The sequence below is a fragment of the Sorlinia euscelidii genome (assembly GCF_036452135.1).
GTDB lineage: Bacteria > Pseudomonadota > Alphaproteobacteria > Acetobacterales > Acetobacteraceae > Sorlinia > Sorlinia euscelidii.
Genome location: NZ_JAWJZZ010000002.1, coordinates 114,546 through 172,216, shown reverse-complemented (window position 1 = coordinate 172,216; position 57,671 = coordinate 114,546). Strand labels below are relative to the sequence as shown.

The window sequence follows — 57,671 nt, the reverse complement described above, 5'->3', positions numbered from 1 at the left end:
GCCCCTGACAGGAAACCGACAGATAAAATCGTCCCGATGATGGCGAGCGCCCCGACCTGCCACTTTTTGCGGGCAATCTGTTCCACATCAACATGGAGTGCCCCGGCGAAAAGCAGAAAGGATAATGCGCCGTTCAACAGATTACCGGGGAGATCCGCAAGGGCGATGATGCGACTGGGCAGGCTGTGCAGGTCAAGCTGCGGCATCATCGTGTCGAGCACACGGATGAAAATGGACAGGCACAAAGCGTAAAGCAGAATGCCGATCGTGTCCGGCAACTTCAAAGTACGCGCATTCACGATGCCGAGCAGTGTTGCAAGGCACAAAAGCGATGCAAAAAGACCGAGAGATGTCATTCGAAAATCAGCTCCTGTCCCAATATTCCAATGCCGTGCATCTCTTCCAACGTATCATGGTCGCGCCTGTTAAGCGTCTCAAAAGGTGGGCGCGTTGCGCGGATCATGTCAGGGCGGCTCAGTCCGGATCAGGGGCGACGACATTTTTGTCAACCCGCAGGAGATGGGCATCCCGCGCTTTAAGGGGGAAGCGGCAGGGCGCATAAGCCGGGCATGAGCCGCAGAGAGGATAGCGGGCCTTGCAGGTATAACGCCCGTGCAGGATCAGCCAATGATGGGCTGGGCGCAACATATCGGGCGGGATGACGCGCCGCAGCCCGTCTTCCACCTGACGGGGTGTTTTGCCAGGTGCGAGGCCCGTGCGATTGCCGATACGGAAAATATGGGTGTCGACCGCCATGGCATCCTCTCCGAATATCACATTGAGGACGACATTCGCCGTTTTTCGCCCCACCCCGGCGAGGGCTTCAAGCTCTTTACGTGTGGAGGGGACGTCACCATTATGAAGGGTGCAGAGCTGATGGCAAAGTTTATTTAAGTTTCGGGCCTTTGAACGCCAGAGTCCGATACTACGTATGTGTGTGGCGATGGATTCCTCCCCCAAATGCGCCATCGCAGCCGGGTCCGGCGCGGCGGAGAAGAGGGAGGGTGTGACTTTATTGACGGACTTGTCCGTTGCCTGGGCAGAGAGTACGACGGCGACGAGCAGCTCAAAAGGTGATGCGTAAACAAGTTCGCTCTCCGCGTCCGGGCGGGCGTGCGCGAGTGCTGTGATAAAGCGGACCGCTTGTTTTTTTGTCATGGCGTGCGGCGCGGAGGCAGTGGATAGGGTCATGGATCAGGCCTGAATTATGTCGATATGACGGACTCGGCACGACGCTTATGCCTTATGAAACCTGCCACCGTGGTGGTTTCATCAGCTGTTAGGCAGGTGCGTCAAAGGATGCAATTATTTTATGACAGAGTTTGAAACACCTCACCGGTCGCAGCGGATCGGATATGGCAGGACGCTGCACTTCGTCATGGCAAGATGGCTGCGGGAGCCGCGCGACCTGTCGCGAACCCTGATGGGCGTAGCTGTTGCGACGGCCTGCGATGTCATGATGCCGGTTGCGGCAGGGTGGCTGATCAGCGCCATCGCGCCCATCGGTCACTCCATGAGTGCGGACCGTGCTGCGTCCCTCCATGCGGCGATCTGGGCGGTCAGCGCGATGGCCATATTGGGCCTTCTTTCCGTCGTCGGGCGTCGCTCCATGTATGTTGGTATTACCAAATTATCCACGCGGGTGATGCGATCTGTCCTTACTGAAGGGTTTGACCGCGTCCAGCATTTCTCAACCGACTGGCATGCCAATACTTTCGCGGGTTCAACCGTCCGGCGTCTGACGCGCGGCATGTGGGCGTTAGATACGGTTGATGACGTCCTTCTTCTGGCACTGTTGCCGCAAATTCTCGTCCTTGGCGGAACAGCAGGGGTGCTGACATGTCGTGATCCGCTGATGGGCGCCATTCTCGTCATCTCGATCCTGCTATTTGTCGCGCTTTCCATTGCGCTGACCATTTTTTATGTGTCACCCACGTCTCGCGTTTCCAATCAATGGGATTCCCGGGTGGGTGCCGCGATTGCGGACGCCATCACCTGCAATGCGACCGTTAAATCTTTCGGCGCGGAAGTGCGGGAGAAACTGCGCCTGCATCACGTCATGGAGATGTGGCAGCAGCGTACCCGCAAGAGCTGGATCCGCGGGACGGATAGCGGCAATCTCCAGGCCTTGGCCTCGCTTCTGATGCGGCTTGGGCTGATTGCCATCGTCACCTGGCGATGGTGGGAGGGGCGCGCGGATGCCGGGCAGGTCGCTTACGTGCTGACGATGGTCTTCCTCATTCAGGGTTACTTGCGTGACCTCGGTAACCAGGTGTCGCAGCTTCAACGCGGTGTCAATGAGATGGAAGAGATGGTCGCGATTTTTGACCATGAAACAGATGTTGCGGACACAGCGCATGCGAGAGACATCGACATCCATCGCGGCGGGATCCGTTTCGACAAGGTCACATTTGTTTATCCGGGCACGACACGTTCGCTCTTCACTGATTTTTCCGTCTCGATCGAGGGGGGACGAGCGTGGCGCTGGTGGGGCGAAGCGGCTCCGGCAAGTCCAGTTTTGTCAAATTGCTGCAACGACTCTACGACCCTCAAGGGGGCAGCATCTCCATTGACGGTATGGACCTGCGTGATTTCAGCCTTTCCTCGCTGCGCGGTCAAATCGCCATCGTACCGCAGGACCCCGCATTATTTCATCGCTCATTGGCGGAAAATATTGCTTACGGGAATCCGACCGCCTCCATGGCCGATATTGAGCGCGCGGCGAAGCAGGCCAATGCCCATGATTTCATCACCCATCTTCCCGAGGGGTATAAGACGCTGGTCGGTGAACGTGGCGTCAAACTCTCTGGCGGGGAACGTCAGCGTGTCGCCATTGCCCGGGCCTTCCTCGCCGATGCGCCGATTGTGATTTTTGACGAAGCCACCTCAAGCCTTGACTCTCAATCCGAACTTCTTGTTAAGGAAGCCATGGACCGCCTCATGCTGGGGCGGACGGTGATTGTCATCGCCCATCGGCTGTCGACCGTGCGCTCTCTTGACCGCATCATTGTTTTTCAGCAGGGTCGTATCGTTGAAGACGGGTCACATGACGCCCTTCTTAACCTGCCGGACGGTGTCTATAATCACCTCTACCGCATTCAGGCGCATGAGGGGCACGCGGATCAGATTTAAAATAAGAGGCAGGGACAAAATTTGATCGACGCCCATATCTGGCTGCTTTTCTGCGGGACGGTTTTCGGCCTTTTCGGTATCCCCGGGCCGAATATGCTTCAGGCGCTGACGACCTCCGTGCATGAGGGTTTCCGGCAAAGCCTGGCATCGTCGCTCGGCTGTCTCGCGGCGTCCCTTCTGGTCAACACGATTTCCGCAGCGGGGCTTGGTGCTTTCATGCATGCGGAGCCGCGCTGGTTTGACGCCATCAAATATTGTGGCGGCGCCTATTTATTCTATCTCGGCGTGTCGGCGATCTATCATTGGCGGCGCACAAGCTTCACGCCCGAACCGTCATTGCAGGAAAAACGCCTGCGTTGCACGCGTTTCAACATGCGGCGAGGCTTCCTGATCGGGATCAGCAACCCCAAATTAATTCTTTTCTCCGTCGCGTTTTTCCCGCAATTTATCGACCGGCACCGCGATGCCGTGCCGCAATTCGTCATTCTGTTCACGACATTCATGATTGGGGAGGCGATGTGGCTGGTGGCTTACGCGGCTGGCGGCGCACGGCTTTCGGCCCTTTTGGCGCGGCCACGCGTGAGCTACGCCTTCAATATCGCATCAGGCCTGATTTTTATCGCGTTCAGTGTCGCCGTGATCGGCACCCGTCTTTGATCAGCTACGGATCGTCAGGGAAAGAAGTTCAACTTTTTCCGGGGCGTAATCTTCGTTGACATCATTATCCGATCCGATCCCCGTCTCAAAAAAGAGTTTCTGACCCGAATTAAATGATGAAAGCGGGATGATATTCGGCGTGCCATTAACCCGGACATTCAGGTCTCCTCCCGAGCGGGCATCCATAATAATATGTGCTTCCCGACCCTGCGCGAGCGTCCCTACGACAATAACTTTGCATTTTTTGCGCGTCAGGCAATGACGCAGACGGATCGTGTCCCCCTGCGTGAAAATTGCTAGCGGCGTATGTGTCGCATCCGCACGGAAGCGCGCAATATCGAGATTGACGTGGTCAGGCGCCGCCCCGACGCGGAGCCGCGCCTCCATGTGAAATGACTGCGCCGAGAGGAGAACGGGCTTATCCAGCCGCAGCATCGCTGCGGGTTTAATGCGCCGCCATGGCTCAGGATGGCGCGTCACACTGGCGAGATGATACCCGGACATTGTCCGTGCGAACCAGTTACTGTGATAGCCACGTGCGAGCGCATCCCCGGAGATGATGTCAGTTCGATAGGCCTGATCAATCACCAGGGAAAAGGGGCGCAGATCCGTCAGCGTGTAAGTCGCTTCACCTGCGGGGGCCAGCACCATGTCATGCTGAGATGGTGGGGTGGACGCCTCGGCACGTGCGCAGAGCATCACCGCCAGGCCCAGCACGGCGCCGATATGAAGTGATAATGCCGGTCGTGAGCGCATGGGGCGTTCCTTTCCCTGAGATTTACGCGTCAGGCGCGACATGAATATCCATCAATTGACGTAACGCCCGCCCGCGATGGCTGATGGCGTTTTTTTCAGCATCTGTCATTTCGGCGAAGCGCCGCGTTTCACCGTCAGGGATGAAAATGGGATCGTAACCATGGCCATTTTCCCCCTGGGGTGGCCAGGCGACCTGTCCATCACAGCGCCCTTCGACAAAATATGTCTGCCCATTCGGCCATGCAAGGCATAGAACCGTCACGAAGGCGGCACGCTTATCCGTTGCGGCGCCCATCTCATCATGGACGCGCCGCATCGCGATACTGAAATCCCGATGCGCGCCTCCCCAGCGCGCGGAATAAATGCCGGGTTGACCGTCCAGGGACGCGACACAGAAGCCGGAATCATCCGCCAGGGCCGGTAAACCTGTCGCCTGCGCGGCGGCAAGGGCCTTAATACGGGCATTGCCTTCAAAACTATCCGCATTCTCTTCAGGCTCGGGCAGGTCAAACGCGGCAGCCGATTTGATAACCACCCCGGAGGCCGCGAAAAGCGCCTGAAATTCAGCGAGTTTGCCCTGATTATGGCTGGCCAGAACAAGCTGATCGCCGCGTTTGATCTGCGATTTTGTCATTTGGCGCGAAAGGCGGCGAGGGCCGCGTCCTGCGCAGTAAAGAGCTGTTTCGTGCCGATTTTTGCCAGACGCAGCAGCTCAAAAAAAGCTTCCTCGCTGAAAGGTGAGTCCTCTGCCGTACCCTGTATTTCAACGATACCGCCCTGACTTGTCAGTACAAAATTTGTGTCAGCCTGTGCTGCACTGTCCTCAACGTAATCAAGGTCAAGCACCGCGCCGGACGGGGTCAGGCCGCATGATATGGCGGCAACCTGTGCGCGAAGGGGGCTTTTATGGAGATTGCCCTGTTTGTTCTGCTGTTCCATGGCGATGGCAAGCGCTACCCACGCGCCGGTGATCGACGCGCAACGCGTGCCGCCATCGGCGTTAAGCACGTCACAATCGACCGTGATGGTCATCTCACCCAAGGCTTTAAGATCGACGCACGCGCGCAGGGCCCGCCCGATAAGGCGCTGAATCTCCTGCGTGCGGCCGGATTGCTTGCCTTTCGCGGCTTCACGGTTGCTGCGACTATGGGTCGCGCGCGGCAACATACCGTATTCCGCCGTGATCCACCCCTGGCCCTGGCCCCGCAAAAATGGCGGCACACGGTTTTCCACACTCGCGGCACAAAGGACCTCCGTCCCACCCATTCTGATCAGAACGGACCCTTCAGCGTGACGCGCAAATCCGGGCTCAATCGAAACGGAACGCAACGCATCTGAAGCGCGACCGGAGGGGCGAGGGGTGCTCATGACTTTATCCTTGGACCTTGAAATCTACGCCCCGGGTTTTAACGGGTTATGTTCCGTGGGGGAAGCGATGAAATGGGTGGAGGATCTGAAGTTGGGAAGGTGACGACGTGAGCTATTCTCATCACAATGCTGAAAACACGGTCGTAAAACCTTCTCATCGCATGTTTACGCGTTAGCGCATCTAGGTGAAGGCGAGAAGCTGCGGTAACATAGGTGCACGGAGATGCAGAAAGAAATGATGGCAGGGACCGATTATCTGGCGCGTATGGATGGGCGTTCAGCGCAGGTGCTGAAGGAAATTGTCGAGCAATATCTGCAATCGGGTGATCCTGTCGGGTCACGCACCTTATCTCAGAAATTGACGCCGTCCCTTTCACCGGCGACGATCCGCAACGTCATGGCGGAATTGACGCGGGCCGGGCTGCTGTTCAGTCCCCATATCTCGGCGGGGCGCGTCCCGACGGAGAAAGGCGTCAAGCTCTTCGTCGATGGTCTGCTTGAGTTTGGACGCCTGACGGAAAATGAGCAGCGTATCATCGCCGCCCGCTTATCGCTTGAAGGGCGGTCCTATAATGATCTGATGGCGGATGCGTCTTCCCTCCTTGCGGGATTATCAAAGGCGGCGGCCGTGGTGTTGGCGCCCAAAAATGATGCGGCTATACGACATATTGAGTTTGTGGCTTACGGGCCGTCGCGTGTCCTTGTCATTCTTGTCGGCGCGGATGGGCAGGTTGAAAACCGCATTGTCGAAACGCCGCCGGACATCCCCGCATCAGCCCTTACGGAAGCCAGCAAATATCTCAATGCACGGCTAGGAGATGTCACGATCGGTGGTTTGCGGCAGCGCGTTAAAAATGAAATGCGGGAATGCCGGCAGGAGCTTGACCAGCTTGCCGCCCAGGTGATTGAGGCCGGGCTGGCTTACTGGGATGAGGGTCATGGCACACTTCATCTAAGGGGGCAGGCGACTCTTCTTGATGACATTAACGAGATGGCGCACTTGTCATCCATTCGGCGCCTGTTTGAAACGCTCGAGACGCAGGAAATGATGTTGAAGCTCCTGCATTCCGCTCAGGATTCTGACGGTGTGCGCATCTATGTCGGCGCGGAAAGCGAGCTTTTCGACCTTTCCGGTGTGTCCATGGTTGTTGCACCGGCGCGCAGCAAAGATAACCGTATTGTCGGGGCGATCGGCGTGATCGGGCCGACCCGACTTAATTACGGGCGCGTTGTGCCTGTCGTCGATTACACCGCCAAGATTCTCGGCCACATTCTTGGCTGATGCGCAGGTGCGCGCGCTTTGCCGAATAACGGGTTACGAAACTTTAACCCTGAACTTTCCTCCATGAGTTGCGATTTATTCTCATTGGCGTTATAATCGTCACATGAAAGAGGAAGAATCGGATGATTATCTGCTCCTGTAACGTGCTGACAGATTATGACGTTGCCGAAGCGGCGCGGGAGGGCGCGACACGTGCGCGTGACGTCTACGCGGCGCGCGGCTGCAAGGCGCAATGCGGCGCATGCGTCCCGGTTATGCAGGATGTTCTGCGTGAACTGGCGGAGGCGGGGACATGTCAGATTGCAGGTCAGCCCTTCCGGGCGCGCCAATCCGCTCGCCCGACGCGCGAGGATCGCGGGCATTGCCTGCGCCTGTCGGAAAATCAGTTGGCCTGACCAGTGACTGGTTCTCGTGCCCATAAAATAATGTCAGCGCGCCTGTCAGGCGTCGCCGACATTAGATGGTAAAGCCGCGACGGGCTTAAGGGCTGTCCTCGTTCGCGGCGCCGGAATTGAGCTGAATATAGCGCTCTATACCGATCTGATTGATCAGGTCGAATTGCCGATCCAGATAATCCTCGTGCTCTTCCTCATTTGCGAGAATTTTGAGAAGAAGATCACGTGAGACAAAATCACGGACGCTTTCACAGTAAGCAATGCCCTCCGCGAGATCGACGAGCGCCTTTTTCTCCAGCTTGAGGTCGCACTCCAGAATTTCTTTGACGTTCTGACCAATCAGAATGGTGTTGAGGCGTTGAACATTCGGTAAACCGCCGAGATAGAGAATGCGCTCAATAAGCCAATCAGCATGGCGCATCTCCTCAATCGACTCCTCATATTCCTTTTTGCCGAGCTTCGTCACACCCCAGTGATTAAGCGTGCGGGCATGAAGGAAATATTGGTTGATGGCGGTGAGCTCATTCGTCAACTGTGTGTTGAGGTGCTCAATGATTTTATCGTCTTTGATCATGTTGCGTCCAATTAAGTTAAAACGAGCCGGCATCGATGCCTGGGGCGTGGCTTCGATAAAATCTTAACGCGCAAATTAAACGCACTATCCAGTCGCGGGCAAGAAAATAATATGATCGCCGATAATAAACATGTTATTGAGAATGGTTATTATTTTTAGAGACACCTTCACACTGGTATTTCTCTCATCCCGCGCCACTACGCAATTGCAAGACTTTCTCAAATACTACGTTTTATTAAACTATAATTAATGAAAACGCCGAAAGGTGCGGAGCGCCGATCGCTATCCGCAGGTTGATATCGCCGCGCCCTTTATTGATGGGGGCGACGTGGTATTTCGGCGGGCGCACCGCACCGCCTTGCAGAAAAGCTTCTGAAAGACGGCCTGATACAATAATGGGTAAAGGTGAGGCGCGCCCGGCAGGACGCGTTAATAACGTCGGCGCGTGGATGTTTTGCCGCCGGGATTGGCCTTCGCCTGCCGCGGCTTGCCTGATGACTTCCCGTAAGGTTTCTTCCCCGCAAAAGCAGCGTCACCTTTCTTGCGGAACCCACCTGCGTCATCGCGTCGTTTGCCGTCCGGTCGGGCGGACGGCTTTTTGCCGCCGGCATGACGGCGGAAATTGCCGGATGAGGGCGAAGGGGCCTCACCCGGGGTAATGGCAACCTCGTCAGAGTCGAGCCCTTCGATACAGGCGCTGAAACGTCCGGCAGCATCTGCCGCAATCTCAAAAACCGTGTGATCGGGATTGATGCGGATGGCGCCGATATCTTTTTTCGTCACCCCGCCGACACGACAGATAAGCGGGATCAGCCATTTCGGGTCGGCCCGCTCCTCACGTCCGACAGCGAGGCGGAACCAGCTCCCACCTTCAAGATGGCGATCCCGGGGGTGCATTTCTCGCGGTGCTCTCTCCCGATTGCCGGGGGGCGGGACGCTGACAGGGCGGATATTCTCACATTTGGGCAGGCGCTCACGATAGAGGCGGCTGAGCGCGACGGCCAGGGCGTGAGCGTCATGGGTGTTCGCGAGTGTGGTCGCCAATGCATCCTCATCCGGGCGCGATGGCGCAAAAAGCGTTTCATGCTCCAGCAGGCGACGCGTATCTTCTGCTTTGATGGCATCCGCTGTAGGCACGGCCTCCCAGCTCGCATCGGTGATTTTGGCCATCGTCAGGAGACGCTCAGCCCGGCGGCGCTGATTATGCGGCACCAGAATGACGCTTGTGCCCTTTCGCCCCGCGCGCCCGGTACGACCGGATCGATGCAAAAGGGTCGCGGGCTCCGAGGGGATGCTCGCATTGATGACCAGGCTCAAAGCGGGGACATCAATACCGCGCGCGGCGACATCGGTCGCGACGCAGACGCGTGCCACGCCGGAGCGCAAGGCTTCCATCGCGCGGCTACGCTCATTCTGACCCATCTCGCCGGAAATGGCGACGGAGGCAAAACCTTTCTCCGTCAATGCGGCCTGGACCTGCGCCACCATTGCACGTGTATGGCAGAAGAGAAGCGCTGAAGGGCTCTCATAAAAGCGGAGGATATTAATAACGGAGCGCTCAATATCATTTGGCGCGGTCAGGATGCAGCGATAAGTAATGTCCGCATGTTGCTTGCGCGCGGAGACAGTATCGATACGCTCAGCATTATTCTGGTAACGCCGCGCAAGGGCGGCGATTTCCCGCGCGATGGTCGCGGAAAACAGCAGCGTACGCTTCTGGTCGGGGGTTGCGTCCAGAAGCTGCTCCAACTCTTCCCGAAAACCCAGGTCAAGCATTTCATCCGCTTCATCAAGCACGACCGCGCGCAACTGGGTGAGGTCAAGATTTCCGCGTGACAGATGGTCACACAAGCGTCCAGGCGTGCCGACGACGATATGGGCGCCCTGACGCAGTGACTGGGCTTCACGCCGCGCATCCGTGCCGCCGATGGTGCTGGTGATGCGTGCACCTGTCTCCGCATAAAGCCATTGCAGTTCATTCTGCACCTGCATGGCCAGTTCACGCGTCGGTGCGATAACCAGCGCGAGCGGGGCCTGCGCCGGCGGCAGGCGCTGCGCGTCACCCGGCAACAATGTCGGCGCGATGGCCAGCCCGAAAGCCACCGTCTTGCCGGAGCCTGTCTGGGCAGAAACAAGCAGATCCCGATCGGCGAGTTCCGACTTAAGCACAGCTTCCTGCACGGCCGTGGGGGTCGTATAGCCTCGGGCGGACAGGGCGCGGTTAAGGGGGGCAGCAGTATCGGGGAAAGACATTTAAATCTGGTTCACTTTATACGGAAGTGGCGGCCAAGCGCCTGATGTCATGCAGGGATGACGAAATATTTTTCAGGTCCATAAAGAGTTTGTCGTTCAAAAGCCAGCAATAAACGAGAAAAACGCGCGCGCGTTTCCACGATAATGCCCTCACGGCTGGTCATTTTGACGGCCTGGACAGGTTTTCAGGCATCGCGCTGCTTGCGTCCGATGACGGCGTGCACGGTATCCTGCCATGCATTGAGGTCTTCCGGCGGAGTCACGTCACCCGTGTCCAGATCTGTCAGTCCAGCGCGCGTCATGAAGATCGTGACAAGGCGGACGCGGTCCTCCGCCTCCAGCGCCTGCCACATGGCGAAGGCCTTGCGCGGGTAGAACCTGTCCGAGAAAGACACGACAAGGGCGCCACCCGGGCGCAGCACGCGCTCGGCCTGTGAGATGACATATTGAGGGTGCGTCAGATATGGCAGCCCATCGCAAAGGAGGACGGCATCAAAATGCGCGTCCGGGAAGGGAAGCGGGGCCTTGTTATTCAGGTCAAATACGATGCGAGACGCCAATCGCGCATTGCCTTGCATGAGGTTTTCGCTCACATCCAGCCCCGTCACATAGGGGAAGGCGATATCGTCAGGCAGGGCTGTCTGCGGCCCGGCCATGAGGTCAAGTATTTCCGCTTCAGGTGAGAGCGTTGCACGATATAATGCGGCGACGGCCAGGCGTCCGCCCTGATCCATCGAAAAATCCTTGTCGCACGTCTCAAAATAAGTCGCATCATCGCGCTCATCGACACGCTGGAAGGCTTTTTCGTGAAAACCGCTCGATTCTTCTGACATCGCAAACACCCTCATGACGCGATGCCCGTTTTATTCAGAATTCGGGTCGGGTCAATGCAGGTGGCTTGACGCGCTAAAGCGCGGCGTCATTCCAGGCGATGGTGTCTTCCTGCACGGGGGCCGTCGGATTGCGCTCCGCACGGCGGCGGCCTTCCTTTAATAAAGGCTCAAGATGCGCGCTGACAGCGTAGAAAGGTGCGCGATCAACCGGTGGCATCAGGATGACCGTGCGCACGCCGGCCGTGACATAATCAAAAATACGTTCGGCAATATCGATCGGCGTGCCGACAAGGGCGGTCGCGGCGATCTGAGATGACAGCCCCTCCGCCACCAGATAATCGACTTCCTGCCATGCGGCGGCGGGGTCCGGATTCATGATGATATCAAGCGCAACAGCGACAGGCATCCCATCCGCACGGATCTGGGACGGGAGGCAATGAGTCTGCAAGACCTGGCCGGGCTTGCGCGCGCCATGGCGTGAGATTTCCTCGATCTCATCACCATTCTGGACGTAAAGTGTCAGATGCCGGGCGAATCGGCGCATCCAGTTCAGTCGATTGGCATCGACAACGACGCGCGTGCCCGGCGGCGCAATGCGCACCAGTTTGATGAGGGCTTCCGTTTTATAGCCGAGACCCGACCATACCAGTGGGACACCACTGTCCGGCGTGGTCTCAGCGCGTTGACGTTTGGGCATTATCCTGTTCCTGATTGATCCCGAAGCAGATTATCGGGACTTCAGCGGCTCTCAAATCAGATGCAACCGCTTTTCAAAACCGGTATAAGGTCACAAATGGGCATTCGGTTTCACAAAATGCACGGGCTCGGTAACGATTTTATCATAATTGACACGCGTCACCAGCCTCTGCGTCTCTCAACAAAACTTGTCACGCAATTATGTGACCGCCACTTCGGAATTGGTTGCGACCAGCTTGTTCTGCTGCATGAAGCGACGCGCAAAGAAGCCGCGATTCGCGTCCGGTTCTTCAATCCAGATGGGTCTGAAGCCGGGGCATGCGGCAATGCTTCCCGCTGCGTTGCCGCGCTTATGGGGGGTGCGGTGGTGTTGGAGACGGCGGCGGGTCTTCTCTCCTGTGACGTCAGCGATGCGGGAAAGATCACGGTCGATATGGGGCCGCCCCGCCTTGATTGGGCGGAGATCCCGCTCGCCTATGATTGTGATACAACGTCATTGCCAATCAAAGGCGCGCCAGCCGCATGTTCCATGGGCAACCCGCACGCGACATTTTTTGACGGGGTGGCGGCAGCCGCGACAAATGGCCCCGTTCTTGAATGTGATCCCATTTTTCCGCAACGCGCCAATATTGGTTTCGCCGAAATCGTATCTCGCGACAAAATGCGCCTCCGTGTCTGGGAGCGGGGCGCGGGGCTGACTCTAGCCTGCGGTTCCGGCGCGTGTGCGGCGGTCGTGAATGGTGTCCGGCGTGGGCTGATTGACCGATCATGCCATGTCATGTTGGATGGCGGCACGCTCGACATCACCTATCGGGATGATGACCACGTTTTGATGACCGGCCCCGCCTCCCATGTTTTTGAAGGGGAATTTCCCCTTGTCTGACGCAATAGCGCCGACAGGCGGTACCGATCCTTCACAGATCATCACATTTGGCTGTCGACTTAATCTGCATGAGAGTGAGGAGATGGCTCGGCTCGGTGCCGGTCAGGGCAAAATGATCGTCGTCAATAGCTGTGCGGTGACGACAAGCGCGGAGAGGCAGGCGCGGCAGGCGATCCGCAAAATACATCGTGCCAACCCTGATGCCGACATTGTCGTCACTGGATGCGCATCGGAAATCGCGCCGGATGCTTATCGTGCACTCCCCGGTGTGACGCGCATCGTCCCGAACCGCGAAAAACTGCAGGCGGCCCAATGGGCTTCGGCCCCTTTCGAATCCGACGTCCCCGAGGCGCCCGGGCAGCATATTCGTGCTTTTCTTCAGGTCCAGCAAGGTTGTGACCATCAATGCACCTTCTGTATCATTCCGCATGGGCGCGGGGCGTCACGCTCCTTCCCCGTAGAAGAGGTAATTGCGAAAGCCCGATCCCTTATCGCCGCGGGTCATCAGGAACTTGTTGTGACGGGTGTCGATATCGCGTCCTGGGGTGTCGATCTTCTGGGACGCCCCGCTCTCGGCACGTTGTGTCGCGCCGTCCTGCGAAACGTGCCAGCGCTTCGGCGCCTGCGCCTGTCATCTGTCGATCCGGCTGCCTTTGATGATGATTTATGGACGCTGATCGCGGAGGAGCCGCGCCTTCTGCCGCATCTGCACCTGTCCCTGCAAGCCGCCAGCAACCTCGTCTTAAAGCGCATGAAGCGCCGTCACAGCCGGGAAGACGCCCTTCATCTCGTCAGACGCGCGCGGGACTTACGGCCCGACATGGCGTTCGGTGCGGACCTGATCGCAGGCTTCCCGACGGAAACGGCGGCCCAGGCGCAGGAAACTTACGATTTCGTCGCGGAATGTGAGATCGCCTATATCCACGCCTTCCCTTATAGTGAACGCCCCGGCACGCCCGCCGCACGTATGCCGCCTGTGCCGCACCCGCAACGCACTGAACGCGCCGCGCGACTGCGCGCGCTTGGTGAAGCAAACCGGCGCGCTTACTGGTCACGTCTGATCGGGCAGGAAACTGAAATCCTGATGGAAAAAGACGGGATGGGCCGCTCCCCGCATTTCGCGCCCGTCAAAATCGCCTCTCACCTGGCGCAGCGCGGGGAGATCATCACCGTGCGGCTTGTCGCCCTTGACAATGAAGCCATCGTGGCGGAGATCGGGGCACATGGCTAGTTTCTTCTCCCGCCTCAAACAGGGCCTCAATCGCTCCTCCCAGAAAATCAACGCGGCATTGACCCATCGGACGTTGGACGATGCCGCTTTAAACGCGTTGGAAGATGCGCTGATCGGCGCGGATCTCGGCCCCGCTGTCGCGGCGCGCGTCATTCAGGATTTTCGTCGGACACGCTTCGGTAAGGACGTCTCAACGGAGGAAATCCACCGCGTTCTGTCGCAGGAAATCGCGCGCGTCCTGGCGCCCGTTGCCACACCCTTCACGCCGAACGTGGCGCACAAGCCGCACGTCGTCCTCGTCGTTGGGGTGAATGGCGTGGGCAAGACGACCACAATCGGCAAAATGGCCCAATGGTTCGCTCGGAAAAACCTTACTTCCATGCTTGTGGCGGGCGACACCTTCCGTGCCGCGGCGACGGAACAATTGGAGATCTGGGGGCAGCGTGTCGGGGCGCGGGTAATCTCTGGGAAACAGGGCGGGGATGCGGCCGGCCTGGCTTTTGACGGGATTCAGAAGGCGCGGGAAGATGGGTGTGACCTGGTTTTTATTGACACAGCGGGGCGCCTTCATAATAAAGGCGCGCTGATGGATGAGCTGACAAAAATCATCCGCGTCATGCGCAAAATCGATGAGACGGCACCGCATTCCGTCCTGCTCGTGCTGGATGCGACGACCGGCCAGAATGCGCTGGAGCAGGTGAGGGTCTTCAAAGAGCTTGTCAATGTGTCCGGCCTTGTCGTCACAAAGCTGGATGGCTCCGCCCGCGGGGGTGTCGTGATTGCTCTTGCTGAGAATTTCGGCCTGCCCGTGCATTTCGTCGGTGTGGGTGAGCAGGCAGATGACCTCCAACCCTTCTCAGCGCTGCAATTTGCCGAGGGCCTGGTTGCAGGACAGATCAAAGATGAACCTGATCAGAACGTCGGGCTGAATGAACCCGGGTGACGATAAAAATCAGTTTTTATTGAGAAAATCCGGCAACAATTAAATAAAAAACTTGTTTGTTAAGAGCGAAGGCGCTAAGGGGCGGCTTCTTGGCACAAGCGGGGGCGATTTGCCCAACGCAGCCGTCTACTGGTTTGGGGGTACGTGATGAACGCACTTGCTCAAATGGGGATGGTATCGGACTTTCCGAGAGATAACCAAAAAGCGCTGACATCGACAGAATCTGGCATCGTCCAGAAAGATTATTTCATCGAAAGAGATGGTGAGCAATTCGCTGGACACCATCTTCTCGTGGATTTTTGGGGTGCCAAAAATCTCGATGATCCGGAAATTATCGAAAAATCACTGCGCGATGCGGCTGTAGCTGCAGGCGCAACGATTCTGCACGGCCATTTTCACCATTTCACGCCGAATGGCGGGGTGTCGGGCGTGCTTGTCCTGGCCGAGAGTCACATCTCGATCCATACTTGGCCGGAGCGAAGTTTTGCAGCGGTGGATGTGTTTATGTGCGGGGCCTGTGACCCGCTCAAGACGCTTCCCGTGATGCAATCCTGCTTCAAGGCGGATCGGATCAATGACTCGTTTTTAAGGCGGGGCCGCGTTCTAACAGGCGTCTGACCGCCTGAATTTTCCACGTCTTCACTTTGAAATAAGCGCCGGTTTGACTGCCGGTGCGCATATCCTTGCGTCGCAAGGGTTAAGGGTAAGCCATGACTGAAAACTGGATCCATGAGTCACTCTACGCCACATGGTGTCAGAGCTTTAAAGTCGAGAAAATGCTCGTTGAAAAGAAGAGCGCGTATCAGGACATTAAAATGTTCGAGACGGCTTATCATGGGCGCGTCCTGCTGCTTGATGGCGTCGTGCAGGTTACGGAAAAAGATGAGTTTCCTTATCATGAGATGATCACCCATGTGCCGCTTCTGACCCATGGCGCGGCGAAGCGCGTGCTGATTATCGGCGCGGGTGACGGGGGCGTGCTGCGTCACGTCCTCATGCATCGCACGGTTGAAAAAGCGGTGATGGTTGAGATTGATGCTGACGTGATCGAACTTTCCAAACGCTTCATGCCGCAAGTGGGGGGCGCGTCATGGGAAGATCCGCGTGCAGAGGTCATTGTCGGTGATGGCATTGCTTATGTCGCCAAAGCCCAGGATGCGTCTTTTGACGTGATTATTGTGGACTCGACCGATCCGATCGGTGTCGGGGAAGTATTGTTCACGGATGAATTTTACCAGGAATGCGCGCGCATTTTATCGCCCCGCGGTATCATCGTTAATCAGTGCGGCGTGCCTTTCATGCAGAGTGAAGAGCTGGAGGTGACGAGCCGTCGCCGTCGGCAGTTCTTCCCGCATGTCTCGGCTTATGTCGTTTCCATGCCGACTTATGTCGGGGGCTTTATGGCGTTGGGCTTTGCCAGCAAGGACGCCAATCTGACTTTGCCCGCCACGTCGGAAATCGCCGCGCGCGCGCACGCTGCCGGTTTGAAAAGTGACGCATTTTACTGGTCGCCTTCCGTGCAGAATGCCGCTTTCGCCCTGCCACCTTATATTGATCGCTGCCTTCCCCAGAGGTGAAATTTACCTTCATCGCCGCGTTGAGGATCATTCCCGAAGCGTCCAGCGAGACGCTGCGCGCGCGGTGAGGGTGCTTCATTGATCCGATACTGCTTTTTTATTTTGAGGAGGGCCGATTATGACCCCCAAATTGAAAATGTTTTTCTCAGAAGGTGCCTTGCCAACACCTTACCTCGCTGTGGATCTCGACCGTGTCGCCAAGCAATATCGGCGGATGGTTGAAGCGATGCCGTGGGCGAAAGTTTTTTACGCGGTCAAAGCCAACCCCGCCGCACCCATTTTAAAAACGCTGGTGCGCGCTAAAGCGGGTTTTGATGCGGCTTCCATTGAGGAAGTGCGTCAATGTCTGGCGGCTGGCTGTGCGCCGACGGATATTTCCTTCGGTAATCCGATCAAGAAATCAGCATCGATCGCAGAGGCCGCGTCTCTCGGTATCAAATTGTTCGTTTGCGACAGTGATGAGGAACTCCAGAAGATCGCGCAACATGCTCCGGGAGCGAAAATCTACACGCGCCTTGGGGTTGATAATGAGGGCGCGGATTGGCCTCTTTCTCAGAAATTCGGGGCGTCTGCGAAAAGCTGTGCTTCTTTGCTATGCAAAGCCCCGGATCTGGGACTTATTCCCGATGGCGTCTCATTTCATGTTGGAAGTCAGCAGGGCTCTCCCGCTGCCTATCTTGACGCGATCCATCAGGCGGCACGCATTTTTCAAGATGTTGCGAAGCGCGGTATCAAACTGACCATGCTCAATATTGGCGGCGGTTTCCCCGTTCAATATCGCGCCCCGGTGCCGGAAATCGAGCAATTTGCGGCTGAAATTGATGCGGCCCTGACGGCGGCGTTCGGGGCGGCGCGGCCCTTCATCATGTCAGAGCCTGGCCGTTACCTTGTTGCTGAAGCCGGGATCGTATGTAGTGAGGTGGTGCTGAATGCGCGGCGGGAGCTTCCGGGGCAGGAAGGGCATTGGCTCTATCTTGATATCGGGCGTTTCGGCGGCTTGGCGGAAACGGAGGATGAGGCCATCCGCTACGACATTGTGTCCCTCCGGCAGCAGGCGCCGCAACGTCCTTTTGTCCTTGCCGGGCCTACCTGTGATGGGGTGGATATAATCTACCAGAAAAATAAAGTGTCGCTGCCGTCAGATTTGAAAGAAGGCGACCGCGTGGCGCTTCTCGCCGCGGGCGCTTATGTTTCGACCTATTCATCTCAAGGTTTCAACGGCTTCGCACCCCTCTCCGAACATTACATTTGAAAGGGGCGCAGCGTATGCCGGCAGCAAATTGCTGAAAAGGCAATGCTGATCCGCGCCGAAAGGCCTTGGCGAAAATGGAATGAAGACCCCGTTTCGCCGACCTGACGCTTTAAAGCGGGATGACGTGCTGGGCGGCGTCCGTCAAAATCGTGATCCCGGGAAGGAGTTTGCCCTCGAGCCACTCCAGAAAAGCGCCGCCTGCCGTCGAGACATAGGTCATATCATGCACGACCCCGGCATGACGAAGCGCTGAGACGGTATCGCCCCCCCCGGCAATCGTTTTCAATTCGCCTGATTTCGTCAAGGCGGCGGCTTCCTGCGCGACAGCGACCGTTGCCTTGTCGAAAGGCGCGATTTCGAACGCGCCAAGCGGGCCATTCCAGACAAGCGTCTTCAGGTCTTTTAATTTGGCTGTAATGAGGGAGATGGTTTCAGGCCCTGCATCGAGAACCATTTTATCACCAGGGATGTCGCTCGTCTTACAAACGCTTGACGGCGCGTTTTTCTCGAATTTCTCCGCGATAACGACATCGACGGGGAGGACAACCTCGCAGTTATTTTCACGCGCCTTGGTCAGGATATCGCGCGCCGTCTCATGCATATCGGCTTCCTGAAGCGATTTCCCGATCGCGACACCCTGCGCGGCGAGGAACGTGTTGGCCATCGCCCCGCCAATGAACAGCACATCAACTTTTTCAAGCAGATTGCCGATCAGATCAAGCTTCGTAGAGATTTTTGCGCCGCCGATCAGGGCGCCAACAGGCCGGTCCGGATTTTCGAGCGCGGTGGAAAGTGCGCTGAGTTCCGCTTCCATCAGGCGACCCGCGAAAGAGGGCAGATGGCGGGCAACACCCTCTGTCGAGGCATGGGCGCGATGTGCGGCGGAGAAGGCGTCATTGACGAAAACATCGCCCAGCCTCGCCAGCATGGCGGAGAATTCCGGGTCGTTTGCCTCTTCCCCTTCATAGAAACGGGTATTTTCCAGTAGAAGGACTTCCGTATCCTTCAGCCGGGCAACCGCCTGTTCCACCTCCGGGCCAATGCAGTTGGGCACAAAATGCACGTCACGTTTCAGGCGCGCGGAAATAATTTCCGCAATCGGCCCGAGGGACATATGCGGCACGACCTTACCCTTGGGCCGATCAAAATGGCTCAGCACGATGACACGCGCCCCTTTGCGGGCCAATTCATCGATCGTGGGTAGAAGGCGGTCAATGCGCGTCGTGTCCGTGACCTGACCGTCGCGAACGGGCACGTTGAGGTCAGCGCGCAGCAGCACGCGCTTGCCCTCCGGTGAAAGATGATTCAGCGTACGTAACGTGCCCATTGCTCTACCTTCCCTTACAGGCTCGCGAAAAGTGCGGCTGTGTCCGACATACGGTTTGAGAAGCCCCACTCATTGTCATACCATGCGCAGACGCGCACCATTTTGCCGCCATCCACCAATGATGTCTGCGTTGCATCGAAGGTTGAAGAGGCTGGACTATGATTGAAGTCACCACTGACGAGTGGTGCCTCATTATAGGCCAGAATGCCTTTGAGAGGCCCCTCGGACGCCTTTCGCATCGCGTCATTGATCTCCTGCACCGAAGCTGGCGTGCGTGTCGGCACGATATCCAGCGATACAACTGAAACGTTCGGCGTAGGCACACGGATTGATGTGCCATCCAGCCGTCCCTTCAGATGGGGCAGGACGAGGCCGATCGCCTTCGCGGCGCCGGTTGAGGTCGGGATCATGTTGAGGGAGGCCGCGCGCGCGCGACGGGGGTCACGATGATGCGTATCGACCGTGCGCTGATCACCCGTAAAGGAGTGAATGGTCACCATATAACCACATGTGATGCCAATCGTCTCATCCAGGATTTTAGCAACCGGCGCGAGGCAGTTCGTCGTGCAGGAAGCGTTGGAAATCACGGTCATATCCGGCGTGAGCATGGCATTATTAACGCCATAAACGATCGTCGCATCAACGTCCGTCCCGGGGGCGGAAATAATGACCTTACGCGCACCGGCCTTCAGAAGGGCCGAAGCTTTTTCCTTGGAAGTGAAAAGCCCGGTGCATTCCATCGCCACATCCACGCCTTTAAATGGCACGGCTGTCGGGTCACGCTCAGCCGATACATGGATAGGGTCCCACTGCCGACCATTCGCGGAGATGATCAGCTTGTCGCCCTCCGCCCTCACATCAGCGGGGAGCCGTCCATGGACGCTGTCATAGGCGAGCAGATGGGCATTCTCCGCCACACTGCCGAGATCGTTGATCGCAACGGGGACGACATCGGTGCGGCCACTTTCAATAATACTACGAAGAACAAGCCGCCCAATACGTCCAAAACCATTTATAGCGATCTTTGTCGCCATGATATCCTCCAGCCTCACAAACTCTGTTTTGCCGCCCTAACCTAACATTTTCCCACGCTGTGTTAAGAGGTGGGGCTGTTGAAAAGCATCAAATTGTGAAAAAACCGTTCAGTCTGCAGGTTTCTGCTTGCCGATCTTCGGAAATCACCGCACATTTCTCATGATGGATAAAAATCTTGCCCCAAGGCGGAATTGGCTGGTCGATGTGTCATCCTGCGTCGCCTATATCATGCGCGCCGCACCGGTCACTTGCGGGATGCTCATCCTTCTGAGCAGTTGCGCACCTCCAGGGCAACGATGGTTTGACGCCCATGCGGGTCGCCGCCCTGAACCACCGCGCAAGCCTGTCATCATCCAGCCCGCGCCAGCACCCTTCATCAAATTCTCCGATGATACGCCTGAGGATGATTGGGCGCCGGTCGTCACAAAATCCGTCAAATTTGCCTTGGCGCGTAACGCGCAGCTTCTCTTCGTGGTGCAGGCCACCTGCCCGGCGCCCATTGATCTGAAGGGGCAGGCTGATCAGTTAGGCCATGCCAGTGACACGACATTACGATCCTTACTGACAGTCATGCGCGCGGCGGGGGCCGATGCCTCCCAAATCTTGATTTCGGCACGTGTGCAGCAAAATATCGCCCACTGCGTTTATCATATCGATCCAAAGTGAGGCGACGCGGCCGGATTGGCCGATCTGCCTCGACATGACCCCGGTCGCACCATTGAGCGCTTCGGGGTGGGCCATCGGCAAGTCATGAAGGGACCGGGTTAAACATGGCGATCAAAAAAGATATCTGGCGCACCGGACTTTGCTTTGCGCCGGTCGATGACATTGTGACGATGGGCGGTTTCTCCGGGTTCGATGTCACCTGGCTTCCCGACATGCCCCGTTCCTACCAGTTTCGGGCCGATCCATTCGGCTTGCGGCTGGGGGACAGCCTGCATCTTTTCAGTGAAGTGTTTGATTACCGGGACCGCCATGGGCGCATTGAGTGGGCGGCACTTGATGCGAAGGGGCGCGTCATCGAGTCGCGTATTGTCCTCGAAAAGCCCTGGCACTTATCCTACCCGCAGGTTTTCGCGTCAGATGGAGAGATCTGGATGCTGCCGGAGGCCTTCCAATCCGGTAAACTGACACTTTACCGCGCCCGGACCTTCCCGGATGAGTGGGAGGCAACATGCGATATCGCGCTCGGTGAGGACGTTGCCATTGACGCAACGATGCTGAATTTCCACGGCATGTGGTGGCTGTTTTACACGCCGCTTCACGCTGTGCAAAACGGGGTCAATGCATTGCATTGCGCCTATGCAAATCGCCTGACAGGGCACTGGACGCGCCATGCCGGCAACCCGATACGGGTCGATCACGCCAGTGCCCGACCGGGCGGAATGGCGGTCGAGATTGATGGCCAGGTGATGCTGCCGGTTCAGGATTGCGTAGGGGGTTACGGGCGTGGCATCCGGCCCTTATGGTTTGACAGTTTAAGCCCCGCTTCCGTCAAGCTCTCCTGCGGGCCGCGTCTCAATCCAGCTCCCGATTTCGCGCCTTATCTTGAAGGGCTCCACACACTCTCCGCCTGTGGCGACCTGACTTTTTTTGACGTCAAAAAACGCACGCTCTCGCCCAATCTGCTCATCATCGAAGCCCGTCGCGCCCTCCGAAACCGTGCGGCGCAACGCAGCCGAAACGCCTGAATCACGATGGCGTCGGCTGGGCGTGCGTCCGGCCTTTTATGGCCCGGCGCGTACATCGTCGCGCACTCCAGACCCAGTAAATCAGCACGGCGAAATTGCAGATGGCTGCCGTGTAACACGCGCCGGTGAGCGAGAACCTGCGCGTCAGCACCACCAATATCGGGAAATAGAGAAGAAGCAGGATAGAGCGCGCACGCACCAGACGCGACACGTGCCCCATGACAATCAGCATCGGCTCCAGCGGGACGATCAGCAGGCTGAACGCCGCGGCCACGAGCATGATCGATATATAATGGGTGCTTCCCTTGACGTGCAAATGCAGCATCAAAGCAAATATCTTCCCCCCCGCCAGAGCGGAAACAATCAGCAACGCGACGGAGACCGCGCAGAGAATGGCGAAAATCTTCCAGGTGACGCGGGCCAGGCCCTTCCAGTTTCTTTCCGCGCGCAGACGCGTCAGTTCCGGATAAAGAACGGGTGAGAGGAGTTGCGCCGGGGTTACGATCCCGTCGGCGATCTGGCGGCAGATGCGGAAGATCGCGGCCTCCGCCGGGCCAAGAAGATTCCCGACGATCAGAGTGCTGACATTGCCGGCGACGAGGCTGAGCGTTTGATTGAGGCTGGTCGAGCGCGTGAAGGCCCACATGCCCTCCAGCCGCCACTTCCAGTTCAGCAAGGTGCTTTGCCAGTCGAGGCGGATATGGGCATCTTTCCGCAAAGTGCGGATCGCGAAAAATATGAAGAGCGCATAATCCAGCAACACCGTTCCACCCCAGACAGCGACAAAAAACTGCAGAGTCATATGCGCGAAGAAACCAATCGCCGCGCCGAATGTGCGGAATAATGCCGTCGCCGAATCGGTTACGGGCACAAGAGCGAATCGTCCTGTCAGGCGCAGGACGCCCTGCGCCCAGCCCGTATATTTGAAAGGGCAGACAATCAGATAGGCAAAGGCGAGCAAACGCTCCTGCGATGACCAACCTGACGTGAAACTGTAGAAAATGACACTGATCAGCCCGAAAATAATAGCCGCCAGCGCAGAGAGGAGATCAAGCCGGACACAGAACCCGATAATCTGTTTCAACAGACCTTCATCGCCCGTCTTGAAAGGCGCATCGCCAAAATGGATCATCGTCTGCCACGATTGCAGCCGCGTGATGGTTGAAGCCGTCGTTGCAAGCGAATGAATCAGGATGAGTATGCCGAAATCGCGCAGTCCCAACGCACGGATCGCCAACGAAATATAGGCGAAACTGCATATTGCGTTGGCCACGCGCCCAATTGTCAGAAAACTGACATTGCTGAAAATGCGCCGATAAAGAATTGAATGCGCTGACATGATTGTCTTTTGCCGAATGACGTCCCAAAAATAAAGGTTCAGTTTGCTCCCGGGGGCGCTTAAAGCCTGTAATATGGCGGAATTACATGAGTCTTTATCGCAATTCAGAACGCAGAAGTAAACTATTGAAGTTGCAGGAAACTCATCATATTTCTCGGCAGAAAGGCGCTGTGCCGGGTTGAGTCATCCTATCAAACGGAGGAAATATGCTGGCGCCATCCTATCGGAAATGGCCTGAATCGCTGTGGAGAGACGTAACTCTGTCTCCCGTTTCGAAACCGACTCTCCTCTCCGTGAACGAAGCGCTGGCGGGGCGGCTCGGGTTTAATGCGACCTGGCTTGCTTCAACGGAAGGCGTGGCCATGCTTGCAGGATGCCATATGCCGGCGGGCGTTCTCCCAGGTGCACAGGCCTATGCCGGGCACCAGTTCGGGCAGTTTGTGCCCAGTCTGGGAGATGGGCGCGCGATGCTTCTCGGCACGGTGCAGGACTGTGAGGGAACATCCTTTGATGTGCAACTAAAGGGCGCGGGAAGGACGGTTTTTTCCCGCCAAGGCGATGGGCGCGCCGCGATCGGGCCGGTTTTGCGAGAATATCTTTTGAGCGAAGCCATGCATGCCATCGGTGTCAAAACGACGCGCGCCCTGGCGGCGGTCGCCACAGGGGAGGACGTGTTGCGGGAACGCGCCTTGCCAGGCGCTATCCTGACGCGGGTGAGTCGCTCTTATTTGCGGGTGGGGTCCTTTCAATATGCGGCGTGCCGCGGCGATGTGACCGCCCTCCGGGCAATGGTTCTTTTTGCCGCAACAAAGCTCTATGCCGATCGGGACACCGTTGCCGGTGATGAAAACCCTGATATTGATGCGTTGCGCGTCTCCTTATTCGACGCCGTCGCGGATGCGCAGGCGGATCTGATCGCGCATTGGATGAGCCTTGGCTTCATCCATGGTGTCATGAACACCGATAATATGTCGATCGCGGGGGAGACAATCGATTACGGGCCGTTCGCCTTCCTGGACAGTTATGTGCCCGACAAAGTGTTCAGCGGGATCGATGTGCGGGGGCGCTATGGCTTCAATCGCCAGGCGGATGTCGCGCGCTGGAATCTGGCGCGTTTCGCTGAGTCGCTACTTTTCTCAGAGGATGATGATGCCATCGCACCGATGCGCGACATCATTGACGATTTTACATCTCGTTTTCAACGTCGCTACCGTGGCCTCATGGCGCAGAAACTGGGATTGCCCGGGGGTAATACGGAAGACAACGCGGTCATTGATGGCTGTCTGAACATTTTGACAGCGGAATCGATGGATTATACGCGGTTTTTCCGCACGCTGCCGGATCGGGTCGCGGATGTCGGGGGTGAGATTGCCTTACGTAACCCGCGTGCTTACAAGGATTGGGCCGAAAAATGGGCAGCTCGGGTGACGCATCGACCGGGTGGGTTCAAAATGGCGGTGGACATCATGTCACAACATAATCCCGCCGTGATCCCGCGAAATCATCAGGTTGAAAAAGTTATTGTCGCGGCGGAGGGCGGTGACCTGAAGCCGTTTCATCAGCTTTTTGACGCTGTGACCCATCCTTATCTTCAGAACGCGATTTTTGAGGCGCCGCCAACACGGGAGGAAGAAGTCCACACCACATGGTGTGGCACCTGAAAAACAGACGATTCGCGCGAATTTACGGATGTCAGAGCTCCGCGCCTGCGGGGGAATAGGCAAATGAAGCTTCCAGAAATTGCTCATCCTCTCCGGCAAGGCAAAGTTCCAGAAGCACGGGAAGTGTGTTGAAACTGCCTGTCTGAAGGTGGAAATGGGTCAGGCGTTCGTCCTGACACTTCACCCAGCACCAGCTTTCCCCGCGCGCGCCTTCAATAAAGCTGGTGGCTTCATGCGCTTCATAAACGACCGGTCGGGCAATGTCGATTTCATGCGTATCGTGGTCATGGATCGCGGTCAGATAGGCCAGAGACTCCGTGATTTCGTGGTAGCGGTTCCACAGTCGCGCATAAGCATCGCCTTTGAGACTCAATGCATCCAGCTTGATGGTAAAACGAGGGTCACGTCGCATAAGGCGGAGGTCCCCCTTATAACCCGAGGCCCTCCCATTAACGCCGCGAAGAAGGTGAGCCTCTGCCCGATGACGCGGCACAGTGGCACGGCGCGTCAACACCGTCTCCGCGTGGGAAATGAGTTTGACGAGCAAGGGAAGACGCGCGGGAAGGGTTGAGATGATCGCCTTCGCCAAAGCCGTCGCGTCGATTGCCGGTGACATGCCGCCCAGCATGATGCAGCCCATCATGTGATGCCCACCTGCATGTTCCGCACAGGCCTGTTCGCATTTTCTCAAAATCAGTGCTGCATGTGTTTCCAGAAGCTCCTGCCCGGTGAGGCGCGCCACGGCGATGATCGACTCGAAGTGGACGCGGAGACGTTCGACCTCCGCGAGGATCAAGCGCCCATCGCGGTCGCGTGGCGAAATTCCAATCCCGTGACAGGCTTCCAGCGCCTGAGCCATCACTAATGGCGCGCTGACAGTTTCACCCGATGCCAATCTGCCCACCATCTGAAGCGCCTCCGTAATCGATTTTTCCAGGAGGCGTTTGTGCAGGCCCCGGTGAGACCTGCCCACTCTCAGGCCGGAGTGGCTTTTCCTGAGGAGGCCGGGCCGCGATGTGGCGGTAAAAAGGGGATCGCGCGTGAGGAGGGCGGAGGAGGCGGCTGAAGGCAAGGCGCGCCGGGAAAGCGGCCAGACGCTGAGCCACTTTTCATGGTCCAGAAGCGGTTCGTCACTCAGCGCGTCCAACGGCATCGCGCCCCAGAGTTCCAACGCCACGCGTTCTGCCAGGCTGGCGGCGCGCGTGGCGTGGGACAGGCCGAAATAACGCCGATCAATGAGCGGCGTGCTGTACAAAACGGGCGACTGTCGATCCCAGCAAAGGTGATAGGCATTATCATCGTCACACCAGAGACCGATAAAATTTCCGGAAGGCGCCGCTGCCTGTTCACGCCATTGCTGTTCCGTCAGATGTCGATGAAATGATGGCGCGGCCGCGCGCGTCCCCAAATTCGGCATGGTCATGGTCCGACCCCGTTCAGGAACGGGTTATGCGCGACGAAAACGGGGCTTATCAGCCCGAGGGCAAGCAGCAGCCAAAGATTGACGCGCGTCTGCCACGCGATGGTGGGCGGCCAGATCGGGCGTCGCAACATAAACTGGCCGAGAATGATGACCAGAAGCGCGGCGCCGAAAGCGCGTGAAATCGTGTTCATCGCCCAGAAGAGGGCAAGAACCGCCGGGAGTAAGGGTGAAGGCGGGAGGAGGGACTCCATCCAACGATCCATATGAGCGGAGGGGTTGATGCTTTCCGCAAGGCATAGTGCCAGGATAAACACGATCATCGGCGCGCCGAGATGCGGCATGACGGCGGATAATGCGACGAAGCACCCGCAAAGATTAATCGTGGCGCAACCTTGAAGAAATAAAAATGTCGCGGCGATGAGGCTGACGGCGATCACAACTTCCTGCACCGCGATAATTTCGTGGATTTTCAGCAGTCCCGATATGGCGGTCAGGACGATGCCGCACCGCAGCATTGTCACCAATGCGGATTCGGTGGACGTCTCGCGCGATTGTCTGAACCCCGCAAGCAGCACTGAAAATCCGGCGGCCATCAGGATTTCACCGATATGAGCGGGGTGAGGCGCTTCAGGCCACATCATGCCGGAGAGGGTGGCGCCTGTCAGCAGCACGATGCAGGCGCCGACAAAGACGTGGGTCCAGCCCAGGACGGGCCGCACATGTGTCGCGCTGCGAAGTATGACGATGATCAGCGCGAACGTCATGAAGATGACGCCGACGACATTTGAGAGCCTGTCCGCGGCCAGGCAGCTCAGGCTGGCGACGCTGCTTATCAGAAAAAGCGGTGCAATCCGGCGCATACCGGCGTCGCTGAGTAAAGTCAGGAGTGGGAGGAATGAGGCCGCGCAAAACAGGATACGCGGGACAGGCGGAACGGGGAGAAGAAAGATCGCGCTCATCGACGCGAGAGCAAAGCCGATCGCGGCAAATGCCAGGCCGAAGGAACGTTGCTTGCCACGCGGGACGAGCACCATGGTGATCGCGGCAAAGACCGGCCAGGCTTTCACGATAAAGAGGAATGGCGCGTCAATCACGGTAACCTCCTTCCAAAGGCGGCCAATTGATGTTCGGTAATGAGAGACGCGCGATGATGAAAAGGCCGCACCAGACACTGAGAGCGACGTAAACGAACGCAGCATGCGCCGTGAGCGCAGAGAGAAGAAGCAGGCCGTTCATTGCGCAGAAGAGCCCGACAAACGCGGCGAATGCTTCCGTCAGAATGACGCTGACGATGCCACTGATGATCATCATCAGTGCGACGCCCGACGGCGTGAAGATCGGGCACTGCATGGCGAGGGGAAAGGCGAGGCCCACGGCACCGGCGCGCGCCAGGAAACGTCGGACTCCATCACGGTTCCCGCTCCCTGTCGCGGCATAATGATATGCGGCAGCGCGCAGAAAAATGGCCGTGGCGATATTCAGCACGAGGATGAGAATGCCGGTCGTGACGCCGAGCTGATTTGTCCGGAAGATAACAGCAAGGCTGGCACTGAGAAAGGCGTTCAGGATGAGGATAGGGTACCCGCCACCCACGCCAAGGATCGCGGCAGCAATCAGGAGGCTGAAGACCGGCATCATCGCAACATTCTCCCCGATAAAATCGTCAGCATGGCGACACAGATGAGCGCAATGCGCGGCCATAAACGGGGCTTGTGATTGATAACCCGCCAGATTGCCATGATCGTGATAACCGCACAAACGCCTGCGAGAGGTCGCAGGATAAGCGCGGTCATAGCTGTCATGAAATTGCTCTGCATCATGCAGAAGCCCGACGGATAAATAAGGTTCGACGCCAGGAGGCACCAGCCGAAGCGATTAAGGTCGTGGCTGAATTTGAATATAGCGCGGTCCCGGCCCGGCTGTGCATGCAGCAGGAGGTCCTGCGTATCAGGCGGCACCGGGCCGTCAATCATGGACATGATCAACACCCAGCCGAGGCAGAAAACGCTTCCGGCGAGGGGGGTGTCAAATCCGTCAGGGTGGGTAAGTGCGTGGTCACCGGGATCGGTCGGATAAGGGAAACCGATGGCGATGATCAATCCCGTAATAGCGAGGAGAGGCAGGATGATAACGACGAAACGCACAGATGAGAGGAATTGCGCTTCCGCCTGCTTGATGGGCGGCGCACCCGGCCCGCGCTGCGTCGCGACATACCAGGTCGGGAGGAGGGCCGCGCACAATAGGAGCCCCGCCGTCATGGGCACGCCAATCGCGGGAAAGGCATGTCTAAGAGTGAAAAAAGGCAGGATGGCGACGGCCAGACTGTTAGAGAAAATAGCGAGAAGGGGCGGAAGGGAGATGTGACCCTGATGGCGCCAGTTGCGGGCAATCTGATGCCATCGACACTCATCGCCGAAAGGATGACGGCCGGCAAGGACCCGGCTCATGACGCGGAAGATATCGTAGAAAACGGGCGCGCACAGCCAGCTGACGCAAATCAAAGCACCGATCTGGACCGTGATCCAAATGCCTACGGCCATGAAAATGCCCCCGGAAGCCGACAAACATGAGCCCCAATAAGACGAGAGAAAAGACGATTTTAACCAGATAATCGCCTTGTGCTACCCTTTTATTTATAAAATAAGCTGAATCTATTGCAATGGAACGAAAAAATCTGCGGTACTGTAAAATAGACCGAAGTAAATTCCTATTTGTCTTGAAATGATATCGGAAATCGCCTGTAAAACGCTCATTTTCAACTAATATTCGTGCTTCACTATTGAGCTGGACGTGTCTGACGATCTGGCGCAGCAGCAGGATCACGAAGAGAAAGCCCAGGATTATCGGCGTCCACCAGATGAATCTCCCACCGAAGTCTATCCCGAATAGTCGCGCCATGAGGGCGTGGTTGCTGAGGGGGCTCGCCGGAACGGGTAACGCCCCCCGACGAGCCCCAAACAGGCGCCCGGTATCAGAATGGCAATCAGACAGATGGCGCGTGGAAAGAAATTTTCTTCCCTGGATGCGTCCGACTGTGGTGGTGCGGTCAGGGGTAGAATGAGGAGGTGGGCAAGGATGAGCCCGAGGATGAATATCGGCAAAACCAGTAACAACGCGGCCGATGGCATCGTCATAGCATAAAGGCTGAAAGCCAGAGCCGCGTAGGAAGCGGCGATAAACATTGGCAGAGGGGGAATAGGCAATGTCAGCAAGGAGGATGGCATTGTTCGGCGGGCAGTGCTGACGGGCAGAATGATCATCGCCATCAGAAAAGCGCGCGATGCATTGATCGCGACCGTGTCAAGGTGATCATGACGGGCCATGAGTGTCAGTCCCAGCATCAGAAGCGGCCATGTGCGGATGCCGTTACGCTGTCGGTCCGTTACCAGAAAAATGGCGGCGGCGATGAAAAGAAGAGGCACCCAGGGCGCGGAGAGGTCCGCCGGAAGAAGATGGACGCACAGGGCAAAGCCCATGACGGGCGCAGCCGAAAAACCGGCCAGGGCGGCCAGGGCCGCGCCGATGGCGACAGCGTTCGGCAGGATCGTCGTCAGGGGATGAGAGGCGACGAGAAGCGCGCCGACAACGCAGATGGTGCGCGGAGAGAAACGCCGCAGCTTTTCTGTCGGCGCGGTAAGAAGGTAGGTGGCGCCCGCGAAAAACACCATCTCCACCGGTTGGCGACTGAAAAGCATCGCGAGTCCGGCAAGCTGACCGAGCCGCCCGGCGATCGCGCTTTCCTCAAGGGTCGATAATATCCAGAAGAGCGCCCAGCATGCGGGCAGGATTGTCGTTCGGGCCTGGGGCCCGGCGTCGGCCACCAGCACATAGATAAGGGTCAGAAAGAGCTGTAATATCGAGATGATGATCGGTCCACGCCGCGCGAGGGTCGGCATGTGACTTGTCCTGACGACACCCAGAAGCGTGACGAGGAGGAGGGCACCACGCAAAATATCAGCGATACTTGTCACGATCGTCGTTGATACCTTTCGAGCTTAGCCAGGGTGTCCCATCTTACTGCATGAGATGAACACCGGATTCAACTTGGCCCGATAACGGGAGGGGCTTTCAGATCATCTCCAGGGACCGTTTCTGTTTTGGCGGCGCGAATACCGCGTCGAGCGCCGCCAATGATGACGATGAAAGATGAATATCGCTGGCGAGGACATTCTCCCGCATATGCTCACGCGAGGACGTGCGCGGGATCGCGACCAGATTTTCCTGCCGTAAAACCCAGGCCAAAGCGATCTGCGCTGACGTGGCCGGCCCTGCCGGTGTCTGATACTCCTGAGCGATGGTCTGGCATATGGGATGTTGAAGCAGCGAGCCATCATGCCCGAGGGGGAACAGGCAACTGCTTTGATGCGATGCGCCTCCAGCTTCGATAAAAGCTCAAACTCCGTCCCGCGGTTACGGAGGTTGTAGAGGACCTGGTTGCAGGCGCAATGCGGTGTCAGCGCCACGACTTCCTCCATATCCTCGACATCGAAATTAGAGACGCCCCAATGGCGGATCAGCCCGTCCGACTTGAGTTTCTCCATCGCCTCGATTGTTTCGTGCAACGGGATATGTCCGCGCCAGTGAAGCAGATAGAGATCAAGGTAATCCGTCTTCAAGCGCTCCAGGGAAGCGCGGCAATGGCGTTGTGTCCCTTCAAACGTCGCATGATTCGGCATGATTTTACTGACGAGAAACGCATCCTGCCGCCGCACCGCCATGACATCACCAACCAGCGTTTCGGACCGCCCATTGCCGTAAATCTCGGCGGTATCGATCATGGTCAGACCTGCATCCAACCCCTCATGAAGGCAGGTGACCTCCTCCTTATGCGTCACTTTGGAGTCACCCAGGGACCATGTACCCATACCGAGCGGCGCAACGCGCGCGCCGTCGCGTGTTTTCATCTCGTCTCCTCCAACGCGTTACGGGCGGACGCGCGCGTCGACAACGTTGAGAATATGGAGAGGGCACGCCGGCGGAGGGCGGAGCGGGGCCATCGCGCTAATCATGTCTGGCACGCGCTTTGGCGCGTTTGTCAGGCGCCGATTTTGCCGGGCTGCGCGGGCGTGGCGCGGGTGTCGGCGTTTTGCGGGTCGCTTTCGATGGCGATTTCGTGACTGCCTTGACCGGTGTTTTCGTGGCGGGTCTCACCGTGCTCTTCTTCCGGGCGCTTGCTGTTTTGGTGGGGGCTTTCACTGTTTTTACGGGCGCGGCTTTCGCCGGGGTTTTGGTCGCAGACGCCGCTTTTTTCTTCGCCGGATTTTCCTTCTTCCCCGCATTCTCTGCCGTTTTCACCGTCGCGTCAGGCGCTTTTTTCGGCTTTGCGGCGGCTTTGCGGGGCTTTTTCGGCTCCGGCATCCAGGGCGGGAAGATATAGACGCGACGTTGATTCATCGCGCTGCGGGATGCTGCGGCCCGCGTGTAGACGCGCCGTCTCGCCCGCATGACCGCGCCGAGCGGCTGGTGGTCAATCAGCCCATGCCAGGGGGCGAAAGAGAGGGCGTCATCAATGGCACGGGACAGCTCCTCCGACCAGCCTTCCTGAGGGGGAACGGCAAGCGTCGCCACGACGAGGTAGGGATTATTTTCCTCTGGCCAAATGATCGACGCATCCTCAATGGGATTCATTTCCTCATCCCGCCGCAATTGCGCACGAAGCGTCCAGCTTCCACCCTCTCGACGCATGACCTCCGCGACGGCGTTTCGCAGCGCATCCGGATCGGAATCAATGTTCAGCATTTTTTTGGAGAGGGCCTGGAAATTTTCAGATTCCGGGAAAATACCCAGTTTCGCGACGTAACGACCAAAGCGTATCGGCGCCTGCGTGAAAAAACACTCCCCCAGAGGGTGGGTCGGCACATGCCCGCCTAAGACATCGAGCGGCGTGACAGGGTGGCCGAACCGGGTTGCGATCTTCTGGATCGGCCGAAAGACGCGCGACATGGTCGTCTTCATCCACAACATGCGCTCTGTCGTCAGGGCAAGCAGCCGGAGAGAATGGAGGAACTTTCTGGGTGAAGGGGCTGAAAAGGCGCGCCCCGTCGCGAAGAGAAAATCCTGCACCTGGTGGTTTTTGGCTTCAGGCAGGAGCTTGCCCTTCACACCCGCAATTTTGACGGCAAATCCGCGCGGGACGGACACGGTGTCAGGCAGCGGGTCACCGGGAATTGTGGAGAGCCGTATCGTCGCCTCGTAAGAACCCGGTTTGGAGAAGAGACCTTGCGCCAGCTCCCGAGGGAGATCATCATGGACGGTCAGGATGCCGCGCAGCAAACCGATGCTTTTAACGTGAATGCCGCGACCCGCACGGGCGCGCTTTCTGAAAACAAGTTTTTCGATTTTGACGATGGTGGATAACAGGCCTTCCTGTGTTTTTTCCTCATCATCTGACTTGTGTTCAAGCCCGGGATCGAACGGGATGGCATTGCGCACACTACTGCTCCTGGTGATGAATGACCGGAGGGAAAACAGTTGACAAAGTCACTCGTTGCATTTTGCCATTAACATTGTGACGTATGAGGCACGGTTTTCCGCGGGTTTGAGTTAAATGCGGCGCGGCAGACATGATTTTTGCGACTTTGGCGCAACAATCTTAACGGCAATTTTGCTGAAAAAGAAAAGGCACGGGAAATTCTTCCTTAACCTCCCTTGCTGAAGTTTTGAAACTGTATAACGTTAATTCGCCTGATCGTGCGTGTCTGAGGGGCGGGACCGCACATTGACCGTCAAACCCTGGCGAGTGACATGAAATTTGCAAAAATATGCCGGATTAAGCCGGGCCCTGATTTCCCTCAATTTCTGTTACGCAGCGTTTTCAGCGTCGCGGCCATATGCGGCTTTGAGGATGGCGCCCGCGCCGCCACCCTGGGGGAATGTCCTGCACCGCGCGCCGAGATCATGAGAGGAAACGCGAAATCGGCGGATAGCGCACCATGCGGCAGCGCATCCTGCCCCGCCGCCCCGTCAAAGGGGGATTCGGGGTGGGTCTGCGGGGGGCATGAACATATCAAAGTCAAAGCGCGCACGGATGCTCTTGCCCGGCAATCTGAAATCGGGGGTCGTCTTGGGTTAAGTCTTCAACATAATCCGGCGACGATTGACGTCGTCAGTCATGATCTGATGGCGTCGCGCGGATATGTGAAGTCGACTGACGCCGCGGCGGCGGCCCCGGGTGTGACATGGGGCGGCGCGCCGGGTAACCCCAGTCAGTTCGTGGTGCGCGGCTTTCTGTCCAATCAGATCAACGTTCTCCGTGACGGCATTTATCTTGGTCCGTCGACGATGGTGACGCGTCCGTTCAACAGCTTCAATCTCGATTCCATGCAGGTCATGCAGGGACCGGCCTCCATGCTGTATGGTCAGGGTTCGATAGGCGGCACAATTGATATGGTGACGCGCAAGCCTGATCTGACAAAGCGAAAAATCAATCTTGAAGCGGGATATGGCAGTTTCAACTCGGTCAATGCCGGGATCGGCGTCTCATCGCCCATCGCAAAAAACCTGGCGGCGCGCATTGATTTCAGCCGCACTTCGTCAGACGGATATGTTGAAGGCGCGACGCCACATAGTAATGATCTGACCGCTTCGATTTTATGGGCGCCCTCGGACAAATTCCGGGCGCGGCTGGGCGTGGATTATCTCTCGGATAAACTCTCCACTTATTATGGCGCGCCGCTTGTGCCGCTCTCCGTCACCGGTCATCGCGTGGGGGGATTATTGCATAGCGCCAATGGGTTAGGTGTTACACGCGGCATGTTGTGGAAGAATTACAATATCCGCAACCCGGTCGCGGATTCTGTAAGCGCCATGCCGACCCTGCATATGATATGGCAGCCCAACCACGCCCTCGCATTCCATAATAACGCCTATTTTTATTATGCAAAGCGGCGCTGGGAAAATGCGGAAAATTACAGTTACGTCGCCGCGAACGGGATAACCAACGATGCGGGGCAGCCGATCACGCCGGGGCGGATCGGGCGAGATCGATTTTATGTTTATCAAAACCAACATCAAGTCGGTGATACGCTGAACCTGACTTATAAAAACCGCATTTTTTCCCGCCCTAATCGCTTTGTGCTGGGTGGAGACGCTTATTATCTGCGCTTTATCCGCAATGCGGGGGCGTCGCCGACACCCTATACGGATAGTGTCGGTATTGATCAGACAAATGCGGGCGCGTTCGGCCCGTTTACGGGGCAATTTCCCTATTCAAAGTCGCCAGCGACCCTCACCGATGCCGCCATTTTCATGGAGGATGTCTGGACAGTTCTTCCCAAACTCCGCATCGTCATTGGCGCCCGCTATGATTGGCTGACAGTGAACCGGCAGAATTACCGCCAATCCGGTGCTTTCGACCCGAACTCAAGTTTCAATCGCACCTTCAATCCGTTCAATTATCGTGCCGGTCTTGTCTACGACCTTACAGATCGCATCAGCCTCTATGGCGTCTACGCGACAGGTGAAGACCCGCCCAACGGCAATATCCTGCGCGCCAATCGCAACAACTTCACCGCTTTATCTCACAGTCGCCAAGGTGAAATTGGTGTGAAAGCCGTGTCATTTCATGGCCATCTTGAGACGACACTCGCATTTTACGACATTATGCGCACGAATATCCTCGTGGCGACCGGCCAGAACAGTATCGCCAATGCGGGTGAGCAGACCTCCCGCGGCATTGAGTGGGCCGGGCATTTGCGTCTTGACCGGCATTGGCGCTTCGACGCTAATCTTGCCTATACAGATGCGCGTTACGGTGCGGGTTTCCAGCCATCGCCGGGCGTCGACGCCTCCTTTAAACAAGTGCCTGACGTGCCGGGTATGACGGCGAATCTCTGGGGTGTCTGGTCGCATCCGAGAGATCTGCCAATCGAATTCGGGGCCGGGATGCAATATGTCTCAGCCCGAAAAGGGAATTACACGAATACGCTGACCCTCAATGATTATGCCCTCGTCAATATTTATGCGGCGTGGGATGTCTATAAAAATATCCGCCTCTATGGCCGCATCGATAATCTTGGCGATAAACGTTTTGTGCAATGGGCGGATACAAGTTACCCGTCCGAAGTCATTATCGGCACGCCAAGGGCTTTTTCCTTCAATATGCAGGCACGGTTTTGACATTGCCGCTCATTCAAGTGAACGTCACGCAGGATGGTCAATCGCGGGCCGTCCTTCAGCCTTTCCGGGCGGAAATAGTGGAAGGCGCGCATATCGGGGTGATCGGTCCGAACGGTGCCGGCAAAACGACGTTTCTGCGCGCGCTCGCCGGGCTGGATCGCAGCCCGCATATCTCGGTTGCGATGGACGGACAGAAACTGTCGGACATGCCCCGCCAGCAAATCGCGCGGCTGATGGCCTTCCTGCCACAAAGTGATGAGGCCGATCGGACATTCCGGGCCAGGGATTACATCTCCCTCGCGCGACTGGCCGTGCCGGGTTGGCACAAAGGCCTGATGCAGGCGGCAGCGGCCACATGCGGCATCACCGACCTGCTTGATCGTCAATTAGGCGCTCTATCGGGTGGGGAACGTCAGAAAGTCATGCTGGCGCGGTGCCTTGCGCAACAACCCCGCATCCTTTTGCTGGATGAGCCGACGAACCATTTGGATGTGGCGTCGCGAATAAAAATCCTCCATCTGCTCCGGGAGCTGCCGATCACCGTCATATGCGTTTTGCACGACCTCGCCCTCGTGCCGGAATTCACGTCTCGTCTGTTGCTTTTTGATAAAGGTGCTCTCATCGCGGATGCGAGTCCTGACACGATATTCCAATCTGACGATTTCAGGACAACGTTCCGTTTAACTGCCACGGAAATCACTGGTGATGATGGGAGGCGAGGCTATCTCTTCGCGCCGCACCCATGAGAGGCTGGCGTGCCGCCTTCCTGACACTGACTCTTCTCCTGTCGATGCGGGCGGTGGACGCGGCGCCTTCTCACTACCCGCTTACCGTCTCCAATTGCGGCGAAGACATTGTCATCCCGCGAAAGCCACATTGTGCGATCTTTCACGACGTAAACATTGCGGAAATGGGTTTTGCCCTGCATCTTCAGAATGATATGTGCGGCGTGACCGGCATTTCCGGCTGGAATAAAGAGACGCCTTCTTTCCGCAAATTGCGTGGGAACGTGCCGGAACGCGCACCGCGTTATCCAAGCCTAGAAACGCTCATCGCATCCCATGCCGATCTCTTCGTGGCGGGTTGGAATTACGGCATGAATGTAGGCGGTGACGTGACGCCGGAGCGATTGGCGCGCTACCACATCCCCGCCATTATTCTTTCGGAAAGCTGCCTGCGGCAATGGCATCACCCGCATCTTCCCGTCACATTGGAAGCCTTGCTTTACAGCGATCTGCTGCGCCTGGGCCGCATTTTTGACAGGCGGGAGGCTGCGGCGTCTCTGGTCGCTTCCATGAAGGCCCGCGTTGCGGCTGTCCGGGCGCGTATGATCGGGCGACGTGCCGTGCCCGTCTTTATATATGACTCCGGCACGGACGCCCCTTTGACGGCGGGGCGTTACGCTTTGGCCTCGCGATTAATTGCCCTCGCGGGCGGGCGCAACATCGCCGACGATCTCCCGACAAACTGGGGGCGCACAAGCTGGGAACGGGTGGCGATGCGACAGCCGGAAGCCATTATTTTCGTCGATTACGGACAAGGTGTTTCCCAAAAGGCGCGCTGGGTGCGCCATTTGCGGCTTTTGCAGCAGAGCCCGGGCGTGAGACATCATCGATATATCTCCCTGCCATATGACGCCCTTACCCCCGGGCCGGCCAATATCGATGCGATTGAAGCACTCGCGCGGTTTCTGCATCCGGACCGTAAAATGTGAGGCGCTTTCTTCTCTTCTCGCTGAGCGGATTGGGTGCCTGTGCGCTCGCACTTGTCAGCATCAGTCTCGGCCCGGTGCATTTCGGCCCGCACGCGCTTTACGCGGCGTTGCGCGCAGGGCCGTTTTCACAGGATGTGGCCGCGCAGATCATCTGGACGTTGCGCTTCCCGCGTTTAATTTTGGCGATCGCGGCGGGGATCGTCATGGCTCGGGCGGGAATGGCTTTGCAGGTCGTCACACGGAATGGATTGGCTGACCCGTATCTATTCGGGCTGTCATCCGGGGCATCGGCAGGCGCCATGGCCATGATCGTGTTTTTCGGTGACCAATTTGGCGCCATGACGGCCTTTACCGGGGCGATCTGCGGCGGCGGACTGGCAACGATCTTTCTGATGACGCTTCTTTTTTCGCAACTGAATCATCGCTCTTTCGCCGCACCAGGCCGACTCATTCTGGGCGGTGTGGCGATCTCATTTCTCTTCACAACTTGCGCGGATCTGTTGGTCTATGCGGGGGACCGCAATACGGCGCAATCAATCTTATTCTGGACGATGGGGAGTTTTTCCGCAGCGGACTGGCAGACTCTGCCATTCGCCCTGACTGCCATCATGATCCTGACTCTTTTCCTGAAAATTAAAGCCCTGCCCCTCGAGGCGCTGAAAGCGGGGGACGACGTGGCGCGTAGTCTTGGGGTGTGCACGTCGCGATTGCGCGTGCAGACGATCCTCCTTTGCGCCTTGTCATGTGGCGCGGTGGTGGCCATAACCGGGCCGATCCCGTTTATCGGGTTGATTGTCCCGCATCTCGTGCGCGGATTGGGGCGGATGACGATCACTGAAATGACGCCCATCGTCGGTGTGCTGGGGGCGGGTCTGGCGGTGGGGTCAGACGTCATGGGCCGCATCGTGCTTCCCGATCAGGAAATTCCGGTCGGGGTGGTGATCTCCGCAATGGGCAGTCTTTTTCTGGGATGGATGGTTGCGCGAGGGCGCATCTGAGGCGCCAAACGTGTCACATTTCATTTCGATGTGATTCATGAGTGTCTGATTTGCACACGCTCCCGGTACGGGCGCCGCGACTCGCACTCTGAACATGACCATGCGAGTCGCGAGGGAAAATTCTCACCGCGAGGGACGAAAAACTTATTTGCGGTTGTCAGGTAGAATTCGTCATTTGACCGATGATGATAGCTGTAAAGGTTGGGGATCGATAAATATGTCGATCATCTTAAAAATCGACGCGACAGCATGACTGGAATAAATCCTCGCTTGATTTATATAAATTTATATTTGTGATCATGATGAATATTGTCAGGTGTAAAAAAGATAAAAGGTACGGTCTTCGTCCGGGGAGTGTGGATAATTCGGATACAGAGCCTGGAGGCTGCGCGTCTTCTTTGCTGAAAATCTGTTGTAATCGCGATGAGTGGATATATAAAAACTTTTTATACCACGTTATCCGGATCAGAAAATGCGCTTATTCATGGATCATGGCTGAGAAGCTGCGTCGGACTTTGAAGACTTCTCCATAAGATACTGTTGAAAAACCGGCGTGATGTTGCCGAAACGAAGGCCACATTGGTAATTTTGTCACAAAGAATTGCAAAAATCTCAATAAGTTGTAAATTCCGCGCATGAATTCAGAATTTGTTAAGGAAAATCACATGCGGTCACTTCCAGAGCGGTTCTCGGTTGTCGGGAAGAAAGCATTGGTCACGGGCGCATCGAGAGGGTTGGGCCAGACGATCAGCGACGTGTTGAGCGCGGCGGGTGCCGACATCGTGGCGGTTGGCCGGGATGTGGCCGCCCTTGAGGAAACGCGCAAAATCGTTGAGAATAACGGCCGCAATTGCATGACAATCGCCGCTGACCTTCGTGCCGTGGATGCGGGCGAAAAGGTTGTGGCGCAGGTCACCGCTGCGTGGGGCGCGGTGGATATTCTCGTCAATAATGCGGGTATCTGCATCTCCGGCTCTCTTCTCGATTTCCCGGTTGATGACTGGGATGCGAGCTTTAACGTCAATCTGCGCGCTGCATTTTTGTTTGCACGGGCCGTTGCGCCAGGGATGATTGCGCAGAAAAGCGGCAAGATCATCAATCTCAGCTCCCAGATCAGCAATTTCGCCATGCCGGATCACAGTGCTTATGGTGCCTCTAAAGCGGCGCTGAATGCATTGACCAAATCCATGACGGCGGAATGGGGTGCACATAACATTCAGGCGAATGCCGTGTGCCCGACAGCCGTCTGGACATCGATGGGTGCGGAAGTCTGGAGTGACGACGCTGCGTTGAAAAAATTCCTCGGCAACATGCCGGCCGGCCGCGTTGCGCAACCCCTCGAAGTGGCGGATGTCGTGCTCTTCCTGGCGTCGGCAGCGTCCGATATGGTCAATGGACAGGATGTTTTCGTCGATGGCGGTTACACCGCGCTGTAAGTTCGACGCTTCAACATCATTTTATTCGTCATCATGGTGCTTTTCCCGTGATGCAACGCAGCTTTCCCGCCAATAAGGCGGGAAACTGCCCCAGTTAAATCTGGACTGATTAATTTAAAACATGACGTTTTCAGGACGGCCAGCGCCGATTGCGCGGCTGGCCGTGAAAAGCTGCGACCGTTCTTAAGGGTCGCCCCTGTGCGTCGAAGTGCGTCACATATATTTTGTGATTCTTCGGCTTCAAAATGTTTTAATTATGGCTTAATCAATATGAAGAGACTCGTCTTACGAGTCGTCAAAGGGTTTTCGTACCCAGGAGAATAATTATGGCACAGCCACTCAAGGATAAAATTGCCGCCGTGACAGGCGGTGCTTCCGGCATTGGTCTGGAATGCGTCCGTCACCTTCTCGATAACGGCGCTGAAGTTTACATCATCGATTTTGACGCGAAGGCGGCGGAAGCGCGCGCGGCGGAACTGGGTGATAAGGCGCACGCTCTGATCGCCGATCTCACGAAATATGAGGACATTGAAAAAGCTGTCCATACAATCGTGAAAAATCACGGGCGCATTGATATTTTTCATGCCAATGCTGGCTCTTACGTTGCGGATATGCCATGGGAAGGTGATACGAAACGCTGGGATCGTATGCTTGATCTCAATATCAACGCCGCCTTTCGCTGCGTGCGCGCTGTCGCACCGCAGATGATGGAACAGAAGAGTGGTGACATCGTCATCACAAGCTCCATCTCCGGCATGGTGCCGATGGTGTCGGAGCCCGTCTATACCGCGTCCAAACATGCGGTTCAGGCTTTCGTGCACACGGCGCGCCGGAAACTGGCCGCATATGATGTGCGTATCTCCGCTATTCAACCCGGCCCAGTCGTGACGCCGCTTCTCAAAGACTGGGACCAGGAGCGCGTCAAAGCCAATCTCGAATCAGGCGGAATCATGCAGCCGGTTGAGGTCGCGGAGGCGCTCATTTTCATGCTGACGCGTCGAAAAGGCGTCATTGTGCGGGATCTCGTGATTTTGCCGCAGAATTTCGACGTTTAAAAACCGTTTCGCTGTTCAAGCGAGGTGCAAAGGGCGCGTTCTGGACGCGCCCTTTTTGCTGTGCAAACATCGCTGCGACGTCAAGGAGGGGCCATGTATATCGGGATCGACGCAGGTACATCCGGCATAAAATTGCTCCTCCTTGACAGAGACCAGAGAGTCGTCGCGTCCCGGACGGAAAAACTTGAAGCGCAGTCACCCCATCGCGGTTGGTCGGAGCAGGATCCTGATGCCTGGTGGCAGGCCCTCTGCCGTATCCTGGATGACTTAAAGCGTGAACGGCCGAAAGAGCTGGAAAAACTGCGCGGGCTCGGGCTGTCCGGCCAGCAGCACGGCGCGGTCCTGCTGGATGCGGCAAACCATGTGCTCAGGCCCTGCATTTTGTGGAATGACACGCGCGCGCAGGCTGAATGCGAGATATTTGAAGCGCGCTTTCCCGCGTCGCGCCGCGTAACCGGAAACCGCGCGGCGGCCGGTTTTACCGCGCCGAAACTGCTCTGGGTGCGACGCCATGAGCCGGACATTTTCAGGCAGGTCCGCAAAATTTTACTCCCGAAAGCGTGGTTGCGCTTCAAACTTTGTGGGGAAATGATTGAAGATGTCTCAGACGCATCCGGCACACTTTGGTTGGATGTAGAACATCGCAACTGGTCTCCCGAGGCTTTGGCGGCATGTGGACTCAACTTGGATGCCATGCCGCGACTTGTCGAGGGAAGCGCCCCCACTTGCTACCTGAAGAAGTCTCTCGCCACGCGCTGGGGCATGCGCGATACGGTCATACTCGCAGGCGGCGCGGGTGATAATGCGGCGGCCGCAATCGGGCTTGGCGCGATTGAGGATGGGGATAGCTTCATCTCACTCGGCACATCCGGCGTCATCTGGCGTACGACGCGGGATTTCCGGCCCGAGACGGGTAGCGGATTGCACGCTTTCTGCCATGCGGTTCCAAACCGGTGGCACCAGATGGGGGTGACCTTATCGGCTGCGTCCTCGTTACGATGGTGGGCAGAAATCACCGGTATGTCGGAGGCGGCATTACTCGATGAGGTGCCGCTGCAAATCAGCCGTCCCGCGCGCCCGCTCTTTCTCCCTTATTTGTCAGGAGAGAGGACGCCGCATGGTGATGACCTTATTCGGGGCAGCTTTCTTGGGGTCGACCGCGCCGTCAAGCGTGCTGAGATGACGCAATCTGTGCTTGAAGGGGTTGCGTTCTCTCTTCGTGATGCTGCGCGCGGTCTCGGCATTGAGAAAGGTGAGGTGTCCCGCGCCATGGTGGTGGGTGGGGGGTCTAAAAGTCCTAAATGGGTCTCCATCATCGCCTCCGTCACGAATATGGCTTTATCCTGCCTGAAAGACGGTGATTATGGCGGTGCTTTCGGGGCTGCGCGTCTGGCGCGGATGGCCGCGGGAGATGGTGAGATTGCCGATATCTGCTCGAAGCCGAAAATCGCGCATCAATACCTCCCGAACCCTGCGTTGCGGCAGCTTTATGATGAAAAATTCGCGCTTTACCGGCAATCCTACCCCTTGCTGCGCAAATGGGCGGAGACGGAACATCATCTGACAAAGTGAGACGGAGGCGTTTCGCGAGCGGATGGTCGCGTTCTAGGCTTTCTGACGCGTGTCCGCCTGTTTTTTCCACCCATCCTCCGTTTGCTGCCAGTAGGAAAGCGGGAGATCCTGCGCGGCCCAGCCCCGCCATTTTTCTCGCGCCCAACTCACGGCAATTTCATCGCTGCCGTCAAAGACAACGAAAACTCTCTCAAATGCCGTGGCGTCATCTGTCTCGACGCCGGCCATCAGAAAGAGAAAGCGTGCACCATTAGGGACATCATGTTCGAGAGTGAGCCAAATGGGCTGTTGTTCCCCCTGGCCCTGGGCCTTACTGCCATGCGGCAGCCACGGGGAATCATCCAGCTTCCACAGCGCCGCATTAAGGGACTGGAGCTGCGCCGCATCCCGACATCGGATGACGGCGCGCTGGCCCGCACTTAAACTGCGTGCCAGAAGCTGCCCCAACGCCTGATCAAGGCGGGATCGGCTTAAATGGTAAAAGCCGATTTCAGCCGTCATATGAGATTTTCACCCGACTCATAAAGGTAAATCAGCTGGTCCAACAGCCGCACACCGAAGCCTGAAGCGCCTTTCGGGCAGGTCGGTGCGGCGTCATTCCGCGCGGCGACACCGGCAATGTCGAGATGTGCCCACGGTGTGTCGCCCACGAAACGCGCCAGGAACTGCGCCGCGGTGATGGAACCGCCCGCGCGACTCCCGATATTTTTCATATCCGCGATGGGGGAGTCGATCTCGCGATCATAAGCGGGGCCCATGGGCATCGGCCAAAGCGCATCGCCAGACGTCTCGCCTGCCGAGACCAAACGCGTTTTGAGGGTTTCGTTATTGCTGAAAACCCCGGCATATTCATGTCCGAGACTGATCACGATGGCACCTGTAAGTGTCGCCAGATCAATCATAAGCTGGGGACGGTAAACATTCCGTGTGTAAGCGAGCACATCGGCGAGAACGAGGCGCCCCTCAGCATCCGTATTGAGAACTTCGATTGTTTTACCGGCGTAGCTGGTGACGATATCGCCGGGACGCTGCGCATTGCCGGAAAGCATGTTTTCCACCAACCCGACGACACCTACGACATTGGCCCGCGCATGGCGTCGCGCCAGGGCCTCAATCGTGCCGACAACCGCGGCGGCACCGCCCATATCTGTCTTCATTTCCTCCATGCCGTTTGCCGGTTTGATGGAAATCCCGCCGGAGTCAAACGTCACGCCCTTGCCGATCAATGCAATGGGCGCATCATTCTGGTTATCGGAATGGGCGTAATGCATAATGGCGACATGGGCTTCCTTGTCGCTGCCTTGGGCGACGCCCAAAAGCGCGCCAAATCCGAGCTCCTGAAGGGTTGACGCTGTCAGGATCGTCACTGAAACGCCGATATCGCGCAGCGTTTCGATGCGTTTCGCGAATTCGGGCGGATGCAGCACATTGCCCGGCTCATTCACCAGGTCGCGTGTTCGGAAAACGCCAAGCGCAATGCTCTGCAGCCGCGCCCACTGCTTTGTCGTCGCGTCGATGTCTTCGACAAACAGGTCAAGCTTGCGCAACGATGCGGCCAGTTCAGCATCGTGTTTATATCGGGAAAACCGATATTGTCCCAAAGTGGCGCCATAGGCCGCATGGGCGGCAAATGTCTCGGCACGTCCGACATAAGCCATGCTGACAGACTCCGCCTTTCTGCAGAGGGAGGCGGCAAGGGCGGCCGCATTCTCAACACGGTTGGGGGTCAGGTTCGCCTCTTCACCATATCCAACGAGAACGATCTGGGCGATGTCAGGGCAAGGTGCGATGAGCGTGCAGGATTGATCACGCTCACCTTTAAATTTTGTGATGGCCGCAGCGCGACGCAGGGCACCGTTGGTCCGATGATCAAGCATTTCGCATATCCCGGACGAGAGATCATCATCCTGAGGGATCAGGATGGCAAAATAACGCCCGGTTTGCGTGCCATGCTCAGCGTCAAAAATTGTTGCTGCGGCTTTAACTTGAATTTCCAACATTTCGCGCTTTCCAATTTAGATTTATTTCGTATCAATATCGACTGACTCCCGTTTTTAGGCAAGCCAGCACGGACTCGACCGGTGTGAGGTCGCGAAAAATATAAACAACAAAAATAGTGAAATTAATTTCTGGCGCAGGCATACTTCGTTTTCTTGAGGCGTCAAGAATAAAGGTTTTAGGGGTTTGACTGAATTCCATTACGCATATGCATTCTCAGGATTGCTGGTCGGATTTCTGGTTGGGATGACAGGCGTGGGTGGCGGGTCACTGATGACGCCGATCCTCATCCTTTTTTTCCGCATTCATCCTCAGGCGGCCGTCGGTACCGACCTCCTCTTTGCGACGATGACAAAATCTGTCGGCACGCTTGTGCATGGGAGTCAAAGGACCGTTGACTGGTCCATTGTGAGGTTACTTGCGTCGGGGAGTATCCCGGCGACGCTCATGACCTTGGGCATTTTGCACGGTGTCGGAGCGCCCTCCGATGGCGTCGCGCATTTCATGACCCACGCGATTGGCGTGGCCCTGTTGATCACGGCGCCAAGCGTGCTTTTTCGTCGTGAGATACAACGATGGGCTCAAAATCGCGGAAGTCAGTTGGAAGATCGACACGTTACGTTATTGACGGTCCTGCTTGGGGTGGCGCTCGGCGCTCTTGTTACAATATCTTCCGTCGGCGCGGGTGCGATCGGCCTGGCCGCCATGATCATGCTTTATCCTAAACGGGATTTTGCAAGGTTGGTCGGCGCCGACATCGCCCATGCCGTGCCATTGACCCTCGTGGCGGGCTTGGGGCATTGGTGGTTTGGCGCGGTTGACCTGTCATTGCTCGCCTCCCTGCTTGCCGGGTCAATCCCGGGCGTCATGTTGGGAAGCCTGTCGATTGATGTGATGCCCGCGAGATTTCAGCAGGCTGTCCTGGGCGTCGTGCTTCTCGCTATCGGCTTCAAGCTCGTGACGTCATAGAAGGGTCGTGTCCGGCTGCCGCCCTCAAGGCGCGCTTCAAAATAATTTACTGAAAGATGAATCCGGGAAACGAAACTCCGGTCATGGCATTCGCGAAGACAATGTCACGATGGTCCTGATCATGGCGGGGTGATGGCGATTTCCCCGCCTCATCGGGTCGGCCCCTGAGGATGTAACCCATGATGCCGACGAAATCGTGCAGATCAAAAGGATGGGGTATATCCGCCGGCGACGTTGCGACAATCCATTTCCCCTGAAGAGAAGATGCCGGAAGTGCTCCTTGCGCCTGAGAAAAACGGCTGATTTCGCGCGAGACATCCGTGATGAAATCACGTGGTGGAGGTGTTGATGGTCCCACGGCCGGGTCGAACAGAGTCCATTCTTGCACGATATCTTGAATTATCTCTTCGTACACGCTTTTTATCTCTTCCATTCATCAAGTCGCACAATGTCGGACCTCCGGAAGTCAGCGCCGAGCCACGCCACGGGGGTGACGAGGCGTGCCGTTGGAAATGATTTCCTATCGCCTTAAAAGGCGAGGGCGCGACACCTTCGCGCGCCTCGCGGGCGCATCGTTTCTTTCATCTCAAAAACCCTGAACGCGTTAACCGGCGTCGCCCTCGGGAATTCTCAGCACGTTTTTCTCTGCTGGAAAAATCAGAGTGACCAAGCCAATTATTAAATTAATATTTACATTTATGTCAAGATTTTGCATTTCCGCACCTCGTCCTTGCGCCAGGCTATCGCCCGTCACGTGATGACAAACCTGGTCTGACCGATCCGCGCGGCGGCGGGCTTCGTTATTCGATGGTTCCGAGGCTGGACAGTCAGCGGCGAAAACGGTTAAGAAAGGCGGGAAATTTGTCCTATCGAACAATCATTTACGCTTTGATTTCGACAGTTGAATGCGCTGCGATCACAAAATTCTGAAATCGAGTTTCCGCGATCTGTCCTTCATCAAAAGAATGGGCCTGAAGCAGAACAGTCCCCAACCGCGACATCGTCAATCGGGCTGATATAATCGATATTGCGAAACTTCGAAATTTGGCGATACGTAACGCGCTCATTATAGGGTAATTTCTTCCCCAGCGCGACAGAATATGCTTGATTAAAGTGGAGCGAAGTGCCGTCTTGCGCGACTTGCCTTGCCTCTCCTCTTGACGTGCAAGGTTAAGTACCGGCAATTTAGCGAACTTTGTAGTCGCAGATTTTCTTCCAGACCGACAAGAAGGCTTCCCCCTTGAGCTGGGTATGCGCAAGCCGGTCACGGGTCGTTGGCGGGAAATTTGTTTCAAGATGACATTTTGCCAGTCGAAATTGACTCGCCGACGGGGGGCCGCTGGGACGCGGTACATTGAATGACGGATAACAGCCAGCAGGACCGGAAGCCGGCGAAGAACGACCAGGATGACAAGCCGGACGCGGAGAAGGATAAAAAAAAGAAAGGCCTCAGCCCGCGCACGAAAAAGCTCCTCATCGCGGGCGTCATTCTCATTGCTGTGGTCTGGCTTTTTTACTGGTTGCTCACCCGCAACCACATTGAGACAGACGACGCCTATACGCAGGGGCGTAAAATCAGCATTGCGCCACACGTCAACGGTTACGTGACTGATCTGCGGGTGAATGACAATCAATTTGTCAGGCGAGGTCAGGTTCTGCTGACGATTGATGATCGGGATTACCGAGCGTCGCTCGACAAGGCGACGGCCTCACTCTCTCAGGCCAACGCCAACCTGTCCGGCGCTGAAAATCAGTTGATTGTCGCGTCAAAGAAGTTCCCCGGGCAGTTCACCGCGGCGCAGGGTGCGCTTGCCGCGGCGAAAGCGGACCTCTTTAAGGCGGAGACGGATTTCAAGCGTCAGCAGCGTGTCTCCCGCGCGGCGACGACGCAGCAAAATGTCGATTACGCCAAAGCGGCGCTGGAACAGGCGCGCGCGCGCGTCATTCAGGCCGAAGGTCAGCTTGAGCAGGCGCGCCCCGTCCAGCCGAATATCAAAAATCAGGAAGATATCTTTGCGCAGCAGCGTGCCTCCCTGAAAGTCGCTGAGGCCAATCTGAAAATTGCAGAGCTCAATATGGAGTGGACGCAGGTCAAAGCCCCCCATGATGGCTGGATCTCGCAGCGTAATGTTGAGCAGGGTGATTTCGTTCAGACGGGACAGAAACTCTTTTCAATCGTCTCGCCCGAAGTTTGGGTTGTCGCCAATTATAAGGAAACGCAGATCACCAAGATGAAGCCGGGCCAGAAGGCAGAGATCAGCGTCGATGCCTATCCATCCCTGCATCTTAAAGGTCACGTTGATTCTATCCAGCTCGGTGCGGGCGCCGCTTTCAGTGCCTTTCCGCCTGAGAATGCGACGGGTAACTTTGTGAAAATTGTGCAACGCGTGCCGGTCAAGATCCTGATCGATAAAGGTCTCGACCCGAAGCATCCCCTCCCGCTTGGCGTGTCCGTCATCCCCACCGTTTACGTGAAGTGAGTGCGGTGCGATGACCGACGCTTCGGCCGGAGACGAGGAAAACTGGCGCCCCAAATATAATCCGTGGCTGATCGCGGTCGTGGTGACGCTGGGCGCCTTCATGGAGGTCCTTGACACCACCATCATTAATGTGGCGTTGCCGCATATTTCCGGTGCGCTCGGCAGTTCATATGATGACGCGACCTGGGCGCTGACCTCCTACCTTGTTGCCAATGGCGTGGTGCTGACAATCTCCGCCTGGTTCAGCAAAGTTTTCGGGCGCAAAAGATATTTCCTGATCTGTATCCTGATGTTCACCGTGTCGTCATTTCTGTGCGGATTATCAGACAGTCTGCCGGTGCTCATCATCTTCCGCCTGATGCAGGGGTTTTTCGGTGGCGGATTGCAGCCGATACAGCAATCGATCATTCTCGACACGTTTCCGCCGGAGAAACGCGGAGCCGCCTTCGGGCTGACGGCGATTGCCATTGTCGTGGCGCCCATTCTCGGGCCGCTCCTGGGCGGTTACCTTGTTGATAATTTCTCCTGGCGCTGGATTTTTTACGTCAATGTGCCTTTCGGCATTCTGACGCTGGTCGGCGTCTATGCGCTTGTTGAGGACCCACCCTGGGTCAAGCCGGAGCGTGAGCGTATCGACGTGATCGGGATGTCACTCATTACCTTTGGCCTTGGCTGCCTTGAAGTTATGGCGGATCGTGGTGAGGATGATGACTGGTTCCATTCCGGCTTCATTGTGACGATGGCCGTGATCGGCTCACTCTGCGTGATCGCCTCCATCATCTGGCTTCTCACCACGAAAAATCCGCTCCTGAACCTTGAGATATTCAAGGATCGCAATTTTGCTGTGGGCACGTTTCTGATCGCGATGGTGGGGGGGCTGCTTTATGCTGCGGCCATTATCGTCCCGCAATTCGCGCAACAGATATTGGGTTACACGGCAACCCTCTCGGGCCAGGTGCTAGCGCCAGGAGGTGTGGCGGTCATTATCCTGATCCCGATTGTCGGGAAGCTGATGGGAAAGTTTCAGACCCGAAACATCATTGCTCTCGGCTTTTTCCTGATGGGGTGTTCACTTTTTTACTCGGCACAGCTCCAGCCCACGACGAGTTATAATTTTCTCGTTCTATGTCGTGTCTTCCAAACGGCGGCGCTGGCTTTTCTGTTCGTGCCGATTTCCACGATCGCTTACTCAACATTACCGCGACATCTTAATGCCGATGCGTCCGCCATGTTCAGTATGGCGCGCAATTACATCGGCTCGCTCGCAATTTCATTTGCCACGGCTTTTGTGATTGAGACGCAGCAGAAACGTCAAAGTCTGATCGTCCATAACATGACACCTTATCATCAGGCCTTTCAGGATTACCTCGCTGTCGTGAAACGCGCTGCGATGGAGGTGGGTATGACGGCAAGCCAGGCTTCTTCCTACGCGACGCATCATTTATATGAATCATTCCGACAGCAGGTTTCGATGCTCGCCTATAACCAGGTCTTTATGGAAATCGGGATCGTGGCGTTCTGCGTCGTGCCGTTCTGCTTCCTGTTTTCACCAACTGCGGAAAAAAGCAGCGGCGAAGGGGGCATGCATTGAAACCCGCCCATCCCCTGATTTTATCTGAACTGCCATTCATGAAGGGTCGCTGCGTCATGCGCCGTGCTTACCATAAATTAGCGCTCCTCCCTGCCATGGCGCTCATCCTGACGTCGGGCTGCGTCGGGCCGACATTCCATCGTCCCAAACCATGGACGCCGGACCAGTATCGTATGCCCCAACAAGGGGGTGAGGCCGGTGTCACAAGTCGCACGACGCAGGACCCGGCGGCGGCAAGTTGGTGGGGCCTCTTCAACGACCCTGAATTATCGTCCCTGCAATCACGCCTCGCATCGCAAAACCTCTATATCCAGCGCGCCACGACGCAACTGGCGCAAAGCCGTGCCCAGCTTATGATTGCGGGCGCTGGTCGCTACCCGTCTCTCAGCGCGATGGGCAGTTATCAGCGCTCCCAATATAGTACGAAGTTTTTCCAGAGGGCCCTTTCCCAGATCGGTCAGAACAGCAAAGACTCGCTCGGCGCGCAGAATGCGACCCTTCTTGACCAGAGCATTGGTAATGTTGTCGTGCCGCAGCTCAATCAATGGCGGACCGGGATCGACGCGCAATATGAGCTGGATTTGTGGGGCCGGGTCGCGCGGCAGTATGAGTCCGCCAAAGCCATGTTGCAGGCGACGGATGAGCAGAGGCGTTCCGTCATCATCGCGCAACAGGCCGATCTGGCCTATGATTACCTTGCCCTACGTGGCTTGCAGGAACAATTGCGCATCCTGAAGGAAAACCGTGCCACCGCGCAACGGACGTTGGACCTCGCGCGGGAGCGTCAGCATGTCGGGCTGGTGACAGAGTTGGACGTCACATCGGCTCAGCGGCAACTTGATACGACGACAGCGCAGATTGCCCAGATGGAGCAGCGCGTCACGCAGCAGATCAACGCCATCAATCTGTTACTGGGTCTGCCACCGGGCTCCCTCGATGATGAGTTGCAGCGCACGGCGGGCATCCCGGTCGTGCCGCCGCGCGTGCCCGTCGGGCTTCCGTCTGATCTTGTGCGGCGTCGCCCTGATATCCGGCAGGCTGAAGCGCAACTTCATGCGGCGGTCGCCAATATTGCGGAGGCCGAGGCGGAGTTCTATCCGAAAGTCACCATCAGCGCCGATTTCGGACTTCAGACCCTGTCCTTCCGTGATCTCGGCTTCTGGAATGCGCGGGCATGGAATGTCGGCCCGTCCATTTCCCTGCCGATCTTCCAGGGTGGGCGCCTGCGCGGCAATCTGATGCTGACCAAATATGCTGAACAGACAGCGGCCATCACTTATCGCCAGACAGTGCTGGGCGCATGGCGGGATGTCGATAATGCGCTCGTGGCCTATCGTGATGAGCAGAAGCGCCATCAGGGCCTCGTCTCAGCTGCATCAGCGGCGCGTCGCGCGCTTGACCTGGCGAAAGATCAATATCGATCCGGTCTCGTCACTTATCTGGATGTGCTCTCCGCTCAGCAGGCGCTTCTGGATGCTGAGATGCAGGTCGCGGACAGTTCCATGACGGTCGCGGCCAATCTCGCGCGCCTATATAATGCACTCGGCGGTGGCTGGGAGAATATCGCGCCGGAAGAAGCGGCGAAATCCGCTTTGACTCCAAAAACTTACGACAAACTCACTTCGAGGTGATGGGGCTTGATCTTGCGCAAGTTAACGCGCGTTATAGCATGAGAAGAGGTAGCGACACATAATATCCCACATAGAGGAGACGGTTTATGACCGGTCAGACGAAGTCTTCCACGTCCAAGGCGGATGTGCCACGTCGCGCACCGGATTGCACCCTTGTTATCTTCGGTGGTGGGGGTGATCTGACGAAACGCCTCCTCGTGCCGTCACTTTACGATCTGGCGGCAATGGACGTTCTATCGCGAAAATTCCGCATCGTCGTCGTGGATCGAACGGAGATGACGCCGGAAGCGTGGTCAGCACATCTTTTCGACGAGATTTCCGCTTTTGCCAAGGATAAGGCGGGAGAATTCGCCCATGGGCGCCTTGATAAGAGCGTCTGGCAGAAAATGATGAAAAATGTCGAATTTCTGGCAGGCGACATCACGGAGCCGGAAATTTATCAGCGCGTTGCCGGGTCGCTGGGCAATGATTCCGCCATTTTCTATTTCGCGGTCGCCGCTCAGTTCTTTGGGACGATTTTGAAGAGTCTCGGTAAAGCGAAGCTGTTCGAGGAGGATGGTTTTTTCCGCCGCGTCATTATTGAAAAGCCCTTCGGCCACAATCTGGCCTCAGCCAAGGCGCTGAACAAGGTGGCGCTGGCCCATGCGCGTGAGGATCAGATCTACCGTATTGACCATTTCTTCGGTAAGGAAGCCGTCCAAAGTATGATGGCCATCCGGTTCGCCAATACATTATTTGAGCCTCTCTGGCGGCAGGAATATATTGACCACGTCCAGATCACAGCGGCCGAAACGATCGGCGTCGAAAAACGCGGGAAGTTCTATGAGGGCACTGGCGCACTGCGCGACATGGTGCCCAATCACCTTTTTGTCCTCCTGAGCATCACGGGTATGGCGCCGCCCAGTTCCCTCGCAGCGGAAGTCGTCCGGTCAGAAAAAACGCGTCTGCTTGATGCTATTCGTCCCATCAAGGTCAAGGATTTTGTCGTTGCGCAGTATCGGGCGGGGAAGATTGGGGGTGAGAAGCGGCTGGCTTACCGGAGCGAGCCGAATGTTGACCCGAAGAGTGACGTTGAGACTTACGCAGCGCTGAAACTCCACATTGATAATTGGCGTTGGGCGGGTGTCCCGTTTTACCTCCGCACGGGCAAGCGCCTCGCCGCGCGGAAGACGGAGGTTGCGGTCGTTTTCAAAAAGACACCGTACCAGCTTTTCAAACAGGGTTCTGCGGATTCAATGCCCAATGTCATCCGGTTCCAGCTTGACCCGATCCGGGGCCTGGCCATGCATTTCATGGTGAAGGAGCCGGGTCTGGAGGAGGTCGCTACACCGGTGCAGAACACCTTCCGTTATGATGATTTTTTCAAAAGTCGCGCCAATGTTGGTTATGAAGCGTTGCTTTATGACTGCATGCACGGTGACCAGATGTTGTTCCAGTCCGCTGCCACGATCGAAGCGGGCTGGGCAGCATTGGAGGGCGTCAATCCGCCCAAAAATCGGAAGCTCTGCTTCTACGCCGCGGGTGATCAGGGACCGAAGGAAGCGGATCAGCTTCTTGAAAGGGACGGGAGGTCGTGGCTTCCGCTCATTGACTGAACCCAACGACAAGCGCTGGGACGCTGTTTCATAATAGGGGGTCGCATCATGGCTATGGCGATCGAAGACCACGCTGTCATTGGAGATCTGCGCACGGCGGCGCTGGTCGCCCTTGACGGGTCCATTGATTTCATGTGCTGGCCGCGATTTGACAGCCCAAGTGTCTTTGCACATTTGCTGGAGGAGAAAGCCGGTAGCTTCACTCTGAAGCCGGTCCTGAAAGATGGGTCTTATCGTCAGGCTTACATGCCGGATACGAATATCATCCTCACGCGGGTCTTATCCTCCAGCGGCGTCAGTGAGATTTCGGACTTCATGGTGCCGGCCCCGATTTCACAGACGCAACGTCTGATACGGCGCGTAAAAGCGATACGCGGTGGGATCAGGTTCGACATGCGTTGCGCCCCGCGCTTCAATTACGCGCGCACCGGCCATAAAGTGCACCAATTATCGTCGCATGTGGTGATTTTCGAACCGGACGATCCGCTCTTCCCACGATTGCGATTGTGCTCGACTGTTAAATTGATTGTTAAAGGCAATGACGTCGTGGCCGAGTTCGGCCTTGAATTCGATAAGGTCGCGTTTTTCTCATTGGATGGGGAAACGCATAAAGAGAATTTCTGTGAAGATGATGCCATGCTCGTCTCACTCTTCAAAGAAACGGATAGTTACTGGCGTGATTGGGTGGCACGCTCAGACTACCATGGTCGATGGCATGATCAGATCATCCGTTCCACGCTGGCGCTCAAGCTTCTGACTTCGCACGAATTGGGGTCAATGGTTGCGGCGGCGACGTTCGGGCTTCCGGAAGATGTCGGCGGTGAACGGAATTGGGATTACCGTTATTGCTGGATCCGCGACTCGTCCTTTATGGTCTATGCCTTTATGCAGACAGGCCATAAGGAGGAGGCGACGGCTTTCATCCGATGGGTACATGCGCGGCGGGTCGCGGCGCATCCTGATCAGGCACGGCTTAAAGTTCTTTACGCGATTGACGGCCAGCCCATGTCGTCCGAGACGGAGCTGGAACATTTCAGGGGTTATCGCAATTCCCGACCGGTCCGTATCGGTAATGCGGCGGAAGGTCAGCTTCAGCTCGACATTATCGGCGAGATCATGGACGCGATTTTCCATGCCGACGAAAATTGTGAAAGGTTGAGCTGGGAAGCATGGCGCGCCCTGAGGGAAGGGATCGACTGGCTTTGCTTCAACTGGAACCAGGAAGATGAGAGCATCTGGGAAGTCCGGGGTGGGCGACGGCATTTTCTGACATCGCGCGTCATGTGCTGGGTGGCGTTTGACCGGGCGATCCGTCTCGCGCAAAAACGCGGCCTGCCGTGCGCAATCAATGTCTGGGTCCGGGAACGCAGCGCCATCTATAATGATATTCAAGCCGGGTTCTGGAACGAGGAATTAGGTTATTACGTACAATATAAAGGCGGGAAGACAATTGATGCCTCATGTCTGATGATGCCGCTCATGGGGTTCATTTCCGATCATGACCCTCGCTGGTTGTCGACTCTAAAGGCGGTTGGCGCGCAATTGCTTGATGACAGTCACGTTTATCGTTACCGCACGCAGGAGGATCATAACGGCAAGGATGATCATGCAGGGGATGGACTGTCAGGAAGTGAAGGCACGTTTACAATGTGCTCCTTCTGGTATATCGAGTGCGTCGCGCGGACGGGTGATTTGTTAAAAGCCCGTATCTTATTTGAAAAGATTTTATCTTACGCCAATCATGTCGGGTTATTTTCTGAAGAAATTGGCCCATCCGGTGAGCATCTAGGTAATTTTCCGCAGGCCTTCACGCATATTGCCCTTATTCGGTGTGGCCAATACCTTGATAAAGCTTTCTCCAAATCGGGGGATCGAAATAGTGAATGATAGTCATTATCACGTCTAAATGGGACAAACTCTATCCCTATTATTCACGGATTCGAAATTTTGCATTCTATTGTTTGCGGCACGCGTTATGTGGTGCTAGGCATAGCGCAGTTCACCTCTTGACCAAAGGGTCTATTGGGGACGGTCCGCTATTGCCCTTCCGGGTGCGGCCTTTGGTCCCGTCGAAATAGGTAGTCGTACCAGTGACTCAAATTTTTGTTGATCACGCTCTTCTCATTTATATCGCGTTCACCGTGGTGTTTCTGTGCATTGTCGTGGCTTTGTCCGCTGCTATCGGCCCGCGGCGCGTTGGCGCGGCGCGGGGGCGCTCCATGAGTCTCCCTTACGAGTCCGGCATTATGGAAACGGGTTCAGCGCGGCTGCGCCTGCCAGCACAATATTACCTTCTGGCGGTGTTTTTCGTTATTTTCGATGTTGAGGGCGTTTTCATCTATGTCTGGGCGACGGTGACACGGCAGATGGGGTGGCCCGCTTTTATCACGATCGTGAGTTTTATCGTTTTTCTGACTTTGGCACTCGTTTACCTCTGGCGCAGCGGCGCGCTGGAATGGGGGCCCAAACTGCGCCGCGCGAAGGTGCGACTGCCGCAGAACACGCCTGCCGAGCTCGTCAAGATACCCAAGCGCGAGGTTTAAAATATTATGTCCTGGACCTTAACCTCAGCCGTCGGCCAGCCGCGGCTGCAAAAGCCGGAGGAGCTCCTTGCCCAGGAGGACGTGCGCCGTAACGTCGTCGTCGGTAAATTACAGGACTTCATATCCTGGGGGCAAAAAAACTCCGTCTGGCCTTTCAATTTCGGTCTTTCCTGCTGCTATGTCGAGACGGCCACAGCATTAACAAGTCGTTACGATATTGCTCGGTTCGGGTCAGAAGTTCTGCGCGCCACCCCGCGAGAAGCGGATCTCATGATCATCGCCGGCACTGTTTTCCGCAAAATGGCGCCGATCGTGAAATATCTTTACGACCAGATGCTTGAGCCCCGCTGGGTCATCTCCATGGGCTCCTGCGCAAATTCGGGCGGTATGTACGATATATATAGTGTCGTTCAGGGTGTTGACACCATTATGCCGGTCGATGTTTATGTCCCCGGCTGTCCGCCCCGCCCGGATGCCTTGATTGAGGGGCTCATGCTGTTACAGGACTCAATCGGCAAGCAGCGGCGGCCACTTAGCTGGATGATCGGTGATCAGGGCGTCACAAAGGTGACACCGCAGAGCATGCGCGACCTCAAACGGGATGAGCGTCGCAAAGCGACCATCCTGCGCACGCCAGATACCGTATAAAGGCCGGGGTTGTTATGACTGAAGTGACTGAACGCTTGCAGGAAAGCCCACTCGGAGCTTTCGTCGCCGCCAGGTCGCAGGATGTCGTCCTGCTTGAGGAGGCGACGCGTGACGGTGTTCCCACCTTCTGGGTGCGACGCGGGCAGATCCACGCCCTCCTGAAGTCCCTTAAGGCCGATGGTGCCTTGCGGATGCTTTTTGACCTCACAGCCCTCGATGAGCGTGAGCACAAACACCGCCAGGGATTGCCGGACGCGGATTTCACCGTGGTGTATCACATCAAATCCTTTTCCGGCCCGCTGGATGAGGTGCGCCTGAAGGTGCCTTTGGACGACAATGCCCTGAACCTCCCGACCATCACGGATATCTGGCCCAACGCCAACTGGCTGGAGCGGGAAGTCTGGGATCTCTTCGGGATCGTGTTTGAAGGGCACCCGCACCTCACGCGTATCATGACGCCGCCAAGCTGGGTGGGGCATCCCCTGCGCAAAGACCATTACGCCCGCGCGACGGAGCGGCCACCCTACACTTTGTCAGAAGACGAAGTGTTTGACGAGCAGGAAGCCCTGCGTTTTGACCCCAAAGCCTGGGGGATGAAGCGGCACTCCGATAATAGCGACTTCATGTTCCTCAATCTCGGGCCGAATCACCCCAGTGTGCACGGTGTCTTCCGCATCGTTTTACAGCTTGAGGGTGAGGAGATCGTGGATGCCGTGCCGGATATCGGTTTCCACCATCGTGGCGCTGAGAAAATGGCTGAGCGTCAGACCTGGCACTCTTTCATCCCCTATACTGACCGTATCGATTACGTCGGTGGGGTGATGAACAACTTCCCCTATGTTCTCGGTGTTGAGAAACTTGCGGGGATCACCGTCCCACCGCGCGCGCAAATGATGCGCGTCATGCTGGCTGAGTTTTTCCGTATCTCAAGCCACCTCGTTTTCTACGGTACGATGGTGCAGGATCTGGGGCAGCTTTCCCCCGTCTTCTATATGTTCAATGATCGTGAGCGCGTATTCAGCATCATTGAAAAGATCTGCGGCTTCCGGATGCATCCGGCTTTCTTCCGCATTGGCGGCGTGGCGATGGATCTCCCGATCGGCTGGGAAAAGGAAGTGCGGGAATTCCTCGATTTCATGCCGAAGCGTCTTGATGAATATGACAAGATGGTCATGAAAAACCCGATCTTCCGCGGGCGCACCAAGGGTGTCGGCGTATATAACACCGCTGAAGCCGTGGATTGGGGCGTAACGGGGCCGGGGCTGCGCGCGACGGGCCTGGCGTGGGATTACCGGAAGGTTGCACCCTATTCCGGCTATGATCAGATCGATTTTGAAATTCCGACCGGCACAAACGGTGACTGCTATGATCGCGCCGCCGTCCATATGGAGGAAATCCGGCAGAGTCTCCGCATCATCCGCTTCTGCCTCGATAACATGCCGGAAGGGCCGTATAAGGCCGAGCATCCTCTGGCCATGCCCCCGCCAAAACCGCGCACGATGCATGATATTGAAACATTGATCCATCACTTCGTGGGCGTCAGTTGGGGGCCTGTCATGCCAGCGGGTGAGGTGCGGAGCTGTATTGAGGCGACGAAGGGCCTCAATCAATATTATCTGACGAGTGACGGCGGCACGTCCTCCTACCGAACGCGTATCCGCACGCCCTCTTTTATTCATCTGCAACAAATTCCCCTCCTGGCGAAAGGCGCGATGATCGCGGACCTGATCGCCATTCTGGGAAGCATTGATTTTGTGATGGCCGATGTCGACCGCTGATAACACGGCACAAAACGCCGAACTTCCTTCTGACCTGGTGCAGACCTTCCGCGACATGGCTGCGCATGAGCATCACGCGCGCGGCGCTTCGATTGAGGCACTGAGACTGGTGCAGGAGCGCTTCGGCTGGATCAGCGATGCGCATCTCGCCCAGACGGCGCAGGTTCTCGGTATGACCACTGCCGATCTGGACGGGATCGCGACATACTTCAATCTGTTATTCCGCAAGCCGGTCGGC

At 56.8% G+C, this 57,671-nt stretch carries 52 protein-coding genes and 3 pseudogenes (2 of these 55 cut by a window edge); 32 read left to right on the top strand and 23 right to left on the bottom strand.

The window, feature by feature from the left end:
- Both CGLAMM_RS04430 and nth read right to left on the bottom strand, forming a co-directional pair.
- Positions 1 to 356: the 5' portion of a cation:proton antiporter gene (locus CGLAMM_RS04430; RefSeq protein WP_418115424.1), read on the bottom strand. 898 nt of this gene lie to the left of the window's left edge; 356 of the gene's 1,254 nt are visible here — the first part of the coding sequence; the start codon lies at positions 354 to 356; its stop codon lies beyond the left edge, outside the window.
- Between the two features lie 118 nt (positions 357 to 474).
- On the bottom strand, positions 475 to 1,191 hold the full coding sequence (nth, locus tag CGLAMM_RS04425) for an endonuclease III (protein ID WP_418115423.1): 717 nt from the start codon (positions 1,189 to 1,191) through the stop codon (positions 475 to 477).
- A 121-nt stretch (positions 1,192 to 1,312) separates the two neighbouring features.
- Here nth and CGLAMM_RS04420 point away from each other — a divergent pair.
- The 4 genes and pseudogenes from CGLAMM_RS04420 to CGLAMM_RS04405 form a co-directional block, all read left to right on the top strand.
- A pseudogene (locus CGLAMM_RS04420) lies at positions 1,313 to 2,176 on the top strand (ABC transporter transmembrane domain-containing protein); the annotation flags it as partial.
- A gap of 302 nt (positions 2,177 to 2,478) precedes the next feature.
- A pseudogene (locus CGLAMM_RS04415) lies at positions 2,479 to 2,829 on the top strand (ATP-binding cassette domain-containing protein); the annotation flags it as partial.
- Between the two features lie 36 nt (positions 2,830 to 2,865).
- On the top strand, positions 2,866 to 3,132 hold the full coding sequence (locus CGLAMM_RS04410; protein WP_394819098.1) for a hypothetical protein: 267 nt from the start codon (positions 2,866 to 2,868) through the stop codon (positions 3,130 to 3,132).
- A gap of 21 nt (positions 3,133 to 3,153) precedes the next feature.
- Positions 3,154 to 3,789, top strand: a complete 636-nt coding sequence (locus CGLAMM_RS04405) for a LysE family translocator (RefSeq protein ID WP_394818840.1) — start codon at positions 3,154 to 3,156, stop codon at positions 3,787 to 3,789.
- On the opposite strand, the gene CGLAMM_RS04400 is transcribed toward CGLAMM_RS04405, so the two are convergent.
- The 3 genes from CGLAMM_RS04400 to rph are packed head-to-tail and all read right to left on the bottom strand — an operon-like array spanning position 3,790 to position 5,913.
- A complete protein-coding gene (locus CGLAMM_RS04400; protein WP_418115422.1) occupies positions 3,790 to 4,545 on the bottom strand; it encodes a hypothetical protein in 756 nt (251 codons plus the stop codon). It abuts the gene before it with no gap.
- Positions 4,546 to 4,567: 22 nt separating this feature from the next.
- Positions 4,568 to 5,179 (bottom strand): RdgB/HAM1 family non-canonical purine NTP pyrophosphatase, encoded by a 612-nt coding sequence (gene rdgB / locus CGLAMM_RS04395; protein WP_394818838.1) that lies wholly within the window; start codon positions 5,177 to 5,179, stop codon positions 4,568 to 4,570.
- Positions 5,176 to 5,913: a ribonuclease PH gene (rph, locus tag CGLAMM_RS04390; protein WP_394818837.1), complete on the bottom strand. Its 738-nt coding sequence runs from the start codon at positions 5,911 to 5,913 to the stop codon at positions 5,176 to 5,178. Before rph ends, rdgB begins: the two co-directional genes overlap by 4 nt.
- Before the next feature lie 223 nt (positions 5,914 to 6,136).
- Here rph and hrcA point away from each other — a divergent pair, with 223 nt between their 5' ends.
- On the top strand, positions 6,137 to 7,195 hold the full coding sequence (gene hrcA, locus CGLAMM_RS04385) for a heat-inducible transcriptional repressor HrcA (protein ID WP_394818836.1): 1,059 nt from the start codon (positions 6,137 to 6,139) through the stop codon (positions 7,193 to 7,195).
- 122 nt (positions 7,196 to 7,317) lie between these two features.
- A complete protein-coding gene (locus CGLAMM_RS04380; protein ID WP_394818835.1) occupies positions 7,318 to 7,590 on the top strand; it encodes a (2Fe-2S)-binding protein in 273 nt (90 codons plus the stop codon).
- Between the two features lie 85 nt (positions 7,591 to 7,675).
- Here the strand turns inward: CGLAMM_RS04380 and bfr are convergent, their stop codons facing one another.
- The 4 genes from bfr to CGLAMM_RS04360 all read right to left on the bottom strand — a co-directional run bounded on the left by bfr (position 7,676) and on the right by CGLAMM_RS04360 (position 11,947).
- Entirely contained in the window at positions 7,676 to 8,164 is a 489-nt protein-coding gene (bfr, locus tag CGLAMM_RS04375) for a bacterioferritin (RefSeq protein WP_394818834.1), read from the bottom strand.
- A 429-nt stretch (positions 8,165 to 8,593) separates the two neighbouring features.
- Complete coding sequence (locus CGLAMM_RS04370; RefSeq protein ID WP_418115421.1) at positions 8,594 to 10,417, bottom strand: DEAD/DEAH box helicase; 1,824 nt, start codon at positions 10,415 to 10,417, stop codon at positions 8,594 to 8,596.
- A gap of 185 nt (positions 10,418 to 10,602) precedes the next feature.
- The gene (locus tag CGLAMM_RS04365; RefSeq protein ID WP_394818833.1) at positions 10,603 to 11,250 is read right to left on the bottom strand and encodes a class I SAM-dependent methyltransferase; all 648 of its coding nucleotides are present in this window, start codon (positions 11,248 to 11,250) and stop codon (positions 10,603 to 10,605) included.
- A 73-nt stretch (positions 11,251 to 11,323) separates the two neighbouring features.
- Positions 11,324 to 11,947 (bottom strand): hypothetical protein, encoded by a 624-nt coding sequence (locus CGLAMM_RS04360; RefSeq protein ID WP_394818832.1) that lies wholly within the window; start codon positions 11,945 to 11,947, stop codon positions 11,324 to 11,326.
- A gap of 96 nt (positions 11,948 to 12,043) precedes the next feature.
- On the opposite strand from CGLAMM_RS04360, the gene dapF reads away from it, so the two are divergent.
- The 6 genes from dapF to CGLAMM_RS04330 all read left to right on the top strand — a co-directional run bounded on the left by dapF (position 12,044) and on the right by CGLAMM_RS04330 (position 17,832).
- Complete coding sequence (dapF, locus tag CGLAMM_RS04355) at positions 12,044 to 12,829, top strand: diaminopimelate epimerase (RefSeq protein WP_394819081.1); 786 nt, start codon at positions 12,044 to 12,046, stop codon at positions 12,827 to 12,829.
- Positions 12,798 to 14,060, top strand: coding sequence for a tRNA (N(6)-L-threonylcarbamoyladenosine(37)-C(2))-methylthiotransferase MtaB (mtaB, locus tag CGLAMM_RS04350; RefSeq protein ID WP_394818831.1), 1,263 nt, complete (start codon positions 12,798 to 12,800; stop codon positions 14,058 to 14,060). Before dapF ends, mtaB begins: the two co-directional genes overlap by 32 nt.
- A complete protein-coding gene (ftsY, locus tag CGLAMM_RS04345; protein ID WP_394818830.1) occupies positions 14,053 to 15,003 on the top strand; it encodes a signal recognition particle-docking protein FtsY in 951 nt (316 codons plus the stop codon). The genes mtaB and ftsY overlap by 8 nt, the downstream gene beginning before the upstream one ends.
- Before the next feature lie 147 nt (positions 15,004 to 15,150).
- Positions 15,151 to 15,621, top strand: a complete 471-nt coding sequence (gene speD, locus CGLAMM_RS04340; RefSeq protein ID WP_394818829.1) for an adenosylmethionine decarboxylase — start codon at positions 15,151 to 15,153, stop codon at positions 15,619 to 15,621.
- Between the two features lie 92 nt (positions 15,622 to 15,713).
- Positions 15,714 to 16,580 (top strand): polyamine aminopropyltransferase, encoded by an 867-nt coding sequence (gene speE / locus CGLAMM_RS04335; RefSeq protein WP_394818828.1) that lies wholly within the window; start codon positions 15,714 to 15,716, stop codon positions 16,578 to 16,580.
- Positions 16,581 to 16,698: 118 nt separating this feature from the next.
- Positions 16,699 to 17,832, top strand: coding sequence for a type III PLP-dependent enzyme (locus CGLAMM_RS04330; protein ID WP_418115420.1), 1,134 nt, complete (start codon positions 16,699 to 16,701; stop codon positions 17,830 to 17,832).
- 109 nt (positions 17,833 to 17,941) lie between these two features.
- On the opposite strand, the gene CGLAMM_RS04325 is transcribed toward CGLAMM_RS04330, so the two are convergent.
- The gene (locus tag CGLAMM_RS04325) at positions 17,942 to 19,159 is read right to left on the bottom strand and encodes a phosphoglycerate kinase (RefSeq protein ID WP_418115419.1); all 1,218 of its coding nucleotides are present in this window, start codon (positions 19,157 to 19,159) and stop codon (positions 17,942 to 17,944) included.
- Positions 19,160 to 19,173: 14 nt separating this feature from the next.
- On the bottom strand, positions 19,174 to 20,193 hold the full coding sequence (gene gap, locus CGLAMM_RS04320; protein WP_394818826.1) for a type I glyceraldehyde-3-phosphate dehydrogenase: 1,020 nt from the start codon (positions 20,191 to 20,193) through the stop codon (positions 19,174 to 19,176).
- A gap of 160 nt (positions 20,194 to 20,353) precedes the next feature.
- Here gap and CGLAMM_RS04315 point away from each other — a divergent pair, with 160 nt between their 5' ends.
- Together CGLAMM_RS04315 and CGLAMM_RS04310 are read left to right on the top strand one after the other, a co-directional pair.
- Complete coding sequence (locus CGLAMM_RS04315; protein WP_394818825.1) at positions 20,354 to 20,860, top strand: hypothetical protein; 507 nt, start codon at positions 20,354 to 20,356, stop codon at positions 20,858 to 20,860.
- A gap of 104 nt (positions 20,861 to 20,964) precedes the next feature.
- Entirely contained in the window at positions 20,965 to 21,885 is a 921-nt protein-coding gene (locus CGLAMM_RS04310; protein ID WP_394818824.1) for a glucosamine inositolphosphorylceramide transferase family protein, read from the top strand.
- Between the two features lies 1 nt (position 21,886).
- Here the strand turns inward: CGLAMM_RS04310 and CGLAMM_RS04305 are convergent, their stop codons facing one another.
- Entirely contained in the window at positions 21,887 to 23,224 is a 1,338-nt protein-coding gene (locus CGLAMM_RS04305) for a lipopolysaccharide biosynthesis protein (protein WP_418115418.1), read from the bottom strand.
- Positions 23,225 to 23,430: 206 nt separating this feature from the next.
- On the opposite strand from CGLAMM_RS04305, the gene CGLAMM_RS04300 reads away from it, so the two are divergent.
- Positions 23,431 to 24,885, top strand: a complete 1,455-nt coding sequence (locus tag CGLAMM_RS04300; protein ID WP_394818821.1) for a protein adenylyltransferase SelO — start codon at positions 23,431 to 23,433, stop codon at positions 24,883 to 24,885.
- Between the two features lie 31 nt (positions 24,886 to 24,916).
- Here the strand turns inward: CGLAMM_RS04300 and CGLAMM_RS04295 are convergent, their stop codons facing one another.
- The 8 genes and pseudogenes from CGLAMM_RS04295 to CGLAMM_RS04255 form a co-directional block, all read right to left on the bottom strand.
- Positions 24,917 to 26,308 (bottom strand): NADH-quinone oxidoreductase subunit D-related protein, encoded by a 1,392-nt coding sequence (locus CGLAMM_RS04295; RefSeq protein ID WP_394818820.1) that lies wholly within the window; start codon positions 26,306 to 26,308, stop codon positions 24,917 to 24,919.
- A complete protein-coding gene (locus CGLAMM_RS04290) occupies positions 26,305 to 27,402 on the bottom strand; it encodes a hypothetical protein (RefSeq protein WP_394818819.1) in 1,098 nt (365 codons plus the stop codon). Before CGLAMM_RS04290 ends, CGLAMM_RS04295 begins: the two co-directional genes overlap by 4 nt.
- Positions 27,395 to 27,946, bottom strand: a complete 552-nt coding sequence (locus tag CGLAMM_RS04285; protein WP_394818818.1) for a hypothetical protein — start codon at positions 27,944 to 27,946, stop codon at positions 27,395 to 27,397. Before CGLAMM_RS04285 ends, CGLAMM_RS04290 begins: the two co-directional genes overlap by 8 nt.
- Positions 27,943 to 28,848 carry a hypothetical protein gene (locus CGLAMM_RS04280; RefSeq protein ID WP_394818817.1) on the bottom strand — a complete coding sequence of 302 codons (906 nt, stop codon included), beginning with the start codon at positions 28,846 to 28,848 and terminating at the stop codon, positions 27,943 to 27,945. Before CGLAMM_RS04280 ends, CGLAMM_RS04285 begins: the two co-directional genes overlap by 4 nt.
- Before the next feature lie 336 nt (positions 28,849 to 29,184).
- On the bottom strand, positions 29,185 to 30,279 hold the full coding sequence (locus tag CGLAMM_RS04275) for a hypothetical protein (RefSeq protein ID WP_394818816.1): 1,095 nt from the start codon (positions 30,277 to 30,279) through the stop codon (positions 29,185 to 29,187).
- 97 nt (positions 30,280 to 30,376) lie between these two features.
- Entirely contained in the window at positions 30,377 to 30,550 is a 174-nt protein-coding gene (locus CGLAMM_RS04270; RefSeq protein ID WP_418115417.1) for a hypothetical protein, read from the bottom strand.
- 152 nt (positions 30,551 to 30,702) lie between these two features.
- Positions 30,703 to 31,173: pseudogene (locus CGLAMM_RS04265) on the bottom strand (aldo/keto reductase); the annotation flags it as partial.
- A 136-nt stretch (positions 31,174 to 31,309) separates the two neighbouring features.
- Complete coding sequence (locus CGLAMM_RS04255; protein ID WP_394818815.1) at positions 31,310 to 32,740, bottom strand: catalase family protein; 1,431 nt, start codon at positions 32,738 to 32,740, stop codon at positions 31,310 to 31,312.
- Between the two features lie 312 nt (positions 32,741 to 33,052).
- Between CGLAMM_RS04255 and CGLAMM_RS04250 the strand changes: the two genes are divergently transcribed.
- The 7 genes from CGLAMM_RS04250 to xylB all read left to right on the top strand — a co-directional run bounded on the left by CGLAMM_RS04250 (position 33,053) and on the right by xylB (position 42,200).
- Positions 33,053 to 35,425, top strand: coding sequence for a TonB-dependent receptor (locus CGLAMM_RS04250; RefSeq protein WP_418115416.1), 2,373 nt, complete (start codon positions 33,053 to 33,055; stop codon positions 35,423 to 35,425).
- 2 nt (positions 35,426 to 35,427) lie between these two features.
- A complete protein-coding gene (locus CGLAMM_RS04245) occupies positions 35,428 to 36,171 on the top strand; it encodes an ABC transporter ATP-binding protein (RefSeq protein WP_394818812.1) in 744 nt (247 codons plus the stop codon).
- On the top strand, positions 36,168 to 37,139 hold the full coding sequence (locus CGLAMM_RS04240; protein WP_394818811.1) for an ABC transporter substrate-binding protein: 972 nt from the start codon (positions 36,168 to 36,170) through the stop codon (positions 37,137 to 37,139). The genes CGLAMM_RS04245 and CGLAMM_RS04240 overlap by 4 nt, the downstream gene beginning before the upstream one ends.
- Positions 37,136 to 38,137: a FecCD family ABC transporter permease gene (locus tag CGLAMM_RS04235; protein ID WP_394818810.1), complete on the top strand. Its 1,002-nt coding sequence runs from the start codon at positions 37,136 to 37,138 to the stop codon at positions 38,135 to 38,137. Before CGLAMM_RS04240 ends, CGLAMM_RS04235 begins: the two co-directional genes overlap by 4 nt.
- Positions 38,138 to 38,802: 665 nt before the next feature.
- Entirely contained in the window at positions 38,803 to 39,573 is a 771-nt protein-coding gene (locus CGLAMM_RS04230; protein WP_394818809.1) for an SDR family NAD(P)-dependent oxidoreductase, read from the top strand.
- A 326-nt stretch (positions 39,574 to 39,899) separates the two neighbouring features.
- Positions 39,900 to 40,628, top strand: a complete 729-nt coding sequence (locus CGLAMM_RS04225) for an SDR family oxidoreductase (RefSeq protein ID WP_394818808.1) — start codon at positions 39,900 to 39,902, stop codon at positions 40,626 to 40,628.
- A gap of 93 nt (positions 40,629 to 40,721) precedes the next feature.
- Positions 40,722 to 42,200 (top strand): xylulokinase, encoded by a 1,479-nt coding sequence (gene xylB / locus CGLAMM_RS04220; protein ID WP_394818807.1) that lies wholly within the window; start codon positions 40,722 to 40,724, stop codon positions 42,198 to 42,200.
- Positions 42,201 to 42,233: 33 nt separating this feature from the next.
- Here the strand turns inward: xylB and CGLAMM_RS04215 are convergent, their stop codons facing one another.
- Both CGLAMM_RS04215 and CGLAMM_RS04210 read right to left on the bottom strand, forming a co-directional pair.
- Positions 42,234 to 42,701, bottom strand: coding sequence for a DNA polymerase III subunit chi (locus tag CGLAMM_RS04215; RefSeq protein WP_394818806.1), 468 nt, complete (start codon positions 42,699 to 42,701; stop codon positions 42,234 to 42,236).
- Positions 42,698 to 44,200 (bottom strand): leucyl aminopeptidase, encoded by a 1,503-nt coding sequence (locus CGLAMM_RS04210; RefSeq protein WP_394818805.1) that lies wholly within the window; start codon positions 44,198 to 44,200, stop codon positions 42,698 to 42,700. The genes CGLAMM_RS04215 and CGLAMM_RS04210 overlap by 4 nt, the downstream gene beginning before the upstream one ends.
- Before the next feature lie 184 nt (positions 44,201 to 44,384).
- On the opposite strand from CGLAMM_RS04210, the gene CGLAMM_RS04205 reads away from it, so the two are divergent.
- Positions 44,385 to 45,167 carry a sulfite exporter TauE/SafE family protein gene (locus tag CGLAMM_RS04205; protein WP_394818804.1) on the top strand — a complete coding sequence of 261 codons (783 nt, stop codon included), beginning with the start codon at positions 44,385 to 44,387 and terminating at the stop codon, positions 45,165 to 45,167.
- 46 nt (positions 45,168 to 45,213) lie between these two features.
- On the opposite strand, the gene CGLAMM_RS04200 is transcribed toward CGLAMM_RS04205, so the two are convergent.
- Complete coding sequence (locus CGLAMM_RS04200; protein ID WP_394818803.1) at positions 45,214 to 45,600, bottom strand: hypothetical protein; 387 nt, start codon at positions 45,598 to 45,600, stop codon at positions 45,214 to 45,216.
- Between the two features lie 925 nt (positions 45,601 to 46,525).
- Between CGLAMM_RS04200 and CGLAMM_RS04195 the strand changes: the two genes are divergently transcribed.
- The 9 genes from CGLAMM_RS04195 to nuoE all read left to right on the top strand — a co-directional run.
- Positions 46,526 to 47,647, top strand: coding sequence for an efflux RND transporter periplasmic adaptor subunit (locus CGLAMM_RS04195; protein ID WP_418115415.1), 1,122 nt, complete (start codon positions 46,526 to 46,528; stop codon positions 47,645 to 47,647).
- A gap of 10 nt (positions 47,648 to 47,657) precedes the next feature.
- Positions 47,658 to 49,238: a DHA2 family efflux MFS transporter permease subunit gene (locus CGLAMM_RS04190; protein ID WP_394818802.1), complete on the top strand. Its 1,581-nt coding sequence runs from the start codon at positions 47,658 to 47,660 to the stop codon at positions 49,236 to 49,238.
- Positions 49,239 to 49,294: 56 nt separating this feature from the next.
- Positions 49,295 to 50,869 carry an efflux transporter outer membrane subunit gene (locus CGLAMM_RS04185; protein WP_394818801.1) on the top strand — a complete coding sequence of 525 codons (1,575 nt, stop codon included), beginning with the start codon at positions 49,295 to 49,297 and terminating at the stop codon, positions 50,867 to 50,869.
- 86 nt (positions 50,870 to 50,955) lie between these two features.
- On the top strand, positions 50,956 to 52,464 hold the full coding sequence (zwf, locus tag CGLAMM_RS04180; RefSeq protein WP_394818800.1) for a glucose-6-phosphate dehydrogenase: 1,509 nt from the start codon (positions 50,956 to 50,958) through the stop codon (positions 52,462 to 52,464).
- Between the two features lie 48 nt (positions 52,465 to 52,512).
- A complete protein-coding gene (locus CGLAMM_RS04175) occupies positions 52,513 to 54,351 on the top strand; it encodes a glycoside hydrolase family 15 protein (RefSeq protein ID WP_394818799.1) in 1,839 nt (612 codons plus the stop codon).
- 203 nt (positions 54,352 to 54,554) lie between these two features.
- On the top strand, positions 54,555 to 55,007 hold the full coding sequence (locus CGLAMM_RS04170; RefSeq protein WP_394818798.1) for an NADH-quinone oxidoreductase subunit A: 453 nt from the start codon (positions 54,555 to 54,557) through the stop codon (positions 55,005 to 55,007).
- Between the two features lie 6 nt (positions 55,008 to 55,013).
- Positions 55,014 to 55,655, top strand: a complete 642-nt coding sequence (locus CGLAMM_RS04165) for an NADH-quinone oxidoreductase subunit B (protein ID WP_394818797.1) — start codon at positions 55,014 to 55,016, stop codon at positions 55,653 to 55,655.
- A 14-nt stretch (positions 55,656 to 55,669) separates the two neighbouring features.
- Complete coding sequence (gene nuoC, locus CGLAMM_RS04160) at positions 55,670 to 57,433, top strand: NADH-quinone oxidoreductase subunit C/D (RefSeq protein WP_418115414.1); 1,764 nt, start codon at positions 55,670 to 55,672, stop codon at positions 57,431 to 57,433.
- Positions 57,420 to 57,671: the start of an NADH-quinone oxidoreductase subunit NuoE gene (gene nuoE, locus CGLAMM_RS04155; protein WP_394818796.1), read on the top strand. The gene runs 267 nt beyond the window's last position; only the first 252 of its 519 coding nucleotides appear in the window; its start codon is at positions 57,420 to 57,422; the stop codon falls past the right edge of the window. Before nuoC ends, nuoE begins: the two co-directional genes overlap by 14 nt.

Excerpts from the sequence above, each read along its gene's own strand:
- speE (WP_394818828.1), top strand. The coding sequence starts at position 15,714 with ATGACTGAAAACTGGATCCATGAGTCACTCTACGCCACATGGTGTCAG.
- CGLAMM_RS04380 (WP_394818835.1), top strand. The coding sequence starts at position 7,318 with ATGATTATCTGCTCCTGTAACGTGCTGACAGATTATGACGTTGCCGAA.
- CGLAMM_RS04280 (WP_394818817.1), bottom strand. The coding sequence starts at position 28,848 with ATGGCCGTAGGCATTTGGATCACGGTCCAGATCGGTGCTTTGATTTGC.
- CGLAMM_RS04225 (WP_394818808.1), top strand. The coding sequence starts at position 39,900 with ATGGCACAGCCACTCAAGGATAAAATTGCCGCCGTGACAGGCGGTGCT.
- zwf (WP_394818800.1), top strand. The coding sequence starts at position 50,956 with ATGACCGGTCAGACGAAGTCTTCCACGTCCAAGGCGGATGTGCCACGT.
- CGLAMM_RS04310 (WP_394818824.1), top strand. The coding sequence starts at position 20,965 with ATGGCGATCAAAAAAGATATCTGGCGCACCGGACTTTGCTTTGCGCCG.
- CGLAMM_RS04325 (WP_418115419.1), bottom strand. The coding sequence starts at position 19,159 with ATGGGCACGTTACGTACGCTGAATCATCTTTCACCGGAGGGCAAGCGC.
- CGLAMM_RS04230 (WP_394818809.1), top strand. The coding sequence starts at position 38,803 with ATGCGGTCACTTCCAGAGCGGTTCTCGGTTGTCGGGAAGAAAGCATTG.
- CGLAMM_RS04250 (WP_418115416.1), top strand. The coding sequence starts at position 33,053 with ATGAAATTTGCAAAAATATGCCGGATTAAGCCGGGCCCTGATTTCCCT.
- CGLAMM_RS04185 (WP_394818801.1), top strand. The coding sequence starts at position 49,295 with ATGCGCCGTGCTTACCATAAATTAGCGCTCCTCCCTGCCATGGCGCTC.
- CGLAMM_RS04210 (WP_394818805.1), bottom strand. The coding sequence starts at position 44,200 with ATGTTGGAAATTCAAGTTAAAGCCGCAGCAACAATTTTTGACGCTGAG.
- CGLAMM_RS04365 (WP_394818833.1), bottom strand. The coding sequence starts at position 11,250 with ATGTCAGAAGAATCGAGCGGTTTTCACGAAAAAGCCTTCCAGCGTGTC.
- mtaB (WP_394818831.1), top strand. The coding sequence starts at position 12,798 with ATGTTTTTGAAGGGGAATTTCCCCTTGTCTGACGCAATAGCGCCGACA.
- rdgB (WP_394818838.1), bottom strand. The coding sequence starts at position 5,179 with ATGACAAAATCGCAGATCAAACGCGGCGATCAGCTTGTTCTGGCCAGC.
- CGLAMM_RS04330 (WP_418115420.1), top strand. The coding sequence starts at position 16,699 with ATGACCCCCAAATTGAAAATGTTTTTCTCAGAAGGTGCCTTGCCAACA.
- CGLAMM_RS04295 (WP_394818820.1), bottom strand. The coding sequence starts at position 26,308 with ATGACCATGCCGAATTTGGGGACGCGCGCGGCCGCGCCATCATTTCAT.
- CGLAMM_RS04240 (WP_394818811.1), top strand. The coding sequence starts at position 36,168 with ATGAGAGGCTGGCGTGCCGCCTTCCTGACACTGACTCTTCTCCTGTCG.
- CGLAMM_RS04305 (WP_418115418.1), bottom strand. The coding sequence starts at position 23,224 with ATGTCAGCGCATTCAATTCTTTATCGGCGCATTTTCAGCAATGTCAGT.
- gap (WP_394818826.1), bottom strand. The coding sequence starts at position 20,193 with ATGGCGACAAAGATCGCTATAAATGGTTTTGGACGTATTGGGCGGCTT.
- dapF (WP_394819081.1), top strand. The coding sequence starts at position 12,044 with ATGGGCATTCGGTTTCACAAAATGCACGGGCTCGGTAACGATTTTATC.
- ftsY (WP_394818830.1), top strand. The coding sequence starts at position 14,053 with ATGGCTAGTTTCTTCTCCCGCCTCAAACAGGGCCTCAATCGCTCCTCC.
- CGLAMM_RS04360 (WP_394818832.1), bottom strand. The coding sequence starts at position 11,947 with ATGCCCAAACGTCAACGCGCTGAGACCACGCCGGACAGTGGTGTCCCA.
- CGLAMM_RS04200 (WP_394818803.1), bottom strand. The coding sequence starts at position 45,600 with ATGGAAGAGATAAAAAGCGTGTACGAAGAGATAATTCAAGATATCGTG.
- nuoC (WP_418115414.1), top strand. The coding sequence starts at position 55,670 with ATGACTGAAGTGACTGAACGCTTGCAGGAAAGCCCACTCGGAGCTTTC.
- CGLAMM_RS04190 (WP_394818802.1), top strand. The coding sequence starts at position 47,658 with ATGACCGACGCTTCGGCCGGAGACGAGGAAAACTGGCGCCCCAAATAT.
- speD (WP_394818829.1), top strand. The coding sequence starts at position 15,151 with ATGAACGCACTTGCTCAAATGGGGATGGTATCGGACTTTCCGAGAGAT.
- hrcA (WP_394818836.1), top strand. The coding sequence starts at position 6,137 with ATGCAGAAAGAAATGATGGCAGGGACCGATTATCTGGCGCGTATGGAT.
- CGLAMM_RS04315 (WP_394818825.1), top strand. The coding sequence starts at position 20,354 with ATGATGGATAAAAATCTTGCCCCAAGGCGGAATTGGCTGGTCGATGTG.
- CGLAMM_RS04215 (WP_394818806.1), bottom strand. The coding sequence starts at position 42,701 with ATGACGGCTGAAATCGGCTTTTACCATTTAAGCCGATCCCGCCTTGAT.
- CGLAMM_RS04175 (WP_394818799.1), top strand. The coding sequence starts at position 52,513 with ATGGCTATGGCGATCGAAGACCACGCTGTCATTGGAGATCTGCGCACG.
- rph (WP_394818837.1), bottom strand. The coding sequence starts at position 5,913 with ATGAGCACCCCTCGCCCCTCCGGTCGCGCTTCAGATGCGTTGCGTTCC.
- CGLAMM_RS04370 (WP_418115421.1), bottom strand. The coding sequence starts at position 10,417 with ATGTCTTTCCCCGATACTGCTGCCCCCCTTAACCGCGCCCTGTCCGCC.
- CGLAMM_RS04300 (WP_394818821.1), top strand. The coding sequence starts at position 23,431 with ATGCTGGCGCCATCCTATCGGAAATGGCCTGAATCGCTGTGGAGAGAC.
- xylB (WP_394818807.1), top strand. The coding sequence starts at position 40,722 with ATGTATATCGGGATCGACGCAGGTACATCCGGCATAAAATTGCTCCTC.
- nth (WP_418115423.1), bottom strand. The coding sequence starts at position 1,191 with ATGACCCTATCCACTGCCTCCGCGCCGCACGCCATGACAAAAAAACAA.
- CGLAMM_RS04195 (WP_418115415.1), top strand. The coding sequence starts at position 46,526 with ATGACGGATAACAGCCAGCAGGACCGGAAGCCGGCGAAGAACGACCAG.
- CGLAMM_RS04285 (WP_394818818.1), bottom strand. The coding sequence starts at position 27,946 with ATGATGCCGGTCTTCAGCCTCCTGATTGCTGCCGCGATCCTTGGCGTG.
- CGLAMM_RS04165 (WP_394818797.1), top strand. The coding sequence starts at position 55,014 with ATGTCCTGGACCTTAACCTCAGCCGTCGGCCAGCCGCGGCTGCAAAAG.
- bfr (WP_394818834.1), bottom strand. The coding sequence starts at position 8,164 with ATGATCAAAGACGATAAAATCATTGAGCACCTCAACACACAGTTGACG.
- CGLAMM_RS04400 (WP_418115422.1), bottom strand. The coding sequence starts at position 4,545 with ATGCGCTCACGACCGGCATTATCACTTCATATCGGCGCCGTGCTGGGC.